The organism is Mycobacterium talmoniae, from assembly GCF_001854525.1.
Classification (GTDB): Bacteria; Actinomycetota; Actinomycetes; order Mycobacteriales; family Mycobacteriaceae; genus Mycobacterium; species Mycobacterium talmoniae.
In genome coordinates, this window is record NZ_MLQM01000003.1 from 1 (window position 1) to 56,589 (window position 56,589).

A 56,589-nucleotide genomic window follows, 5' to 3' on the forward strand; every position below is an offset into this window, starting at 1 on the left:
CCACCCGGGCGTGCTCGGCGGTAAGGCCGCCGGCGCGAACCTCGACCGTGCCGGCGGGGGTGGCACACACCAGCAGCACCCCCTCGGCGGCCAGGGCGTCGCCAAACGCACCGGGGAGCACCGAAACCACGGTGGTGGTGCGGATCGCGCCACCACGTTCGTCCAGCACCGCGACGCCATCGAAGTCGGCGAGAATCGGCAACCGGTCGCGCAACTCGGAGGCGCCGATACGCCGGGCGGGGATACCGCCGACGGATTGCAGCACCCCAAGGCGTTGCTCGGCGGTCGGCCCGAGCGCCACCACACCGTCATCGGAGACCAATTCCACCGCGAACCGCTCGGACCACTCATCCCAGATCGACCGGCTGCGCGTGGCGACGGCGACCAAGCGGGGATCGTCGTGGGCATGCCGAAAGATGCGTGACTCGCCACCGGACTGACCCTGCCCGGGCACGCCGCGCTCGTAGATGGTCACCGAGACCCCACGCTCGACCAGGGCATAGGCGGTGGCCAAACCGACAATCCCGGCGCCGATAACGCCAACGTCAGTGGACCGCATACTGCGACTCAACCATCACCGCAGGTGTTTGTCTGTGGAGTGGGCGATCCCGATGCGGAGTTCCCGCGAAGTGGGGGAGTGATGCGGATATTTATTGCCTCACTTTCAACTTATAGCGGAGAGGGGGGCTTGCGGCAAGGCCCCGGTGACCCCGCAAAATGGCTGGCCGAAACCAAAACTCGGGGTAGTGGGGGCGCAAAGTGGGGAATGTCGAATCGATCGCCGACCATGCGGTGGTGGTGGTCGGTGCGGGCCCGACCGGGCTGATGTTGGCCGGTGAATTGGCATTGGCCGGAGTCGACGTTGCCCTCGTCGAGCGGCGCGTCAACCAGGATCTGCTTGGCGCGCGTGCGCTTGGTTTGCACGCCGGCACCATCGAGGTTCTGGATCAGCGAGGTATCGCCGGGCGGTTCCTCGCGCAGGGGTATACGGCGCAGGTCGCGGGATTCGCCGGGGTTCGCTTTGATATCAGTGATTTCCCCACCCGGCACCCCTACGGTCTGGCGTTGGTGCAGCAACACATTGAGCGCATTCTGGCCGATTGGGTCGCCGAGTTGGCGGTGACGATCTATCGCCGGCGTGCGGCCACCGGTATCGCTCAAGACGACACCGGTGTCGACGTCGCGCTGTCCGACGGCGAATCGCTGCGAGCGGAGTATCTCGTGGGATGCGACGGAGGACGCAGTGTGGTCCGCAAAGCGGCCGGCATCGAGTTCCCCGGCTGGGACCCGACAACCAGCAGCTTGATCGCCGAGGTCGAGACCACCGAGGAACCGGAATGGGGCATCCGCCGCGACTCGCTCGGCGTCCATTCCTTCGGCAGGCTGGAGAACGGCGGGCCGGTTCGGGTCATGGTGACCGAGCAACACCTCGGCGCCACCGGCGAACCCACGCTGTGCGACCTCCGCGAGGCGGTCATCGCCGTGTATGGGACCGACTATGGGATCCACAGTCCCACATCGATTTCCAGGTTCACCGATATGACTCGCCAAGTCGCGGCCTACCGCGACGGGCGCGTCCTGCTGGCTGGCGATGCCGCCCACGTCCATTACCCGGTGGGCGGGCAGGGACTCAACACCGGTGTACAGGACGCGGTCAACCTGGGATGGAAGCTGGCCCAAGTGGTCAAGGCGACCTCGCCCGCAAGTCTCCTCGACACCTACCATGCCGAGCGACACCCGGTCGCTGCGCGGGTGCTGCGCAATACGATGGCCCAAGTCGCGCTTCGCCGATCAGACGATCGCATCCAGGCCTTGAGGGAGACGGTTGCTGAGCTCGTCAGCATGGCGGAGCCCCGAAACCGGTTCGCCGCCATGATGTCCGGTCTGGACATTCGTTACGACCTCGGCGAGGGCCACCCGTTACTGGGACGCCGGATGCCCGATCTGGACTTGGTCACCGCGCACGGCCCGACGCGGGTCTACGACCTGTTGCACAAGGCGCGGCCGGTGCTGCTCAACCTCGGTGAGCCCGGCGCCTTGGATATCACGCCCTGGCTCGATCGCGTTCGGCTGGTCGAGGCGAAATATGGTGGCGACTGGGAACTTCCGGTCCTCGGTGTCGTCACCGCGCCCCGCGCCGTGCTGATCCGGCCCGACGGGCACGTTGCCTGGGTGGGGGACCGAGCACAGCATGGCCTCGCTGACGCGTTGACCAGCTGGTTCGGTCCCCCCACCGAAGTGGCTACGTCCCAGTGAACACCAGCGGATCGTGCAGCACCCGGGTGCCGTCGTGCAGCGCATCGATGGCCTGCATGTGTTCGGGCTCCAGGGTGAAGTCGAACACGTCGAGGTTCTCGGCGACACGCTCGGGCTTCGAGGACCGCGAGACAACGACGTTGTCCAACTGCAGGTTCCAGCGGACCAACACCTGCGCAGGCGTGCGGCCGTACTCGGCGGCGATCGACGTGACGGTCGGTTCGTCGATCAATCGACCCACCCCCAGCGGGCTGTAGGCCTGGGTAACCACATCGTGCTCGGCGTGCGCCTGACGCAGCTCGGCCTGGTTGAGCCGCGGGTGCAGCTCAATCTGGTTCACCGCCGGCACCTCCGACGTTTCCTCGATCACCGTCGCCAAGTGGTCTTCGGTGAAGTTCGAGACGCCAATCGAGCGGACGTGGCCCTCCTCCCGTGCCTTGATCATGCCCTCGAAGCTTTCCACGTACTTGCCCAGCGTCGGAGCCGGCCAGTGGATCAAGTACAGGTCGAGGTAGTCCAGTCCGAGCCGGTCCAGGCTCGCCTTGCACGACTCCTGGGCGCTGTCAAAGCCCTGCTTGGAGGTACCGAGCTTGGTGGTGACGAAGAGCTCCTCACGGGGAATCCCCGACGCAGCGATGGCGCGGCCGACGGCCTCTTCATTTCCGTAGGCGGCGGCGGTATCGATCAGCCGGCAGCCGAGTTCGAGCGCGGTGATCACCGAGCTTTCCGTTTCAGCGTCGGACAGTTTGGCAACACCCAAGCCGAGGACCGGCATCTGTGCTGAGTCATTGAGCGCGACCGTCGGGATCACGCCAGGGGTAGTAGTTCGCTCATCAATCACAGTCATTTCCGCTATCACCTGCCTGCAAAGTTGCTTGCTGGATTGTTGGATTCAGATCGAGCGGCGGCAATAGAGGAGGGCACCACTGCCCATAACCACGCGAACGCCAAACTCGAAACACGTCGAACCTTGAGCATCGCGTGCGGTCCACCGACGTCGATCGACGCAACTGTAGCCCACACGGCAACCGGCGGTCAGGGAAACGGGGCTTCAACGTCGCGTAGCAAAACTGTTGGATTAGTGAGACTTACGCGCTTCCAGCACAGACGCCGGCCAGGCAGTGTGTGGGCAATTGTGTGACGTGCGCTACACCGCGTGTCGCAACGAGCGTCGGTGGTGCGAGTTAAGGCCGGCCTAAGTGAGATACATCACCGCCGAATTACGCTGTAGAGCAAAGGAACCACCCGCGCGTTCACCGGGGGTAGCGGTGGCGTTGAATCTGTAACCCCCTATGCTCGAGGGGCAGGAATGCACACCCGAACCGCTCTTGCGCGTTTGCCCAACGTGTTGGGGTGCTACTGGAAGTGAGGCCAGCCTGTCCCATGAAAGCGAATCAAGGACACCTCGAAATAGCCTGGCAAGCAACGCAAATAGGGGCAGAAACCCTTGCGACGTCGCAGCCCGGTACGGTGCGCCACAAGGGTGACCGAGACACCGTTACCGACATCGACCTTGCGATTCAGCGCGATATCGCCGAGCACCTCGCACGGGCCACACCCGATATTCCATTGCTGGCCGAGGAATCCGAACACCAGCCCGACATCGCGACGACAGAATGGCTTTGGGTTCTCGACCCTATCGACGGAACATCGAACTTCGTCCACGGATTGCCGTTGTGCGCGGTGTCCCTGGCGCTGCTGCACCGCGGCCGCACCGTGGTCGCGGTGACCAATGCGCCGTTGCTCGGTCGCACCTACCACGCCGTCGAAGGCGGCGGCGCGTTCCTCAACGGCCAACCGATCACCACCAGCGGTACCGCCAACCTCAGTGAGGCCATCGTGTCGTTGGGCGATTACGCCGTCGGTGCTGACGCGGCCGCGCTGAACGTGCAGCGGCTCGCGATCACCACCGAGCTGGTGCCCCGCGTCGAACGGATCCGCATGGTCGGGGCGGCAACGCTTGACCTCGCGTTCGTCGCCGAAGGAGCGCTGGACGCGTGCGTGATGATGTCCAACAAGCCCTGGGACACCGCGGCGGGAACGCTGATCGCCCGTGAAGCCGGCGCACACGTCACCGACGCCTGCGGCGACGCCCATACTCACCAATCGGCGTCGACCGTGGCGGCCGCACCGGCCATCGTCGACCAGTTGGGCGCGGTGCTCCACACCGCCGGCGCTCTGGCCACCGAGCCGGTCTGAAGTTCGCTTGCACGGCAAGCGGTTACCGGCGGCCTACAGATCGGAGCTGGAGCGCCAGAGGTCGTCGACGCCGGATTCGGTTGCGTACTGATCGATCTCGGCTAGTTCCTCCGAGGTGAACTCGAGGTTGTCGAGCGCGCCGAGGTTCTCTTCCAGTTGCGCCACGCTCGATGCGCCGACCAGGGTCGACGCCACGGTCGGGTCGCGCAAGACCCAGGCCAGCGCAAGCTGCGCCAGGGTCTGGCCCCGCTTCTTGGCGATTCGCTGCAAGCCCTGCAAGCGTTCCCGCACCGTGTCGGTCACCAGGTTGTGATCGAAGGTGGGTCGGTCGGTGGCCCGGACGATCTCGTCGGTCGGCGTGTCGACATAGCGGTCGGTGAGCAGGCCCTGGGCCAGCGCCACGAACGTGATCGCGCCCATCCCGGCGGTGGTCAACGCATCGGTCAAGCCGCCCTCGACCCAGCGGTTCAACATCGAATAGGACGGCTGGTGGATCACCAGCGGTGTGCCGAGCTGTTTGGCGATCGCGGCGGCTTCCGCGGTGTTGGCTGCCGAGTACGACGAGATACCGACGTAGCGCGCCTTGCCGGCCCGCACCGCGGTATCGAGGGCTCCGATCGTTTCCGCGAGCGGCGTGCGCGGGTCGACCCGGTGCGAGTAGAAGATGTCGAGATAGTCGAGCCCCAGCCGGCTGAGTGACTCATCGAGGCTGGACAGCAGGTAGGTGCGGCCGCCGAGCTGACCGTAGGGGCCAGGCCACATGTCCCAGCCGGCCTTGCTCGAGATCAGCAGCTCGTGGCGATACGGCTTGAAATCATGCCGCAGCATCCGGCCGAAGTTCTCCTCGGCGGCGCCGTACGGCGGGCCGTAGTTGTTGGCGAGATCGAAATGCGTGATGCCGCGGTCGAACGCGTAGCGCAGCACTTCACGCTGGGTGTCGAACGGGCGGTTGTCACCGAAGTTGTACCAGAGGCCGAGGGACAGCGCAGGCAGCAGCAGGCCGGACTCACCGACACGGCGGTAAGGCATGTGGTCGTAGCGAGTCGACGCCGCGACCCACGGGTCGTGGGTGAAGGGAACGCTTTTAATCAATGGCTTTTCAGTCATGCCTTTTCATCGTAGGGGGTCGGTGGTCGGTTCCGCTGCTATCCGCGGATGTCGCCGGCGGGGGCGAAATGTGCGGCCAGCACTAGTCGTTGACCGCCGCGGCCGGATTCCGGCGAGCTGCGGCATGCGGTGCTGACCGAGTAGGTGGCGCCGGGAACCGCCTCGAGGCCGACGACGGTAGCGGGCGAGTTCCCGTCGGACCGAGGGCGCCAGCAGCGGCCCGAGCACTACGCCCGCGCCGAGCGCCAGCGCCGTCCCGGCAGCCAGCATGAGCCAGTTGCCCTCGGCAGCAGCCTGCCCGTTGACCAGGTGGACGAACCCGCGGTACAGGGTCATCCCCGGGACCAGCGGCACGATGCCGGCCATCGCGATCACCAGCAGTGGAACCCGCACCCGATGCGCACCGATCGCCCCGCCCAGACCGATCGCGGCGGCGGCCACGAATGAGCTGGTGATTTGGTCGGTCCCGGCGATCCGCAGCCCGAAGAACAGCAGCGCGCCGGTTGCTCCCGCGGCACCGGCCGCCACTGCCGCGCGCACCGGTGCGTAGCTGGAGACCGCCGAGGCGGCGGCACCGACCGCGCCCGCCAGCACCCGCACCGGGACGCCCAGCGGTCCGACCGGCACGTCGGGGCTCACACTGACATCGACACCGGCGGCCACCCCGATGCGGACCGCGATGGTGACACCGACCAGGATGCCCACCGACGAAAGCAAGATGTCCATCATCCGCGACACGGCGGTCAGCTGAAAGCCGGTGATGGCGTCCTGTACGGAGCCGACCGTGGCCAGCCCCGACAGCAGCGCCACGATGTTGGCCGCCACCACCACCGACGGGGCGGTGCCTGCCGGCAGTCGACCGGCGGCGTCGAGCCCCACGGTCACACCGGTAGCGATGGTGGCGCCGACCACCTGCAGGAACAGCATCGGCAAATGCCAACCGTTGAGGATGCGACCGACGCGATCGATCAGCGCGGTCGTCACCGCCGCGATCGCGGCCACCAGTAGCCCGGCACCCAGCAGCATGGAGAAGCTGCCGGCCATCACCCCCAGCGCAACGGTGGAGACCCATCGCGGGTAGGGATGCTTGGCCCGTTCCAACGCGGTCAACTCGCGCTGCACCCACTCGGGCTCCGGTGTGGTGTCGACGACGTGCTGGGCCAGGTCGGTGGTCAACTGCAGCCGCGTGTAGTCCAGCGACCGCGACTGCGCCAGATACATCGCGGTCACCGGCGCGCCGGCTACCCCGCGTGGCACCGACACCGTGATCGAGTTCGCGGTGACGTCGACGTGGGTGGCGGGAAACCCATAGGCGGTGGCCACCGCAGCGACCGTCGCGGCCACGTCCGCGGTGCCCGCCTGGCAGGCCAGCAGCAGCTGCCCGAAACGCAGCGTGACATCGAGAACCCGCCGCACACCGGCCTCGTCCATCTCGGCTGGCCGGTGCCGTCGCCGCTTGGGCGCCTCGGCGTCGTCGCGGACCGCTGCCGCGAGTCCTGACCCGCTCATCGCCCTCCCTTCTGCCTCGGCCAACCAAGCTCGGCCTATCAGCGGGCGTTACCTGGCCCAGGGCTCGCTAAACCCGAATGCGTGGTCCGCCTTCTGGCGGCCCCCACCCGGGTGTACCGTGATGCCCGCGCGTCGGTTACTGTGACCCACATCAACGTGGCGGTAGAATGTGAACCACATCACACCCGGAGGTGTCTGTGAGAAGCGTGAATGGTAAGCCCGTAGTGGTCACACCGCGCACGACCGGAACGATCAGCCCGAGGCGAGTTGTCCTGGCTACCCTGCTGGTCGCGATCTTTGTCAGCGCGATCGTCGGCATCGTCGTGACGACGGCGATGGGACAGACCACCGCTGCGCTCGCCATTGCGCTCGTGACGGCCGCCTTCTTCTGCTCCTTCGCGTTCTGCTGACGCCGGAGGCCCAGCGCTGAACTCGCACTGACCGCTGCCCGCCGCATCAGTGGTCGCACACCGCGGTGAAACGGTTGCACCATAGAACCCATGGACGCCCAGCACCGCAAGGACAATGACACCTGGGACCTGGCCACCAGCGTGGGCGCGACGGCGACCATGGTGGCCGCGGCCCGCGCGGCCGCCTGCAACACGGCAGATCCACTTATCGACGACGCGTTCGCCGAACCACTGGTCCGCGCCGTGGGAATCGACTTCCTCACCCGATGGGCCAGCGGGGGTCTTGGTGTCGTTGACGACGGCGTCCGCAGGGTTTTGGACTGGTTTGTTGACCTCATGGCGGTTCGGACCCGGTACTTCGATGCGTTCTTTATGGACGCGACCACGGCGGGAATCCGTCAGGCGGTGAATCTGGCCTCCGGTCTCGACACCCGCAGCTATCGGCTGGCCTGGCCGCCGGGGTGCACGGTGTTCGAGATCGACCAGCCCCAAGTCATCGAGTTCAAGGTTGCGACGCTGGCCCGGCTCCACGCCGAACCGACCGCGGATCTGCGGATGGTGCCGATTGACCTGCGCCACGACTGGCCCACCGCCCTGCGTCGAGCCGGCTTCGATCCCAGTCTGCCCACCGCGTGGATCGCCGAAGGCCTGCTGCCGTTCTTGCCGCCGGAGGCTCAGGATCGGTTGCTGGACACCGTCACCGCGCACAGTGCCGTCGGCAGTCGGCTGGCCACCGAGATCTTTGTTCCGCCGACGCACGAGATGATGCAACCCATCACGTACCAGTGGCGAGAGCACGGGTTCGGCATCCAGCCGTCCGACCTCGTCTATGACGGCGTCCGCAACGATGTCGCGGCGTATCTGGATCACCGCGGCTGGCAGTCGGTTACGACACCGATGAGCCAGTTGCTCGCGGAGAACCAGCTGCCGCCCCGCGACCACCCATCGCCGTTCGTGGACAACGCCTACTACACCGCGATCCGGCTCGGCGAGAGCAAATGAGGGCGCGATGAATCCCGTCATTCACCGAATGACGGTGGCGCGGCGGAGTCGGCGGTGCCCCAAACCGTGTTGGGGACGGGGGAGAGCCAGAAGGTGAGGTCGCCGCCGGTGCGGATGATCGGCTCCGGAAGGAACGTTTGGTCGGTGGCCTGGCCGTCGATGGCCAGCCCGTTGAGGTACTTCAGGCCGTTCGGTCCCGACGCGCCCGGCGCCCGGATTTGAATGGCTTGCCCTGCGGGAAGCCGGATTTCGGCGCGCTCGAAAACCGGCGTGTTCACGGTGAGGATCGGGGTGCCCGGGGTGCTCGGGTACAGGCCGAGCGCGGCCCAGACATACCAGCTGGACATCGCGCCGAGGTCATCGTTGCCCGGCTCGCCGTTGGGTGTGGGACCGAACAGCTCGCTGCGTACCCGGTCCACCGTCTGCTGGGTCTTCCACGGTTGGCCGACGTAGTTGTACAGCCACGGCACCCCGAAGTTTGGCTCGTTGCCGATCCACAGATAGGGCTGGTTGGGGCCGGCGTTGAGCTGTGCGGTGAAGCGGTCGAGCCGGTCGGTCACGGCCTGGCGGCCGCCGAGCGCGGCGGTCAGGCCGGCGATGTTGTGCGGCACCCACCAGAGGTATTGCTCGGCGTTGCCCTCGTCGAATCCGTCCTGACCGAAGTCCTCCGAACCGGGCTCCACGAACCCGGGGCCGTCGAGGAAGGCGCCCGCCACGGTGCGGGGCGAAAGGTAGCCGGTGGCCGGGTTGAACAGGTTCCGCCAGTACTGGGCCCGGTCCTGGAATTCCGCGGCGGTTGCGGTGTCACCGAGCGCGTCGGCGAACCGGGCGATCGTGAAGTCGTCGACCGCCCACTCCAGCGTGAGGGAGGCTCCCACGATCTTGTGATCGGTGCTGAATTCGGGGGACTGCGGTGCGTAGCCATGCGCCAGATAGGTGGCGATCCCCGGCCGCTCCACGTAGCTGCCCCGCCCGATACCGCCCTGGGTTGCCGCGTTCACCATGTACCGCAAGGCCGTGCGGGAGTCGAAGTCCGTGCCGCCGAAGGTGTACAGGTTCACGATCAGCGGCACCACGTTGTCCCCGGTCATCTCGCCGGTCGCCGAATTCGCGAGCGCCCAGCGCGGAAACGACCCGCTCTGCTCGGCGTCGTTGACCAGCGATTGCGCCATGTCGCTGGCGTGCTCCGGGAACAGCAGCGCCTGCAGGGCGGCCAGGCACCGGTAGGTGTCCCAGTCGGAGAAGTTGGCGTACTGGGTGCGCCCGGCGGCCACGGTGTGGATGTTGCCGTCGAACCCGATGTAGCGCCCGTCCACGTCGTTGAAGGTGTTGGGGTGCAGCAGCGCTCGATACAGCGCGGTGTAGAAGGTCGTCACGTCGTTGGTGTCGGTGCCGGCCACCGCGATGCGCGACAGCGCGGCGTCCCAGTCCGTCGCGGCCGCGGCGCGCACCTCGTCGAAACTCTCTTCGCCCTCGGCGACCAGGTTCGCTCGCGCGCCGTCGACGCTGACGTAGGAGAGCGCGGTGCGCACGTCGAGCACCGAGCCGGCCGGGAACTCGACGTAGCCGCCGCCACGGCTGGACTCCGCGCTGCGTGCGCCGGGGAATACCGTGTCGCCGTCCCAGGTGCCATATGCGCCGAACGGCTGGCTGAACTTCATGGCGAAGTACACCGTGTAGACGTTGTTCTTGCCGCAGAATTCGCCGGTGGTCGCCGAGCCGGTGATCGTGGTGTTGTCCTGGCCGATCTGGATAGTCGCCGCGGAGTTGCCGGCCAGCGACCCGCCGGGACGCACGTGGAACAGCGCGGGCCGACCATTGTCGGGGTAGCGAAACCGGCCGGCGCCGGTGCGGGTGGTGGCGGTCAGTTCCGCGGTCACCCCGGTGTCGGGGAACCGCACCGTGTAGTAGCCGGGCCGGCCGACCTCGGTGTCGTCGTGGGCGATCCGCTCCCACGCATCCCAGGGCTGCGAGCCGATCGGGGTGGTGGTGGGCAGCATCGGGATGTCGCCGAACGCGGCGCAGCCCACCGAGGCGTGGGTCATGCTGAATCCGGTGGAGCGCTCGTTGTCGTGGTCGTAGCCGGCGTAGGTGTCGGTGGTGTCCGGCGAGTACTGCACCATGCCGAACGGCACCGAGGCGCCGGGGAAGTTGTTGATCTCGCCCACCGTCTCGCCGCCGGTTCCGGTGCCGATCAGCGTGTCGACGTGGTCCACCGGGTTCGGGACGAAGGCGGCCTCTTCGGCGCGCACCGTGGGCATCGCCCCCATCGTCATGCCGACGACCGCCGCCGCGATGAACGCGGCGAGGAGACGTCGGGGCTGCATAGCTGTCTTTTACTCCACCGCCCCGCGTTGGCGGGGGGTTTCGACGTGGCCGCCATCCGCGGACACCGGCTCATGTCGGGTGCCGGCCCGAGAGCCTGAAAACCCGTTCGACGCCGAGGGCGAAAAGTAGCCTGTGGTGCTATGCCGGTGGCGGTTCGGGTGGTTTCTGCGGTGTACGCCTTGCTGCTGTCGGGCATTGCCGGTGTTGCGGGCGCGGGCAGTGCGGGCGCCGAGCCCGTCATCGCCGGCCCCGACGCCAGGTTGGTGGGCTGGGACACCTACCGCCGATTGGATCGGTTGCCGTATCTGAGCGCCGGCACCCAGGCCCTGCAGGTGTCGAGCTTCGATCGAAGCGGCGGCGATTTCGACGTCGCGACCGGTAACCGGAACGGCACCGGCGGATGTTTGGCGCTCGGCGGTGCCGGCTGTGTCATCGCGGAGGATCACGGCGCCGGCGAGGTCGATTCGATCTGGCTCACCCGCGACGGCGGCAAGGTGGGTGCCATCGGAACGGTCCGCATTGAACTGGATGGCCAGACGGTGCTCGACGCGCCGCTGCAATCGGTGGTCGACGGTGGGCTGGGTGCGCCGTTCGTGTGGCCGCTGGTGGCCAACGGTACTCAGTCGCCGGGCGGGGTCTACATCAAGGTGCCGATGCCGTACCGGCAATCGATGCGGATCAGCGTCGCAGCCAATTTGGAGTACTACCACGTCGACTATCGCCAGTTTTCGACGGCCGACGGCGTACGCACGTTCTCGCCCGCCGACCCCGCGCTCGACGTGCTCGCGATGTTCCGCGCCGCGGGCGCCGGCGACCCCAAACCGAGCGCGGCCGGCGCAGCGCACCACCCCCGGGTTGTCGACCTCCCTGCCGGCGCCGGGCTGACAATCGCGGAATCGACCGGGTCGGGCACGATCTCGGCGCTGCACCTGCGGCTACCGCAGCCGGCCGATCACCTGCTGGCCGGGCTGCGGCTGCAGATCGAGTTCGACGGCCAAACCCTGGTCGACTCGCCCCTGGGGGAGTTCTTCGGCGCCGGGCTGGGCGCCACCGGCGTGCGATCGCTGATGTTCGCCACAATGCCGCAACCCGACGGCGCGGTGGCGTTGTCGGAATGGTGGCCCATGCCTTTCGTCGAAAGCGCGCACGTCACCCTGGTCAACACCACCGACAATCCGGTACCCGGGATCGACTGCGATGTGGTGACGGCACCCGACCCCCAGTGGGCACCGGCGCTGGCCAGCGGCCGGGCCGGCTACTTCACCGCACGGTCCCACGCCGGGCCAACGGTCCTCGGTCAGGACTGGCTGTTCGCCGACGAAGCGGGGCACGGCAAATTCGTGGGTGTCAGCCACACCATCCGCGGTGCTCGGATCAAAACGGCGTTTAGTGACGGCGCCCCGTACTTTCTCGAGGGCGCCGAACGGGTGTACACCGACGGTTCCGCGTCGCCGCAATGGTATGGAACGGGCACCGAGGACTTCTACGAGGGCGGCTGGTATTTCAAGGGCGGCACGCACTTTAGCGCGCCGCTCACCGGCCAGCCCGACCAACGCACGGCGGCCGCCGGATGCGCCGACTACTGTGTCGGCGCCTACCGGCTCATGCTCGCCGACGCCATCGGCTATCACTCCGCCATCCGGTTTGGCATCGAGCACGGCAAACGCAATATGGTTCAACCCGACTACAGCTCAACCGCGTTCCTCTACACCCAACCCAACGACACCGCCGCCCCCAGCGACGACGTCAACCCCGGCGACCCGGGCAGTCGATTCCTGCACGGCTACACCGATGCCGATGCCACCGATCAACTGCTGAACAGCGAGTACGAGGGGAGCGAGGACACCCGGCCCGTCATCGGGGTGGTGCGCGCCACCACCGCGGCGATCACGTTCGAGGTTGCGGTGGACCCGGACAACCAGGGCATCCTGCTGCGCCGCACGTCGGACCAGGCCGTTGGCTACCAGTCGGCCGACATTGCCATTGACGGCGTACCGGCCGGGAATTGGCTAGAGCCACGCAGCAACACCGCACACCGGTGGCTGGACGACACCTATCTGGTACCCGGCACTCTTTCCGCGGGTAAAACACGCGTCGCGGTCACGCTCACACCGACGCCCGGTTCACCGCCCTGGACGGCCAGCCGCTACCACGTCGACACACTGACGGCTGAGGAGTAAACGCGGAGCGGCTCACCTCGAGGCGCTGAGGATCTTGATCGCGAAGACCAGCGAGTCACCCTTTTCGATCCCGGCGGCGGGCTGACCGTCGGGGTATCCGTCGGCGGAGGTCATGGCGACCGCGACCGTGGACCCCACCTTTTGGCCGGCGATGGCCTTTTGGAAGCCGGGCACGACGCGGTTGAGCGGGAAGTCGGCCGGGACACCGCGTTGGTAGCTGCTGTCGAACACGGCCCCGTCGCGTCCGTCGACGCCCATGTAGCAGACGGAAACCGTCGCATCGGCCGCCACGATCGGCCCGTCACCGGCCCGCAGCGTGTGCACCTGGGTCTCCGCCACGCTAAACGGTGCATCCACCGTGACCTGCGGCGCCGCCGTATCGGTGGATCCGGTGACCGCGACGCTGCCGGTGTCGCCGGACAGCGTCCATTCGGCTGCGCCCCCGTCCGACGGGGCCGCCATTGGGCAGGTGCTGGCCGCCGCCGTCGGCGTGGTGACGGCGGGGGAGGGCGTGCGCGCCGCCGAACTAGCCGACGTATGTGCATCGGAGCCGCATGCGGCCAGGGTCATGACGAACGACGCGGCGCCGGCAGCAAGCGCGACGGACAGGGTCACACGAGAGGAGTTCACGCTCGTCACGCTACAGCCGACTCGTGGCCATCCTCGGGCGGCCGGTCGACGCCGTGTCACCCCGCAGCGCCGACCCCATGCGTAATCCTGTCGTACAATGACGACATGATTACGACGGCGTTGGGGCTCGGTGACCTGCTCGGCGAGGTCAACGACGCGACGAAGCTGCTCCAGCGCTCGGCGACGGTTCCCGATCGGGTCGTCGAGCTGATCGACAGCTTCGAAACCACGCTGGGCGCCGCCACGCCATTACGTCTGGACGCCGACCCGTATCTCACCGCCGCGTTGTGGGCCGCCGCGTTTCGTGCCGAGAAGGCGCTGCGCCACGACGATGCCGAGCGGCGGCGTCGCGACGTTCGGATCGCGCTCGAGCAGTTCCGCCACGCGCTGCGCGACATCGTCGACAACCAGCCCTACAGCGACGGCGCCCCGGTGCGTGACGTGCTCACCCGGACCGCCGATACCCTGGCGTGCCCGCAGAAGACCCTCGCCGAACTGCTCGGCGTATCCGTGCGACAACTGCAGCGCTGGCTCGCCCCCGACGGACCCGAACCCGCCGCGGAAGACGCCGCCCGGATCCGCATGATCGGCCAAGTCGTCAACCAGTTGCGCCATTCCTTCACCGGCCCGGGAACCGTCGCCTGGTTCTTCCGGTCCCATCCCATGCTTGCTCACCGCCCCATCGACCTGCTCGATGACCCGCTGCGCTATCCGCAGATCCTCAACGCTGCGACCGCAGCCCGCGCCATGACGGCATGAAATTCACGGCATTCCGCCACGCCGCCTACGACTCGCCCTGGTGGGCCTTCCCGAGTTCGGTCGACGGACGCTTTCACCGCGCCGGGCAGCAGACCGTGCAATACCTGAGCCTGCACCCCTTGGGGCCGGCGGCCGAAATGCTGCGCCACAACGTGGGGCCCGACGGCGATCCCGACGACGTCATCTTGAACCTGTGGACAGCCGCCCTCGAGGTTAATGACGTGCAGCGCATCGACTTTGACAACTGCCACACCTGGGGGATAGCGGTCGACGAGCTCGTCGGCGAGGACTACGCGGTCACCCAATCCTTAGCCGACGCCGTGCGCGGCAGCGGCGCGACGGCCATGACCGCGCCATCGGCGGCCCTGCCGGGCACCCACAACCTGATCCTGTTCGGCGTTCGGCTGCTGCAGCCGTACCTGTGGCAACCGCTGTCCGACGAAGAGATCCCGACCGGACATCTCTCCGATCGAGCGTGCGCGCCGGCCGAGGTTGCCGCCCATGTCCGGTGGCGCGGAAGCCCCCATGCAGCCGCCGAACAGTGGAAAAGTACCGGCCACTATGACCCGTTCGATGACCCGATGGCCACGCGATGGTGACGGTCGCGGAGCGGCAGCCGGGGCAACGGCAAGCATCTCCTGAGATTGCTAGCATTGCTAGCAATGGTGACATTGGAGGGAAAATGGCGACCTTAACGATTCGTGACTTCGATGACGACCTCAAGGCCGCACTGCGGGTGCGCGCGGCCGAGCAGGGCCGGTCAATGGAAGCCGAAGTGCGCGAGATCCTGCGCGCGGCGCTGACACGTCCGTCGTCGCGGGGCCCCGGGATGGGAACGCGGATTCGGCAGCGTTTCGCCGGCGGCGCAGATGCGCAGATTGAACCGCCGGCCCGGACCGAGCGTCCGCGGGCCGCGGAGTTCCGCGGGTGATTGTCCTTGACACCAATGTCGTATCCGAGTTGATGCGCAACGCGGCGGAGCCCGCGGTCGTTCGGTGGGTCGACGCATTTGACCCAGAGGATGTGTTCCTGACGGCGGTGACCGCGGCTGAATTGGTGTACGGCGTGGCACGACTGCCCATGGGGCGCCGCCAGGAACGGTTGTCCGGCCAAGTCAACGCGCTGCTCGCGGAGGATTTTGCAGACCAGGTTTTGCCCTTCGATGAGCTGGCGGCCGCGCACTACGCGGACATCGTCGTCTCCCGGGAGCGTTCCGGACGGCCGATCAGCATGGGGGATGCGCAGACGGCTGCAATCTGCCGCCAGTGGAGCGCTGGCGTGGCCACGCGCAACGTCGCTGACTTCACCGATACCGGCATCGACGTGATCAACCCATGGGAGTAGGGCGCCAAGAGGTGCCGGCGGAGCGGTGCGCATGGCCGGTCTGGGCCGTGGTTAGGTGTGGGTCAAATGCGCGCTGCTGTCGTGCAATTCGTCACGGCGCAGGCCCATCGGGGTAGTGAGGGGCACGTCGCCGCCGGCGCAAAGTAGGTCACCGCATGCACCGGTTCGAATCTGTCGAAGAAGCGTCTCGCCAGGCCTGGTTCTCTGCGCATGGCCCCAGTTAATCACCGGACCACTACGCTGCATGTTATGCATCGCGTGGACTACGTGATCCACTATGTCGCGTCGCTCAGCCGGTCGGTGGCGTTCTACCGCGACGTCATCGGGCTCCAGGTGCGGATCGAGGGCGACGGCTACGTCGAGTTCCAGATGGCTAACACCAAGTTTGCACTTTTCGAACGGTCCAAGCTTCCAGAGCTCATCGGCCGGGGCGGCGGCGATCCGCCATGCGGTGAGATCGGCTTCTTAACCGAGGACGTCGACGGGGAAGCGGAACGGCTGGCAGCGCTCGGCGTGGAGATCCTCCGCGGACCGGTGGATCGGCCGTGGCATGAGCGGACACTCCACATCGCCGATCCGGACGGCAACATCATCGAATTCGCGCAGAAGCTGCGCTAAAAACTCAAATCCACACAGAGATGCGCGGATTCGCAGAGCCTTGGCCCGATACCTCCCTTGCGAAGGAGACAGGCGTCTGGCATCCGGCGAGTAGCACGTTGACCGCCGCTGAATCAGCGGTGATGGCCACTATCGTCCCGATGTTGTAGTGGTCCTCGTCGTCCCACCTGATGATGGCGCTACGCCCAAGGTGATGCGCAGACAGGTTCTTGGGCTCGACTTCGGCGGGTTGCGGCGACAATGGCGCCGGCTCGGGGCTCGGTTGAACCTGAGGCGGCGCTTGTTCCGAAGCCTCAGACCATGCCCGGTCGTCGCCGAAGTACTCCACGTCGTCGCTGCCGTGTCGCAGTCGGCTTAGATCCGATTTCTTTTCCGGCGCGGCGGACCGATCGTCAACCCAGAATTCCCAGCCTGGCGGAGATGGTGGCCAGGACGGGTCCGGGGTCCACCCGGGCGGTGGCGACCAGCCCTCGGGGGGCTTCGGCCAGTTCGGAGGAGGGTTGTACCGCATCACCAATCACCACCCCAAACAACGAAATGTCATCTGATCAACCATAGCTGAGTCAGGACGCGGTGCAGGTGCGTATCGTGTCGACCGGCCAAGATCTTTCCGATACCGGCAGTCGGTTAGTCCGTCAGAGTGTCAACCGCGTCCAGCAACTCTGCCACGGCGGTAGCCGCCCGCCACAGGTGCTCCTGCGGCGATTCGTCATACCCCTTATGGCGTCGGCGCCAGTCACGGTCCCAGTAGCCCTCGAGCACCGATCCGAGGTGCGCACGCGACGCGGCGAGCTCGGTGCGCAGCTGTGTGGCCAGTTCGTCGTCGGACGGTTCGACGACCGCGAGGTGCTCGAGGCGCCGTGACCGCAGGGCCTCAATGGCAGCCGAATCGAGGCCGTTCTCAGCGGACCAGAACCGCAACACCCGCCGATTCTGATAGGTCCACACCGGCCAGGCACGCGGTCGATAGCACCAGTGCAACGGACGCTTACCCAGTCGCAGCTGGTGGCCGATCGCTTCGGCGGTGGTGTGCAGAGCCAGCCAGGGGAGCTCCTCGGCGGGAAGATCCATGACGAGCACGACGGCCCCGCGCTCCAGGGTCTCCGCGAAGGTCAGTAGCTCCCCGGTCACCCACATTTCGGTGAGCGGCCACCGAAGTTGGTCGCCGAGTTCCTGCCAGTGCGAGGCGACCTCCGCCATCTCGACGAGGTGCCCAATAGCCGTCGAACGCCGCATGACAAGAGCTTAGGCACGTTGGGTGAGCGCCACGACACCTCGCCGTGACCGCTGTGTCTCCGAGTCGGCAGGTAAGCGGCCGCTTGCATAGTACGTTCCACTACATAAACACCATGCCGCTCGAACCGATCGTTCAGCGGTGGCTCAACGAGGCATCCCGGTGGCCGCCGTGACCGGGAACCAGGGAGGGCTCAGCATGAGAATCAATCTGACCAGTGTGCTCGTCGACGATCAGGACAAGGCCCTCCGGTTCTATACCGAGGTCCTCGGGTTCAAACCCAAGACCAATGTCCCGCTGGGTGCGCATCGGTGGATCACCGTGGTATCCCCGGAGGACCCGGACGGTGTCGAACTCGTCCTCGAGCCCGACGAACATCCGGCGGTCAAGCCGTTCAAGAAGGCGCTGGTCGCGGACGGAATCCCGTTCACGTCCTTCGCGGTTGACGACGTCCGGGCGGAATACGAGCGGTTGCGCGGGCTTGGGGTGCGCTTCACCCAGGAGCCCACGAACATGGGGCCGGTGACCACAGCCGTCCTCAACGACACCTGCGGCAACCTAATCCAGATCACCCACGACGGCGACTAGGACGCTGCTGCGAGCCGAGCGAACACCTCAGAGCTTGCCTGCGGCGAAGTCGGCGGCCTGGTCGGCCATGCCGGCCTGGATGTACGCACTCGCCATATGCTGCGGCCAGTTGTTCTCCCAGGTGTTGGGATCGGCCGGGTTGCAGACGGGATCCGCCCCGTGGCACAACTCGATGGTCCTGTCGTTGTAGATCGGGTTGAAGTTCGTGATCGGCCCCGCCCATTGGCTTCCATTGCCAAACAGGGCGACGGCGGCGACGTGCTGATCGGCGCCGTCCGGGAGAGGGCTGTCGAACCCAAACGCGGACATGGGTACCGCAAGTACCACGTCGGTGACCGCCGCGCCCAGCGAGTAGCCGCCGAGCACCAACCGGGTGTCCGGGCAGTTGTTGACCATGTACTGGATGTGGCGGCTCATGTCGTTGGCGCCGACGTCGACCTCATTGTCGGCGGGGTACTTCACGGCGTACACGCCGATGTTCTTACCGCCGGCTTTGGAGCGGAGCGCGTTGATGAACGCATTGCCGAGCGTGCCAACCCCGGGGGACTCGAGTCGACCTCGGGCGAAGACAACCTCCGCCTGAGGGCAACTCGCCGCGGCCGCCGGCCGTGCGGCCCCGGGCGTCGCTGCCGGTAGGGCAGCAGCAGCGAACATCAGCGCCGCCGCGATCGTCACCGCCGCAAGGCCAACACCAACCGATTTACCGACACCCAACACGTGCACAGCTCGATGTTAGCGAGTCGACCAGCGGGCGTTGGCTGTTAGCAGCGTTCAGCGCCGGGACGCATCAAGCGGGGCTGCTCGGTTGCACGTTTTGGGCGGCGCCCCAGCACGGCATTGAACGTCTGGCACACCCGTGCCTTCGCCGGGGTGATAACTGTGAAGGGGATCGGGGTTGGGTTGATCCAGTCTTGGAGTACTGACATATTGGTCCTTCGTCCATAGTCGGCTCACCGGAGTCGATCGAGCCGAGGAACCACCGACGGCGTCGTCATGGTGGCGAAGAGCTGGATAGACAGGCAGGTCAGGCCCCGCCGGTCCGGTCTCACAGCGCTGTGAACTTCAAGGCTAGGGGTTGCGGCCGAGATCGGCGAGTTCGCCACGCCTGATCGTTACCGGAAATTCACCACCAACCCGCAAAATTCATCATCAGCGGCAGGGCCTGCGCGCGGTTAGCGCAGGTGCAGCGTGACCCCGGCCTCGTCGAAGACGTCTTGTACCGCATCGACGAACGGGTGCGACCCGCGCCGCGCGTTCTTCAGGTAATGGCGCGAGATCGCACTGTACTGCCATTCGAACTCGTAGCGGCGATCCTCCGGGGTGCCGAATCCACCTCGCAGGCAATCGGCCAGCGCATCGAGGTTCCGTCCAAAGTATCCGCCGGGGCCATTGACCACGCAACCGATCTCCCGGTAGAAGTCGTTGACCGACTTGATCTTCCGGCCGTCGAGCCGGTAGACCACAGGGGCATCTGAGTCGTTTGGCGTCATGGTCGCCTTCCAGCGTCTGTGATCAGACAGAACGAGTCGTAGTGGTCATCGGTGTAGAAGTACTGGGGCGGGTCGGTCAACGGAGATCCGCCGGTCACGATGCGCCTGGTCGACCGGTTTGGTGCACCCGGGGTCGTCACCGTGTACTCGTGGTAATAGCCTTTGATTTGGTTGGGTAGGTGCCCCTCGCGGTTGCCGAAGACCACACCATCGTGGCGGGGAAATGGGAACGGGCCGTTGGCCTGGATCGCTCGCACCGTGTCGCGGGCCTGAGGCGGCAGGCTGCCCAGTGCGCAGATCGGCACGCTTCCGGGCGAGGTGGCCGGGCCCGATGAATTCGTCCGTACCAATGCCCATCCGATGACCGTGGCGGCGATCAGTGCGCACAGCGCCGCAATCGCCATCCTGCCTCGACCCACCTGTGCTCCTCGCTGTCGGATTACTTGCCCACTACATCTTCACCCTTTGGACGCCCTGCTGGTGACGCCTTGTTTACCGTTGATGCCGGGGGCTGCTGACAGTAGGTGCGACCGGCGCGGTGGCGGTCGTGAAGTCACACATGCCCCTCGAACGCCCGTAACGCCTGCACCTCGGCGTCCGGACCTGCCATGGCGAGTTCGGCAACCGTCCGACGAGCTTCTTGAGCTGGTAGCGCAGCAGCGGGGGAATGACCTCTGCCAGTGTCGCCAGGGCGGCATGGACAACATCGGTGGAGCCAATCAGATCGTGTGAACTGTGTGGTCGATAACGGGCCGTCTTCGGTTCGAGGAATCGACGAACCCAAGATCTTTGCGCATTGCGACGCCAAATGTGCTACGCCCTTGACCGGTCACCCGGAATCCCTTGCGCGAGTAGAGCTTCTGCGCCCCAGAATTTCGTTGATGGACGTCGTCAGCGGTTGCAGAACGTAATCTCCAGGTCCGGGACATTAGCCCATGATCGCAGCCCGGATCGATCGGAACCAAGGCAATTACGGCTCGCGGCGACCGCCCGCTGCGGTCAGGTTCCGGGCGGGGCAGCCGGTGCCGGCGGAATCGCTCCGTCGCAGCCTCCGGGCGGTGGCGCCGCCGGGAAAGCATTGTTGCCGCTGTCGCCGACGCAGTCGTAGTGCCAGTCCGGTGTGGCCCAAGTCCTTATGTAGCCATTCGAGCTGGGGTCGTGCTTCCACTGATGCCAGTACGACCCGTCGGGGTACTTCTCCCCGTCGCACACTTCGACGTAGTATCCGGTGCCGAAACCGGTATTCCACTGTCCACCTGGGCAGTAGTTCTGCGTGAGGTCCGGTCGGTGTGGGTCTGGCTGCGGGTCGGGCGGATCAGCGCTGGCCACCGCAGCACACGACACCATCACCGCAGCACACCCCAACACGGCAGCGCCAAGGCGGGCAACCCTCACCTTCATTTCGACCCCTTCACGGTATTGCAGCCATTCGGTTGCTTTATCCCCGCCGCGATCGGCGGCGTTACGCTCGAATCCCGCCACCGGTATGGCGACAACGAGGCGACGAACCGACCCGCCGTGTGGGTAGCCTGGGTCGGTGTCAGTTGGCCGCCGCTCACCACGCATGCGTTCTGCTCAGATCGTCTGCGGTGTCCTTGCCGGGCCGCTGTTCGTCTCGGCTTTCACCGTGATCGGAGCCGCACGTCGCGGCTACGACTGGCGGCGCTACCCGGTGAGTTCGCTTGCCGTCGGTCGCCACGGCTGGCAGCAGCGCACCAACTTCATCGTTGCTGGAGTTCTCTATTTGTGCGCGGCCGCGGGTCTCGGGCGCTGCGATCGGCGGCGCATCGGCCCGCGCGCGATCCCAGCGCTCATCGCAGGAGCGGGCATCGGGTTGATCGGTTCGGGTCTATTCGTCACCGATTATGTTGGGGGCCTTCCGAACGAGAGTCCTGACGAGAAGAAGCGGGGTCCGGCGGACGTCGCTCCGACCCGGTCAACTCGTGCGGGGCAGTTGCACAACCTCTGCGGGATCCCGGTCTTTGCGGGCATACCCATCGCTGGCCTAGCCAGCGCGGCCACCGCCGTGCAGGGCAGGGACTACCGCTGGGCCTGCTACTCGGCAGGATCGAGCACGGTGATGGCGGGCAGTTTGCTTCTCCTCGGCGCCGCGATCAGAGGTCAGTCCCGGCTACGCGGCAAAAGCGGGGTCTTCCAACGTTTCTCGCTCGTAACAGGGCTCGGATGGCTGAGCGCTTTGTCGCTTCGCGGCCTCTCGCAATAACGAAGCCTCACCGGGCCTCCGGCCGCACCGCCACCGATGCGGGTGCGTCGACGAACTCAGACATGCAGGGTGGGCCGGTAGATGAGCTCTTGGATGTTGCCATCGAGCGTCCGGCTCTCGAGCAGCTCGAGGTCGAAGTCGGCCGCACCCCGGAAGATCGGATCGTCCCCGGTCTGGCCGGTGATCACTGGAAAGACCGTTACCTGGACGTGGTCGACCAGGCCGGCGGCCATCAGCGCCCGGTTCATCGACAGGCTGCCATGCGAGCGCAACGGCACCTCGGACTCCGCTTTGAGCCGAGTGACGGCGTCGACGGCGTCACCGCGCACGACGGTCGCGTCCGGCCAGTCGAGAGGCGCCTCAAGGGTGGTCGACACCACCGTCGCCGGCAGGCTCCTCATCCGGGTGACCCAGGGGTCTCCCACCGACTCCTCGGCGCCCGCGGCCAGCATCTGCGCGAACACCCGGTAGGTGTTGGCCCCGAAGACCATCCGCTGTTCCGGCTCGTAGAGGGCGAGCCGGCGGTCGAGCAGTTCGGGGCCTTGCTTGCCCCAGTAGCCACCCCAGTCGCCGCCGCTGACACCGCCGTAGCCGTCGAGGCTGGAAAAGACATCGAAGGTGTAGGTGGCGGTCATGAAGCTCTCCTCGCGTGCGGTTGATCGGGTTGTAGATACAGACGGGAATCCGCCACGAAACTCATCGCGGGCAGCGCCATTCGCTTCCGGTATATCGGTGGACGGACCGGCTTGGTAACGCCGCCGGGCGCGGCGGGGATAAAGCAACCGGATGGCTGCACCACCGTTAAGGGGCCGAAATGAAGGTGAGGGTTGCCCGCCTTGGGCCTGCGGTGTTGGGGTGCGCTGCGGTGATGGTGTCGTGTGCTGCGGTTGGCAGCGCTGACCCGCCCGACCCACACCAGCCGGACCTGGCCACCAACTACTGCCCAGGCGGGCAGTGGACGTGGGGCCAACTGGTGAGCGTCGACGGGGGGAGTGGCCAGCGACGAATGTGTGACGGCGAGAAGTACCCCGACGGGTCGTACTGGCACGAGTGGACGTGGGAGCACGGCGTGTTCGGGCAGGAATATCACCACGACTGTGTCAGCGGCAGCAGTGCCTTCCCGGCGCCGCCACCACCCGGTGGCTGCGACGGAGCGATTCCGCCCGCACCGCCCGCCCCGTCGGCAACCTGACCGCACCGGGCGGCTCGGTAGCGAAAGAGGACGGGGCTACGATGGCGGACAATAGGCTAGGCCGACGCGGCGTCACCGTGTCACACCATGCAGATTCTTGGCCGTTCGAGACGTCGGTACCGTCGACTGATCCGGATATGTGCTAAGCAGTCGGTCGGCAGTTCCGGTCGTGGTGATGGTGAACCAGTAGTGTTCATTTTTGAAGTGGTGTCGTCGGTGATTTCGCCAAATCGCCCGATAAGCACTGGTTTTCGGCTTGTAGTCGGTGTGGATGAGGTAGTGCGTCCACTCGTAGACCAGCCCGATCCCGGTCAAGGTCACCACGGTCGTCAACCCGAGACCAAGTCGACTGGAGACCAGCAACGGCACAACGACGGCAGCCGGGATCAACCAGCGCAACGTCTGCCGCGGTATGAAGATGAGCTCGATCTTCCGCGGGTCACGGTGATGCTCGCGATGTTTGCGTGCCAGCAAGGGATCCAAGGTGAATCGGCCGGCAGAGCGCGGTCGCCAATGCAGGATGCCGACATGGATACCCCATTCGGTGAGCGGAAAAGTGAGGATCAAGAACGCTGGCACCATGACGTCGGTGACCTGCCAGTCGCCGACGATGATCCGGGCCGTCAGCGCCCCGCTGAACGACAGCGCGAGCGCCCACGGGGATGGGTGGCGCCAAAACTCCCGGCCCGCATCCGACAAGGTGAAACTGCTGCGTGTCCGGGCTGTCATCACGGTTCGTCCAAACCAGACAAGGCGGCGAGCAGGTCGCGTGTGGCCGGCTCAAGCAGCTTGACCGCGGCGCGTCTGGCGGCCGCCGGATCGCCGGCGGCGATCGCCTGCGCCACCCGCCGGTACTGCTCTGGGCGACCGACTTCGGCGGACATCACCGTGGCAAGAGCTGCGAGTGCAGGTTCGTAGGTGGCACGCAGCGTGTTGAACATCAGCCGGAAGACGATGGAGTCGGCGGCGTCGACGACGTGGTCCCAGAACGTCAGCGCGGCAAGCTGACGCTCCACCGGATCCTCTTCCGCTGCCAGTGCGTCCACGGCGCCGGTGAGTACCGCGGCTGCCTGCGGGCCGCTGCGCTCTGCGGCCAGTTCGGCAACCTTGGGACCGTTGTGCAGCCGGGCCTCCAAAATGCTGCGCACAACCGTCAGGTCCGGCTGATCACCGCGCAGCAACAAGCGGGGCAGCAGGTCCAAGCCGGCATGACGGCGATAGTCCCGCACGGTGGTGGCGTCCCCATGACGAACTTCGACGAGGCCAGCCGCGTTGAGCCGGGTCAGCGCCTCACGAACCGCAGGCCGGGACACGCCCAGTACCTCCGCGAGTCGGCGCTCATTGGGCAGCGTCTCGCCGGGCGCCATTTCACCGCTGAGCACATCGGACATGATCTGCTCGAACACATGTTCCGGTACCGACCGTCGCGTCACCTGCTGCAGGGCCATACGGTCAACTTGCCGGATAGTTGGCCAGAGGTCAAGTGGTCATACCACTCCGGCCTTGGAGGCCAGCGAGATGGCGTCCGGGATAGTTCGCTGACGAATCTCCCTCGGGGGAGCGGCCCTCTCATCGATCGGGGCCGAGATCTCCTGACGGTGTCAGTTCAGCAACGGTACTGCAGCTTACCCGCGTTGCGAGGGCCGATATCGGCTGTTTGGCTTTAGCGTTGGCAGTCATGCCCGGACTGGACAATTACGTGAAGCGCTGGCGCACAGCGCTTCACGTAGCCCTGTCGGCATTGATGGTTGCCATCCTCGGGCTCACCGTCAGCCCCGTAGCTCATGCGGCTGCCGTCGCGGCGACGTTGTCGGTGACCTCGACGTGGCAGACCGGATTCATCGCCCGCTTCGCCATCACCAACTCCAGCACGGTGCCGCTAACCGATTGGAAGCTTGAATTCGACTTGCCGGTGGGGGAATCCATCTCGCACACGTGGAATAGCACCCTCACCCAGTCGGGCACGCACTATGTCCTGAGCCCCGCGAATTGGAATCGCATCATTGCACCCGGCGGTTCAGCCACGGGTGGCTTCAGAGGCGTGCTGAGCGGTTCCTACACACCGCCGTCGAATTGTGTGCTCAACAGGCAATATTTTTGCACCTAGCGGGGAGCGGGCTTGCACTCCAGCGACGGGGCTTAGGTCATACGACCTGCTCGGTGGGTCGGAGCAAGATCTCGTTCACCGCGGCATGCGGCGGCTGAGTGACCATGTAGATAACGGCGGCCGCGATGTCCGTGGGCGACAGGGGATTGCCGGTAGTCGCGTCGGGTGCACCCTTGCTTCCGCCCGTCGTCATCTCCGTGCGCACGACCCCGGGCTCGATTACCCCCACGCGGACACGCTTACTCGTCAACTCCTGGCGCAGCGCCTCCGCGAATGCGCCGACGGCATGCTTGCTTGCCGCGTACACGTTGCTCGACGGTGACGGCACGCGCCGGCCGGCGACGGAACTGATCGTGACGATGTCGGCCACACCGCGCCGTCCGCTGGCGGCATCCACCAGGTAGGGGAGTGCCGAGTGGGTCGCGTTGAGGACTCCGCCGACATTCACGTCGATCGTGCGGCGCCAGTCGGCAAGTTCGGCCTGCAAGGCCGGACCATTGGCGAGGAAGCCAGCATTGTTGACCAACACGTCGATTCGGCCGTGTTGCGTTCCGACGGAACGCACGGCCGCGGCCACTGCTGTGTCATCGGTGACGTCCACCTGATGGGCTTGCGCCTGACCGCCATCGGCTCGGATGGCGCTCACCAGCTCTTCCAGCCGGTCGACCCGTCGTGCTAGCGCCGCCACCGTCGCGCCCTCTGCGGCGAGCGCAACTGCGGTCGCCCAGCCAATACCGCTGGAAGCGCCGGTCACCAGCGCGATCGTGCCGTTCAGTCTTCCCACGGCCATTGACGCCCCTCTCATTGCTCGACGGGCCTAACAACCGTCGGCGGCCGCGAAGACATTCCCGCTTCCGGCGATGCACCACGGCGGGCCTGTCGGCAAACGGAGAGCCCGACATCAATGGTCCGTCCGCCAGCCGCCCTTCGTCGGCCCTGTACTGCGGTTTTGTCTGATCGCGGATGTTCCAATACAGTGCTCGGCTAACTACTACAACGCAGTAGTACCAGGTTGGGTGAGCCGGATCACATCGTGGCAAATAGATGGGCAGTGCCACATGTGTGATGTGCCGGCGGTGGGCGAACTCTTGCGTCGCCGCAGCTGAAACGCGTGCCAGCAAATTTCTGCTGGCGTGCATCTGGTCGGGTCGGTGCGTGGTCGCCGCTTAGAGACCCGTGCGCATTCCAGCCCTGTTGGTTCAGCGCCGACAGGCGGGGTTGGAGGTGCCCATGTCCGACACACGGACCCACAAGTTCAAACCCTCACAGAAGAGAGCAAGACCATGCCGAAAGGCTTCCGGCTGATCGCGACGCTCGGAGAACAGAAAAAAGTAAAGAAGGTCATCACCAGCTGTCTCGTTCTTGCGGGCGTCGGCGGTGCCACGCTGCCTTCTCCGCCGCCGATGCACCGGCATGTACCGGTCGCAGTTGGGCACCGGTCGGCGGCCGCCCCGATACACCACACGGCCGCAGTCACCACCCACACACCGGTGGTTGTGACCAAGGACTCCAGCGCGCAGGACATCGTCAAAGCCATCGTGAGCCAGGGCCGGGCCGCCAGGCTCAGCGAAGACCAGATCACGACCGTCATCGCCACCGCGAAAATCGAGTCCAGTTTCCGCCCGACCGTGTCCGGCGGTGTGCAGGCCTACGGCGGCCCCGGGGGCGCGGCCGATGAGGTCATCGGCCTGTTCCAGGAGAAGGCCAGTTTCGGCACCGTCGCCGAACGCCAAGACCCCAACAAGGCGATCGCCCGGTTCATCGCCCGGTTCACCGAGGCGTTCAGGAAATATCGCATCACCGGCGACTCTGTGCTGGCGGCCACACTCGCGCAGAATCCGCAGCTGCTCAGGTACCACGGCGGCGTCGGGACTCGCTACTACAACACCATCAAGGCCGCGATGGCCGCGGCCGCGGACCTGTACGGCCAGGCCACCGGCAGCACGCTGCGGGTGGCCACCTAACCGCTGGATGTTCTTGCCGCGCCGCTAATCGGGTTGAGTCGTCCAGTCGGCTCGGTGGGGTGCCGCAAGGCCGCTCATGAAGATGTCAAGCAGCCGCGCGGCTTGTTCGCTGTTGCTTGTGGTCGAGGCCACCGAGAAGATCCCGACAAGACCGGCGGCAACATCCTCGGAGGTCGCGTGCGCACCGATGTCACCTGCGGCACGGCCGGCGGCGAGGATCTTGTCGATGGCCGCCAGCAGTTCGGCGCGGGTGTGACCAGAGCCCAGTCGATTGTCCTTGATCATCGCGCGCAGGGTGTCGAGCATGCCGGTCTTGGTGGCCATCCACTCGGTGAACAGGTCCATCCAGCGACGCATTGCCTGCGCGGGCGGGTAAGTCGCTAGTAGCCGATCCGCGCCGTCGGTGAGCCGGCGGACTTGGTCCTGATAGACGGCCTCGACCAATGCCTCGCGGCTGGGGAAGTGCCGGAACAGCGTCCCGACGCCGACACCGGCCTCGCGGGCAACCAACCGCAGCGACGGCTCCTCGCCGGCACCGGCCGAGGCGAACAGCCTGCTCGCGACGTCGATGAGCGCCTGACGGTTGCGCGCCGCGTCGCTGCGAACGGGTTGGGGCACGAGTCCACCCTAGCGGAACGCGTTCCGGTTGTGTAAGGTCACCAACTAACCGGAGCGTGTTCCACTTAGTTCGAGGAGGACTCTCGTGCATGTGTTCATCACCGGCGGTTCCGGCCTGACCGGCCCCGCCGTCGTGTCGGAGCTGCTGTCCGCCGGTCACCGGGTTACCGGGCTGGCCCGCTCGGCCGCCTCGGCGGAGCGCTTGGCTCGCCTGGGCGCGGAGCCGTTCGCCGGTTCGCTCGACGATCTCGACCGGCTGCGCGTCGGCGCGGCAGCCGCGGACGGGGTGGTGCATATGGCCGCCGGTGGCGACCCGGGCGATTTGGCCGGAATCACCAAACGTGACGTCAACGCGATCGAGGCGCTGGGAACCGCCTTGGCTGGCACCGGGAAACCGTTCGTATCAACGTCCGGGACGATGGTGATGACCCCGGGACGGGTGAGCGAGGAGACCGACGCGCCCGCCGATGACGCCTTCGCCGCCTACCGAATCCCGGGCGAGCAGAGTTGCCTGGGTTTCGCCGATCGGGGAGTGCGCTCCAGTGTGATCCGGCTCGCTCCGACGGTGCACGGTCCAGGTGATTACGGGTTCGTTGCGATGTTAGTGGCGACCGCCCGCAGAACGGGTGTGTCGGCCTATATCGGGGACGGCGCCAACCGGTGGCCCGCGGTCCACCGTCTCGACGCGGCCACCCTGTTTCGCCTTGCGCTGGAGGAGGCACCCGCCGGTACCGCGCTGCACGGAGCGGCGGAAAGCGGCGTGCCGCTCCGCAATATCGCCGAGAAGATCGGTCAAGCGCTCGATCTGCCCGTCGTGTCGGTCGGGTTGGACGAAGCCCCGGCCCATTTTGGCAGCCCGGCGCTGAGTTCGGTGTTCGCCGCAGACGTCCCGGTCTCCAGTGCACGCACCCGCGAGCTGCTCGGCTGGAACCCGAGCCACTACACGCTGCTCGAGGACCTTGAACACGGCGATTACTGCACCGTCGCGGAAGGTGGGGGAACGCTATGAACCACGCCTTGTCCGACGTCGTTCTGGACCCGTACGACTACGACTTCCACGACGATCCGTATCCGTATTACAAGCGGTTGCGCGACGAGGCTCCGCTGTACCGCAACGCCGCGCTCGGCTTCTGGGCCCTCTCGCGGCATGAGGATGTGCTGATGGGGTTCCGCAACAGCGTGGCGCTATCGAACAAGTTCGGCGTCTCACCCGATCCGGCATTGCGCGGCCCGCACGCCGCGAAAACCATGAGCTTCATGGCGATGGACGATCCTGACCACCGGCGATTACGGGCCCTGGTAGTGAAGGGCTTCACGCCCAGGCGCGGCCGCGACCTCGAACCGAGGATCACCAAGATCGCAATCAAGCATCTCGACGCCATGGTGGAGAAGGCGGCCTCGGGTGAAACCGTCGACTACGTCGATGACTTCGCGGGCAAGCTGCCGATGGACGTGATCTCCGAGCTGATGGGCATCCCGGAGGCCGACCGTGTCCAGCTGCGCGCCTGGACCGATGCCGCGATGCACCGCGACGCCGGCGTGACCGATGTGCCGAAGGGGGCCGTCGACGCTTCCATCAATTTGATCGCTTATTTCCAGGCGCTGGTGGCCGAGCGGCGCAGACGGCCTACCGGTGATCTGACATCGATGCTGTTGGAGGCCGATGCCGACGGTGACCGCATGACCGACGACGAGGTGCGTGGGTTCCTGTTCCTGATGATGATCGCGGGTAACGAGACGACCACGAAACTGCTTGCAAACGCGGTTTTCTGGGGACATCGGAACCCCGACCAGATCTCGCCGCTCTATGCCGACGCCAGCGGGATACCGCTGTGGATTGAGGAGACGCTGCGCTACGACACATCGACTCAAATCCTGGCTCGCACCGTACAGGGCGAACTAGCGTTGTACGACACCGTGATCCCGGACGGGGAGGTCCTGCTGCTCCTGCCGGGCTCGGCCCATCGTGACGAGCGGGCTTTCGACAGGCCCGACGACTTCATCATCGGCCGAGACATCGGCGGAAAGCTGCTGAGCTTCGGCAGCGGCGTGCACTTCTGCTTCGGCGCCAACTTGGCCCGCATGGAGGCCAGGATCGCACTCGACGCGATGTTCAAACGCATCTGCGGCTATGAAGTAGACGAAGCTAACTCGGTCCGCGCCCATTCGAGCAACGTCCGCGGGTTCGCCCACCTGCCGATCGCGGTGCAGATCCGATAGCGACCCCGAGTTCAGTGACTGTCGCTGGGATGACTAGCACGCTGTTGGATGCGCCGCTGATGCGCATTCGGATAGCCGGCTCGGGCGGCAGTGCAATACGTAGTACCGCTGCGGTAACAAAAACCCTTGACGGCAGCCCAAAGCGGCGAGCTTGACTTGGCACAAAACAAGAAAGCCTATCAGCTAAAAGCCAGGCTAGTTATGGGCTAGGAGTTCGGCTAGTATCGAATCATGAAGACGGTACCGCTCAGTGAAGCCAAGGACAAGCTTTCGGCACTGGTCGACGAGGCCGACAGCACGCACGAGATCATCCGCATTACCCGCCACGGCCGTGCCGCCGCGGTCTTGATGTCCGCCGACGACCTCGACTCGCTCAACGAAACCCTGCATGCACTGCGTACCCCGGGTCTCATCGAGGAGCTCAACCAGGCGGACGCCGACTACGCCGCCGGCAACAGCATCACCGGTGAGGATCTGCGCAAACGCTACGGCCTATCGTGAGCGACGACCGGCCATGGGCGGTCCGACTGGCGCCCAGTGCGGTCCGGGCGCTCGATCGGCTTCCGCATAAAGTGGCTGCCGCGATCGCCGAGTTCATCACCGCAACGCTGCCCACGGACCCGTCCCGGCTGTCGAAGCCGCTGCGTCACGAGCTGGCCGGCTGGCGGGTGGCGCGCCGAGGCGACTATCGCGTCACGTTCCGCATCCTCGACGACGACCACACCCTCCTCATCGGCCGTGTCGAACACCGAGCGCACATCTACCGTCCGGCCTGAGTCATCCGGGAGCGCACCGGGGCAAATCGTCGCGGTGACGAATGCCCGTGACCGGGCGCCTGGCCCGACATCCCGCAACAGAAGTGTCAGTTCAGTGCCTTGATGGCGGCGCCCGCCTGGGACAACGCTTCTTCGGCAAGCGTGGCCATGGATTTGCGATTTCCAGATTCCAGCCAGTGTTGCAGAGCATTGCTGAATGCGAGAGCGCCGACGTGGGCGGCAAGACTCGCGATCGACGGGTCCACTCCACGTTTGACCAAGGCCTCCGTCATCGCCGCGATGAGGGCGGCATTCTTGAGAAGGTCGCGCTCTTTGAGTTCTGGGGTACTGGCGATGACCTTCTGGCGTTTGGCGAGAAGGTCGCGACGGTCGTCGGTGAAACCGGCGGCGAGCGCGGCGAGCACTGCGCCGATCGTTTCCATCGGAGTGGCAGCGGCAGGTGCGTTGGCGACCACCGTGTCGAGCCCGTCACGGTAAGAGTCCTGGCCGTGAAACAGAATCTCGCGTTTGTCGGCGAAGTGACGAAAGAAGGTTCGCTTCGTCAAACCTGCACGCTCAGCGATCTCTATGACCGTGACGTTGTCGTATCCTCTCTCGGCGAACAATTCCACGGCGGCAACCGCCAAACGCGATGCCGCATTGGGCTCCCACCGACTCATCGCCACATTTTAGACGTCCAGACGATGATGACACCACGTGCCATCGCGTGGTAGAGTGATGTCACTTGGTGTCATAGACCGGATATCTCAAGTGCAAAGGGGAGTGTGTGAGGTGACGAATCTTGCCGCGACGTATGGCGAGTACGCGATCGCTACGGGGGCGTCTTCGGGCATTGGAGAGGAATTCGCGCGTCACCTCAGTAGTGTTGGCCTGAACGTCGTACTGGTGGCACGCCGGATAGACAGACTTCAGCGCCTGGCCGGGGAGCTGTCCGACGCATACGACACCCACACCATCGTGCTCGCGCTGGACTTGCTCGCCGATGGAGCCGTTGCAGAACTGCACCGTCGGGTAGCTCATCTCGACATCGGCATCGTCGTGGTGAATGCCGCGATGTCGACAACCGGGCCGTTGGTGAACAATTCGCTGTCCGAGGAGCTCGCGGTCCTTCGGCTTGATGGCGCGGTGCCGCTGGAGACGGCACATCGATTCGGACGTGACTTCGCACGCCGACGCCGTGGAGCCATCATCTTGGTGGCATCGAGCCTCGAAGCTGGCCAGATATTGTGCAACGGGCAAACCTGTGCCACCTCGCAAATCACGACGCCCCGCCCTTCTTGATTGTTCACGGCGACCACGACCGCCGTGTCGGCATCGAGCAAAGTCGGCGGCTTCATCGTGCACTCACCGCGGCAGGTGCCTCGGCCGAGCTGGTCCAGATCGCCGGCGGCGACCACGGCTCACCGCACTTCAACGCAGCACCATTGCACCAGAAGACCCTGGCATTCCTCGAATCCGTTCTTTCACTACCCCTGAACCGTTGACACTCAACACCTTTGATCGGAGCCTCTCGTGTCCACAACGAAGCGAATCCAATACCACCAATACGGCGGACCCGAAGTCATGCGGCTCGCAGAATTTCAGCCTAAAGAAATCGGACCGCAGGATGTCCGCGTTCGGATGCGGGCGGCGTCCGCCAACCCGATGGACTTCGGCATCCGCAATGGTCGGATGAAAGCACTGACCGGACAGAACTTTCCGCGAGGAATGGGCTACGACTTCGCCGGCACCGTCGAGGCTGTCGGTAACAAGGTCACACGAGTGCGAATCGGCGACGACGTTCTCGGCGGGGTGTCGATCAAGGAATCGGGCGCCTTCGCCGACGTGGTTGTGGCCCGCGAGGATGACGTCGTCAAGAAGCCCGCGGGGTTGTCATTCGAAGCAGCAGCTGCGATCCCCATCGTCGGCATAACCGCCTATCAAGCCCTGTTCAACAAGGGCAATCTCCGCCGAGGAGCCTCAGTGTTCGTGCACGCCAGCCTCGGGGGAGTCGGACGGTCCGCGGTTCAACTGGCCTCTGCCCACGGCGCAACTGTGGCCGGCAGTTGCCGTCCCGGTTCAGCCAGTGAGGCTCGCGCACTCGGAATCGATCCCATCGTTGATTTCGACTTCGACCCCGCCACCCTTCAGCAGAAATTCGACATCGTCCTAGATGCCTCCGGCACGCTACCGGTCAAAACCGCCCGAAAAATACTGGCTCGGAAAGGCCGCATCATCACTGTGAAACCCAGTCCGGCCAACATGGCCAGAAGCGCCTTGCCCGGTCCGTTCCGCGTCGTCATAGGCCAACCGTCGACGGCCGACCTCGAAGCGATCGCGCAAGCTGCTGGCGACGGTCATCTCAGACCGCCCATCGCACAAGTGGTGCCCCTGTCGGAAGCAATCCCAGCACTGACGAGCCTAGAACAACACGGAACAGCCAAGCGAGGCAAGCTCATCATCGTGCCCGGATAGCATGGCGCTCCGGATGCCGGTCGCGGGTCACCGGCCGCGCCTCGACGACGTACAGCGTGGCGCGGCGCCCGGAGTCATCCAAAACCAGATGCACCCGCTTTGGCCATATCGATCCGATGTGGCAGGCGAGGGTGCTTCGGGTGCCACATGATTCATCAGATGAAAACGACGTATTTTACTTGACATAGTGTGGCTTATCGGTAATCAGCCTAGGCGGTGGACGCCGTTGCCACGTGCGCGTACAGTCACTCTCTTCGTGATATGTACGGAGTCAGGGAGCAATCCGATGCCCAACCATCACCCGTCACGCTCCTGGCGCGGCTGCGCAATGTGCAAGCCCAACAAGCGCCGCGGCCGCCGACCGCGGGACGAAGGATCCCGTCTCGGTGCGTCGTCGACTCGGATACATCCGCAGGTACACACGCCGCACCATCGAACGCTTCTGACCCCACCCTTCCCCCCTGCCGGCATCGGTCAATACGTCACAGTGACGATTTGTGGTGTATAGGCGGTGTCGCGTGGAAACGTTGCGCGACACCGCCATTGACGTTTTTGCCGTCGCTACTGTGGCGGCGGCACTACTGGCTGGCATGCATTGACAGCCGGATTCCACCAGTTGCCCGGACCGCAATCAGGAGGTGCTGTGGGCTGGCACGTGTTGCCTGCCGGATTCCACCAGCTGCCCGGACCACAATCAGGTGGTTGAGCCGAACTCAGGCCAGGTGACACCGCTGTCACGTACGCCATGGGCGCTAATGCCATCGCCATGGCGCACGTTATGCGGAAAACGAACATCCTCATCGTGTCCTCCCGTCACTAGTGTCCAGACCCCAATCTGGACGCCAATGTACGACGACTACCCCGTCGGGCGGCCTCACAATCACCAATTCGAGCAATCATCTGCCCCAGCACCGGCCCAGTGCGATGCCCGATACGTCACAGTGACGATTCGCTCGGCTGGCGCACCACACGTTGGATGAAAATCCTTGGGTCCTACCCACACAGCCCATCCGTCATAATCAGTCCGTGATAACGCCCGCGGCGGCCGCGATAGACACGTGAACACGTACATCTTGATTGCAGTCGCGATCGCCGAACTCGCCGGCATCATCGCACTCGGAGTGCTCCTCATCGTGTCGCGGCGGCAGTTGAAGGGAACACGGCGCGAACTTCAACGTCTACGACAAGACAGTCCCCGTCGTCGACGGCGTCCCGGCGTCGCGCCTTTCGCGATTAGGACGGTTTGGCACACCGCTGATTCGCTGATGAAAAAGGGCATCGGCGCCACCTGTCCGTTGACATCCGACGTTGGGTATTGCCGCCGCATCTGGGGTATCGGCGTGTCTTTGTCAATCTATTTGAGGCACGGCCGGTACCGTTGTTTGGTGCGCACGTCGCCGGCAGCGCTGTGGCCCCGGGTCAACGGTGGTGTTGAGCTTGAACTCAACTCCACCGGAGGTTACTCGCGCTTGCCGCTAGCCGAGTGCGCCGCGGTGGCCTTTGATTTGGACTGCTCACCTATCCGCGGATTCCCGTCGTTTCGTGGACAGAGCAATTATCCAGGGCTGTGGTGGTTTTCGAAGACTCGTGAGCACATCGGCTATGAGTCATGGGTGGAGCGCGACCATTTGATGGCGCTGGATGCCGATCCCGCGGTCATTGGCGTTGCTTCGCAGCCGTTCCGACTGCATTGGGGTGATGGCAGGCACCACGTGCCAGACTACTTCGTACGTTTGTCCGACGGATCCGCGAGGGTTCTCGACGTGCGCAGCGATAACCGAATATCGGAAGCTGATGCTGAGTTATTCGATCGATCGGATCAGGCGTGCCGTTCGCTCGGATGGACCTATCGGCGTGTCGGCGAGGCAGATCCGGTGGTGACGGCGAACCTGAGGTGGCTGTCCGGGTATCGACATCCACGGGTTTACCGCCCGGCGGTCGCCGCGGCGTTGCAAGCGGCCTTCGACTCGGCGCGGCCACTGATGGCCGGTGTGAGATCGGTCGGCGAAGCGATCATGGTGCTGCCGGTGCTGTTCCACCTGTTGTGGCATGGACAGCTGGGCGTGGACCTTTGCGGGGCCGTCTTGGCCGAGGATTCGATCGTCGGCCCCGCTTTGTCGCGATGACGGGTATGCGTTCAGGCGTCATCCGTGAAGGCGATGAAATCCGTTTATCCGATGGAGTGTTCACGATTGCCACACTTTCCGGTGGCGCGGCCAGGCTGACTGATGCGGTCGGCGGGCAGTCGGTGGTACCCCTGTCTCGGCTGCTGGGTGACCCGACGTTGGAGTTGGTGTCGGGGTCGCGGCCCGCGCTGTGCTCTGAGGAAGCCTTGGCCGGTGTGCCGGAGGCTGCAGCTGAGCGTGCCCGCTGGTGGGAGCGGCACTTGATCGAGGTGTTGACGGGTCGACGGGTTGACGCCGAGGCAGGGAGGCGGCCGCGACCCGAGTTCGATCCGACGTCGTGTTCGCTGCGGCAGCGCGAGCTGGCGAAGCTCGCCGAGCTGCAGTCGGCCGGCCACGAGATCAGCTTGAACACGTTGCAGCGGCAACGCTATGCCTACGAACGAGACGGCCTGTTGGGCGTTGTCGATCGTCGTCACATTCCCCGCCGGCCGGTGTTTGGCCGGGTTGACGAGCGGCTGGTGGCCGCGCTGCGGCAAGCCATCGATGAGGAGACCGACCTGTCGACCGGGACGGTGAGTCGCTTGCAGCGGCGAGTGACAAAATCGTTGGTGGCTCAATACGGCGCGCAGGACGCTCCGGCGCTGCCCTCGCAGCGCACTTTCTATCGCCTGGTGAAGAGGTTGTCGGCGGGCCGGCACACGTTCGGCTCGGCACGCACCCGCCGTTCGCTGGCCAAACAGCCAGATGGCCCGTTCGGTGTGCTGACGGTGGCACGGCCCGGTGAGATGGTCGAGATTGATTCGACTCCACTGGATGTGCGGGTGGTCCTCGATGACGGCACGGTGGACCGGGTCGAGCTGACCGGCATGGTTGACGACGCGACCCGCTCGATTCCGGCCGCGGTGTTGCGGCCCACGACCAAAGGGGTCGACGCGGCGCTGCTGCTGGCCCGGGCGTTGACGCCGGAGTCGATGCGGCCGGGGTGGTCGGATGCGCTGCGAATGTCGCGATCGGTGCTGCCGCATCGCTGTTTGACCGGCGTGGATCAGCGGTTGGCTGATGCGGCCGCCCGGCCGGTGATCGCCCCGGAGACCGTCGTGTGCGACCACGGGAAGGCATATCTGTCGCAAACGTTTCGGCAAGCGTGTTGCACGCTGGGGATCAACCTGCAGCCCGCCCATCCGGATACGCCGACCGACAAACCCAAGATCGAGCGGACGCTGCAGTCGGTGGCCACCTTGTTCGCCCAGCATGTCGCCGGATATGTCGGCTCCAGCGTCGAGCGGCGCGGCAAGAACGCCGAACAGGATGCGGTGTGGTCGATCGTGGAGCTGCAGGCACTGCTGGACGAGTGGATCGTCGCGGTGTGGCAGAACCGGCCCCACGACGGGCTGCGTGACCCCGTCACGCCGGGCAAGGCGCTGACGCCGAACGAGAAGTACGCCGCATTGGTTGAAGTCACCGGCTATGTTCCGGTCCCGCTGTCGGCCGACGATTACATCGAGTTGCTGCCGTCGTGCTGGCGGCGCATCAATTCCTACGGGATTCGGGTCAACAACCGCACCTACGACGCCAAGGCACTCAACCCCTACCGCCGCCAGCACTCGGGGGTGGAATCCAAGAAGGGCCGGTGGGAAGTGCGCTACGACCCCTACGACGTGTCGCGGATCTGGGTGCGCAACCATCACGACGAGGGCTGGCTGGCCGTGACCTGGACGCATTTGCGCACCCGCCCGGCGCCGTTCGGCGAATCGGTATGGCAGCACGCGCGCACCGTGCTGGCCCAACGCGGGCAGGATCAGGCGACCGAATCCGAGATCGCCCGCGCGGCCGATGAACTGCTTGACCGGGCCGCGCAAGGCCCCGCATCCTCCGCACAGGAATCGAAGGATCGCCGGGTGGCGGGTCGAACGCGAGCGACCGCGGCGCCGGCGTGGCCCCGCCCGGACGCCGCCGAACCCTTCGCCGAGGCGGACCCGCCGCCAGGCGGTGATGAGGACGCCGAGGACACCGAGATCGCGCAGGTCATTCCACTTCCGGTGTTCGATGCACGCAAGGAGGCTGAGTCGTGGCGGTTGTGAACACGTTTGCCCCGGTGAGTCAACTCGAGGACCGGCGCCAACCCACTACCACGCTGGAGGGTTGGCGCCGTTTCGTTGATGCGGATCCGCCCGAGTTCACTCTGTTGCCCGATGCGCAGTGGAGCGCCCTGTCGGAGATCGAGCGGACCAATTACAACGAAGCCCGGGTAGCGCATCACAGTGAGCTGGTCGTGGTCACCACATCGGCGATCCAGCGCATCACCAACGAGGGTCGGCTGCTGACCCTGCTCAACCAACGCGAGATCGGCGCCCGGCGCGGGCTGATCATTTCCGGGGCAGCCGCAACCGGGAAGACTACCGCGGTCAAACAACTCGGCCGGTTTCACGAACTGCGTATCCGGACACGATTCGCCGACAAGTCCCGGATCCCGGTGGTGTATGTGACCGCACCGCCGAAAGGCTCGCCACGCAAACTCGCGATGGAGTTCGCACGATTTCTGGGCCTTCCGCCGATGCAACCGCGGGTGAATGTCACTGACATCGCCGACGCCGTCTGTCAGGTCCTCATCGACACCCGCACCGACATCGTGATCGTCGACGAGATCCACAACCTCAACCTCGATACCCGCGCCGGCGAGGAACTTTCCGATCACCTGAAGTACTTCACCGAACACCTGCCAGCCACCTTCATCTACGCCGGCATCGACGTCGAACGCTCCGGTGTCTTCACCGGCACCCGCGGACGACAGCTCGCCGGCCGATGCGGTGTGATCAACACCAGCCCGTTTCCTTTCGCCGGTGAATGGAAGTCGCTGGTGGCCGCGATGGAAGGCACCCTACGCCTGCACGGTCACACCGCGGGAACGCTTGTCGCCGAGGCCAAGTACCTGCACCAACGCACCGGCGGCATGATCGGAAGCCTGGCGCACCTGATCCGTTCGGCGGCTATCCGTAGCATGCTCGATGAAACCGAGAGTGTTACCAAAGATCTGATGGACACGGTGCTAATCGACTACGCGGCCCAAACATCGGCACAGCGTCATGCCAGCTGAGATAGCTACCCGACCGACATGGCCTCGGGGCCCTGCCATGCGATTGCCCCGAACTGTCACACCGTTTCACGCCGAGACGGTCCAGTCCTACCTTGATCGCCTCGCGCACGCCAACCACCTAGACCCCAGACAGCTGCGCCGCTACCTGGCCGACGGTCCAGCGATTTGTTGTCCCCGGCCGGACTGGCTGGCAAACGCCAGCAGCCACCCATTGGTCACTCTGCAGACCCGGCTAATAGGGTTGGTCGGCCGCGACCGCGACACCACCCGACAACGCCGCCACGCCCGACCCGCGTGCCGGCTGTGCATGGCACGCCGCGGTGTCTACGAGCCCGTCTACTGCTGGTTCCCCGACCACGCCACCGTCTGCCACCGGCACCGTCGCTGGATCGGTCCGGGCACCCACACCCTCGACGATCAACGCGATCTGCGCTGCGCGCCTGCCGTGATCGCCGCCGCTCAGCGCCATGCGCGACTGCATCACCGTCACAACGACATGCTGGACTTCGCGGTTAGGGACGCCACTCGGATCCACCGCCGGTGGTCGGGCTGGACAAGCCGGTTCACACTGTCGTCCGCGAACGCCGACATCGACGCCTACATCGCTACGTACCCCGATTTGATCGCGTTGGCCGGAATCTTGGCGGATGCTCGTCGCCAGATTTGGAACACCGCGGTAGCAACACCGGCCCGAGCCCACGCCGTCGATGCGGTCTACGCCAGCGTTGGCCGCCAATTTCCCCAACACCGTGACCAGAACCAGCCCATCGAACACTGGATCGACGATCAGCAACTCAGTGCCACACGCATTAGCAGGCCCGGTTCCCAAGGCAGGGAACGAGCCCGCAGCGTTGAGTAACCCGTCCGGGCCGGTGAGTGCCACCCCGGCATCTCGGGCCTGGCGCACCAGTTCGCGGGCGACTTCCAGCTCGTCGACCTCACGATTTTGGGGGGCTTCGATCGCCGCGGTAGCGGCCTGTTCTTCACTGTTCTGCGATGGCTCCACAGCCACGACAGTCTCGGTCATTCTAGCGACCTTTCCGCCCCCGACACACCGGGGGCCGTCAGGCCCACTTACACCGTTACCGCGACAGTCCCCGCGCGTCAGCCACGGCCAGCGCGGGTGTCCGTTCTCGTTTGACCTGAGGCACTATTTGCTGCCTGACCTGCGGTGAAAATATCGCCGGCCTGTGTGGTTGCGGGTTCGCTGTCGTTGTGACGGTGGGCGGCGAGGAAGTCGTCGACGATGCGTGTGCAGTCGTGGGCAGCCATGGTGCGCAGGCCGGTCATTCGCGCGAAGGCGAATGGCCCGATGAGTTGGCACAGTACGAGTTCGACGTCGAAGTCGCCGAGTTCGGCGCGGGCTTCGGTGCTTTGCAGGATGGCGTCGAAGGGTTGTCGGTATTGGTCAATGACTCGTGCGCGTAGCGCCCTGGGGGCGTGCTCACCGCTGGTGTGATCGGTGGTTGCGGTGGGGCCCAGGGCGAGCCAGGCCAGCGCGGTGACGTGCAGCGGAGCGTCGGCGAATAAGGCGGCCTGGCGGGTGAGCAGTTCGATGAGCCGTTCGCGCAGCGTTCCACTGGCCGGTGCGGGCGGGGTGACTTGAGGTAGCAGCCGCTCGAAGGTCGCTGCGAGCAACTGCGACGAGTTGTTGAAATGGCGGTAGAGGGTGGTGCGAGCCACCTTGGAGGCTTTGGTGACCGCATCGATGGTGACGGCCTCAATGCCGCCGCTGGTGAGCAGTGCGGCCGCTGCGTCCAGTAGGCGATTGCGGGATCGGATCCGGCGGGGGTCGATGTTGTCATCGTCGTTGCCGTCGTCGTGGCCGAACTCCAGCCGGCTGCTCACCCTGGCTCACCTCGCTGCTTCTGCGTTTTTGGCCGGCGTTGCGCGCTTAGGCCGACGGTTATGGCACTAACGGTAGCGCAGCGAAACGGTTCGTAGTGGGAGCGCCGTAGTGTCCGTTCGGCCTCCGTGGCTCGCAGTTACCGCTACTACTAGTAGCGGAGCGCTACTAGTAGTACTATTTGTGCATCACCCGAGGATGTGCCGACGGAGGCGCCATGTACCCCCAATGGATTCAAGCGTGCGTTGTGCAACGCGTGTCGCTGCGTGATGGGCTGGTGTTGGACTTCGATGACTGCAATGAGGTGGTCATTTACCGCCCGCTGCGGCTTACGCTGCCCGCCGTCGGTGACTTTCCGGTCGAGGCAGTGTTCATCGATCCCGGCCGGGTCGCGACTCATGAGCGCCCACTGCTGGATCTCGCCGGCGCGGTGTGTACGCAGGCATGGTGCGGCGATGGTGGTGGGCTGCACCTTGGATTTTCCAGCGGACACCGCATCGATGTTGACGCCCACCCGCAGGTCACCGCCTGGGAGTTGTACGGCAGGCACCACGGCTACATGGCGTGCCTGCCGCATGGGCGGGTCCGGGTGGTCCGCTATGACATCCCCGAGGCCGACGACGCCGAGGTAGATCTCGCCGCACGTCGTTAATGGTCTATTCCGCGCTGCGTCGCGCGTGCGCCGCTGAATAGCGCATGTATCGACCGATGTGGTACTGCGAGTAGCGTAGCGATATCGATAGTTTCGTTTGATGGAGGTGTGGTGGCCGACGGCGATCGGGACTTCTCGGGTACCACGGCGACACTGCTGAAGCGCAATGGTCGTTCGACCCCTACGGCCGATTCCAGCGAGTACAGCGCGCGGTTGGCGGCGCTGGCTGGGTTCACGGTGCGGCACAAGGCGCTGGTGATGGGGGCATGGGTCGGCGTTGCGGTGGTGCTGGCGCTGTTGTTTCCCCAGTTGGAGACGGTGGTGCGGCAGCAGTCGGTGAACCTGCTCCCGCGCGATGTGCCGTCGTTTCAAACGGTGGACCGCATGAGCGCGGCGTTCGGCGAACAGGGTTCCAAAACGATGGTGTTCGTCGCGATGGAAGACCCCGCCGGGTTGACCCCCGCGGCGCGGCAGCACTACGACCAGCTGGTGGCGCGGCTGCGCGCCGACACCGATCACGTCTTGCTGGTTGAAGACCTGCTGGCCGACCCGGTCACCGCGGCCCACGCGGTCAGCCACGACCACCAGGCTTGGTATCTGCCGGTGGGCGTGGCCGGCACGCTGGGTGATCCCACCGCGGCCGCCTCCGTGCAGGCGGTGCGCGACATCGCCGCTGGGGTGTTCGCCGGCACGTCGACCACGGCGTATGTGACGGGGCCGCCGGCGACGTTCAGTGACATGATCGCTTCTGCCGAGCACGACCTGCTGCTGATTTCGATCGCGACTGCAGGTCTGATCGCGCTGATCCTGCTGATCGTGTACCGGTCGGTGTTCACCGCGCTGCTGCCGCTGCTGGTGATCGGGGTGAGCCTGGCCGTCGGGCGCGGTGCGCTGTCCGCACTGGGCGAGATGGGTATGCCTGTGTCGCAGTTCACCGTGGCGTTTATGACCGCGATCCTGCTGGGCGCGGGCACCGATTACACGGTGTTTTTGATCAGCCGCTATCACGAGCAGCGCCGCGCGCAGGTGCCCGCCGATCAGGCCGTTATCCACGCTACAGCCAGCATCGGCCGGGTGATCCTGGCCTCGGCGGCCACCGTCGCGTTCGCGTTTTTGGCGATGGTCTTCGCCCGCCTGAGTGTGTTCGCCGCGCTCGGCCCGGCGTGCGCGGTCGCGGTGCTCGTCGGATTCGCAGCCACGGTCACGCTGCTGCCGCCGGTGCTGGCGCTGGCCGCCAAACGCGGTATCGGCGAACCAAAATCCGATCGCACCCGCCGGTACTGGAACAGCGTCGCCGTCGCGGTGGTCCGGCGCCCCGGCCGGTTGCTGATCACCAGCCTGGTCATCCTGCTGGCTCTGGCAGGAGTCGCGGCGACGATGAAAATCAGCTACGACGACCGCAAAGGCCAGCCCACCAGCACCGCCAGCAACCAGGGCTACCAGCTGCTGGACCGCCACTTCGGCAAAGATATCGTCATCCCCGAATTCCTGGTCGTGGAAAGCCCCACCGACATGCGCACCGGTAAGGGGCTGGCCGACCTCGACGAAATGGCCTCCCGCATCTCCCAGATTCCCGGCGTCAAAAAAGTTTCCGGGGTCACCCGGCCCACCGGAGAGCGCCTCGAGCAGGCCCAACTCTCGTGGCAGAACGGCCAGATCGGCGACAAGTTGGCTGGCGCCGTCGCCGACGGCAACGAACGCAAGGACGATCTCGCCAGGCTCACCGACGGCGCCGACCAACTCGCCGGCGGGCTCGCTCAGCTTGACACCACCCTGCGCAGCGCTTTGACACCACTGACCGGGATACTGGCTCAAGCTCAGTCCGCCGGCACTCAGGTTCAGCGGTTCCAGCCTTTGCTGCAACAGCTTTCAGCCACCGCCCCGGCCGTCGACCAAGCCATCCAATCCGGCCCCGGGCTGCGGCCCCTGGCCGAACAAGCCCAAAACGCCATCGCCATCCTCGACCCCCTCGTCGGCGCCCTCAACACCTCCCCGTGGTGCGCCACCACACCGCAGTGCGCCCAAATCCGCGATCAAGTTCAGATTCTGGTGAGCTTGCGCGACAGCGGATTCTTCACCGAGGTCGCCGACCTCGGCGACCACTACAACCCCGACACTAATGCCACCGTGGCCGGCACCCTCGCCAATGTCCAAACCGCGGTCACCGCCTTGGACAAGGCCTTCGGAGCCCTCGGTGATCCCGCCGACCTGGCCGGCAACATCAGTCGACTCCAAGACGGCATCAGCCAACTCGCCGCGGGCGCCCAAGCACTGGCGACCGGCGTGCACACGCTGGTCGACAGCAACATCGAACTGCTGTCCGGGATGAACCAGATCGCCACCCAACTGCAGAACTCCGCTCGCGCCAGCGCCTCCTCGGACTCCGCCAGCGGCTTCTACCTGCCCGCCAATGTCTTTGAGAACCGCCGATTCGCCGATGTAGCGAAACAATTCCTGTCAGCCGACGGCAAAACCGCACGCTTTGCCATCGAATCGACCCCCGACCCCTACAGTGGCGCAGCAATCCGCCTGGCACACGAGATCGTCGACGTTGCCAACGCGGCGCGCCCCAACACCTCACTGGCCGACGCCACCGTCTCGGTTGCCGGGTTCCCCGCCGTCAACTCCGACATCCAGCGATTGCTGCGGGCGGACTTCGCCCAACTGGCCATCGCCACCCTGCTCATTGTCGGGCTCATCCTGGTGATGTTGCTGCGCGCCATAGTGGCCCCGTTGTACCTGCTGGGCACCGTCGTGTTGAACTACTTGGCCTCACTAGGCATCGGCGTTCTGATATTCCAATGGGGCCTCGGATACGAAATCGCCTGGCCGGTACCGCTGTTGGCGTTCATCATCCTGGTAGCAGTCGGCGCCGACTACAACATGCTGCTCGTCTCACGGCTGCGCGAAGAATCCGGACGCAATATCCGCGTCGGCGTACTACGCACCGTCGCCAACACCGGCTCCGTCATCACCTCAGCCGGCCTGATCTTCGCCGCCAGCATGTTCGGCCTCACCACCGGCTCGATAGCCATCATGATCCAGGCCGGGCTCATCATCGGCTGCGGACTACTCCTCGACACCTTCCTGGTGCGCACCCTTACCGTCCCCGCCATCGCCACACTGCTGCGCGAAGCCAGCTGGTGGCCCAACGTGCGGCACCGCCATCGCGGCCGGCGGGCCGCACTGAGTTGCTGATCGTAGATCCACTGGTGGATTGACCATGCATGGTCAGGGCGTTTCGGGAACCGGTGAGCGAGGCTGACGTGGACTGTGTCGACGGCGCGAGCGCGGGCCGGGGTTTCTGGCGGCCGCTTCAGGCCCCAGCCGGAACCAAGCAGTGTCCGCTGATGGCTGACAAACCCCGGCCGCGCGCTGGACAGGCGCGTCCGAATCCTCCCGCACCTGCCCCACAGGCGACCCCTCTCCAGAGACAACTGATACCCCACCAAGCTCCCTTGCTGCCACGAAAGTCGACTTACCCCAGATTAAATGGCAAACCATCCGTTGCCGGTTGTCACTTGATCTGAGGCACCGCAGGTCAAGCGGCCATGGGTGCCTCAGATCAAATGACAACGGACACCACCGTTCGCAACTCGATCGAGGACCTCGCCGGCTGGGCCCAGGTCGAACGCCCCGACCTGGCCCGGCTGACAGCCGACGGACAGGTCGTGATCGCCTTCTCCGACATCGAGGGCTCCACCGAACTCAACGAAGCGCTAGGCGACAAGGGATGGGTCAAGGTGCTCGAGCGCCACAACAAGCTCGTCTGCAACCTCGTCGACGACCACGGTGGTCATGTGGTGAAGAGCCAGGGCGACGGATTCATGATCGCCTTCGGCGATCCTGGACAAGCCGTGCGCTGCGGGATCGCGGTGCAACGGGCCCTGCGCGAGAACCCTGAGCGCTTCGAAGCCATCCGGGTGCGCATCGGCATCCACATGGGCACGTCCCTTAGGCGCGGAGACGACCTGTTCGGGCGCAATGTTGCGATGGCCGCGCGGGTCGCGGGCCAGGCCGGCGGCGGCGAGATCCTCGTCAGCGATCCGGTCCGCGACGCGCTGCACGGACGCTCGGATATTCAGCTCGGACCGGCGCGCGAGGTCGAACTCAAAGGCCTGCGCGACAGCCATCGTCTATACCCGGTCGAACTCCCCCACCACCCGACAATTGCGGACGCGGAGCTACCGGAAGGCGGGGCCACCTAACCCGCCCGGGCGGAACCGCCCCCATAGTTAGAATCCGCTCATGAACGACGCAGCCTCGGCGAGGGTCGGCACGATCGCCACGCAAGCGATGGGCCTAATCATCGAGGCAGTGGAGCAGATCCCACCGGCGGAGTGGGATCAACCATCCAACCTAGAGGGCTGGAGCATCCGGGACCTGGTGGCCCATGTCAGCGGGAGCGCAACGAAGGTCGTGTTGTTGGTCGAGGGTGGGGAGGTTCCGACGGTGCCCTCCCAGCCCGCCGACTGGATGTGCGAGGATCCGGCCGCGCGACTTCGCGAGCTGGCCGCCCGGTTACGAGACACCTTGCCCGCTGCGGACATGGAGGCGATGCGGGTTTCGCCTCAGGGTGAGGTTCCGCTGCGCCGAGCGTTAACCTTCCCCGTTGCCGACTTGGCCCTGCACAGCTGGGACGTGTACCGCTCACAGAACCGGTTCATCGAGCTGCCCGCGGAACTGCTGGCGTTCTGCCTGGAATTGGTGCAGTCGGTGCCAGAAGACATGCTGCGGCGGCCGGGCGGATTCGGCCCAGCCCAACCTGTTTCCGAGGACGCGCCCCCAACGACACGGCTCATGGCCTATCTCGGCCGCTCGGTTGACGACCACAGCTAAGGCAATCCCGGGCGTGTGGCGGACGTCCGCCGGAACTTCATCGACCTGCTCACCCCGGCTGAGCTCGACATGCTGGCCGCCCTCAACGAACGGGTCCTGCGCCACCTGGCCCAAGGCGACGGCTCCCCCGCCGAAGACCAGCCGTCCTAGCCTTCATGGGTGTAGCCAGCAACGGCGGCTCAGCCAAGCGCACCAACGATGACGCTGGAGACCGCGCTGCTGACTCGCCCGCGCGGTGCCGCCCCGCCGGGGCCGGAGTCATGGGGACGGGGTGGCGGGTGCCCCGAAAATGGCGCGCACGGCGGCTTCATCGCCTTGGATGTCAACGAGCCCGAGGACGTCGGCGAGTGCGAGCACACCTGCCGCCAGCCCGAGAATTATTGGGGCGTCGGCGCTTAGAACGGCGTCGAGCTCTCGATCGTCGTGCGGGTTCACCTCGATGCCTGAGTGGGTGGCCCGCACCTGGACAACCCGACGGTCGGTGTCGTCGTGCACGGTGATACCGACCGTCGTTGGCCGATCTGCGGGCGCTCTGCCGTGGAACAGGGCGGGCAGGGCGACCAGGAGCCCGTCGGCGCGGAAGGTGTCGCCTTGGGGTCCTCGGATCATCAGCGGCGTGGACCAGCGGATGAGGCCCTCGATCGGTTCGCGGAGTTGGGCACCCCAGGTGGTGAGGGCGTAGGTGATGGCGTTGCCGTCGTTGGCAAGCCGCCGTTCGAGCACGCCGGCCGCTTCCAAATCGCGGAGCCGGTCGGCGAGCAGATTGGTGGCCATGCCGGGCAACCCCTCACGGAGCTCCTGGTAGCGGGCCGGGGCAATGAGGAGCTGCCGGACGATGAGCAAATTCCACCGATCGCCCACGACCTCGAGCGCGCGGGCCAGTCCGCAGTACTGGCCGTAGCTTCGACCCACCCTGACTCCTTGACAATCTAAAGCTAACTTGAGTATACCAAGTACAGCACGGCGAAGGGGTAGTTATGACTGTCGGTGAGCGACCCGCCAGGGTTGACGACTGGCACCCCCACCACGGAGAACCCTCATGAGTCGTCGGGCGGGAATCCTGGTTGCGGTCTACGTCGCGGTGCTCGCGATCAACCTCGACATCACGATCGTCAACGTTGCGCTGCCCAGCATCGCGACCGAACTCGGCGCCGACACCCGCGGACTGCAGTGGGTCGTCGACGGCTACAACCTCACGTTCGCCGCCCTGGTGCTGGCCGCGGGAAGTCTCTCGGACCGCTACGGGCGACGCCCGGCCCTGCTGGTCGGACTGCTCGGATTCGCCGTCACCAGCGCGACCGGGGCGCTCGTCGACAGCACCGGCGCACTGATCGCGGCACGCTTCGGCATGGGGGCGTTCGCCGCGTTGATTTTCCCCACGACGCTGTCGATCATCACCAACGCCTTCCCCGACCGCCGCCAGCGCGCGGCCGCGCTCGGCGGCTGGGGTGCGGTGGTCGGGGTCGGCGTCGCATCTGGACCGGTCAGCGGCGGCCTACTCCTCGAACACTTTTACTGGGGCAGCGTGTTCTGGGCACTGGTGCCGGTCGCGCTGGTGGCGGCGGTCCTCGGGTTTCTTCTAGTCCCCGAGTCGCGCGATCCCTCGGTACCGGCGCTGGACATCCGCGGCTTGACCACCTCGGTAGCCCTCCTCGGAGTGCTCGTCTACACGATTATCGAGGCCCCCGAACGCGGCTGGCGCAGCACCGCGACCCTGCTCGGGTTCGCGATCGCTGTCGGTCTGGCAGTGGTCTTCGTGGCGCTGGAGCGCGCAGCCGAACACCCCATGCTCGATGTGCGACTGTTCACCGATCGCCGGTTCAGCGCCGCCAGCGCATCGGTGACGGTGACCTTCTTCGCGCTATCCGGGTTCATCTTCCTCATCACCCAGTACTTCCAGGTCATCCGCGAGTACAGCCCGCTCTCCACCGGCGCCCGCATCCTGCCGGTCGCATTGTCGATCGCGGTCGGCTCGCTAGTCGGCGGGCTGCTCGCCACTCGGGTGGGCACCCGCGCCGTGGTGGTCACCGGCCTCGTCTCGTTCGGCACCGCGATGGCGTGGATCGCCGGCAGCGCCGAGGCCGACACGCCGTATTGGACAACGATCGTCGCGCAGATGCTGTTGATGGGCCTGGGCATGGGGCTGATCGCCACTCCGGCAACCGAATCCATCATGCGCGTACTTCCGCCCGCTCGAGCGGGAGTCGGTTCGGCGGTCAACGATGCCACCCGCGAGTTGGGTTCAACGCTGGGTGTCGCGGTCGTCGGCTCGGTGTTCTCGTCGATTTTTGGCGCTCGCCTCGTCGACACCGCATTCGCGGCAACCGGGAAGGCCGCCGAGGCCGCTGATTCGGTGCCGGTCGCGTTCCGTATCGCGGCCGGCAATCCGGACCTGCTCGCCGCCGCGCAGCATGCGTTCCTGTCTGGGCTCGCCGCGGCCTGCACGGTGGTCGCGGGTCTGTGCTACGCGGCGGCGGTCGCCGGCCTGGTGGCGCTGCCGGGCCGACGGTTCCAGCCCCCGTTCGCGACCGCGCCGGAACAACTGGAATCGGTGGGCATGGCCTAAACACGCGAGCACGCAGAGATTTTCATCCAGTCTGGGGCAGATGCTGGTCGGCATTATCCGCCGATCGTGGCGGCGGCCGGGGCGTCGCGTCCGATGACGACCGGTAGCGATCGGTGTCCGCGGAGCACCGGGCTGGCGATCCGGACGGGCGTCCCCGCGCGGGTGAGGGTCGGTAGCCGACGCGCGAGTGCCTCGATAGCGGCGCGGCTTTCGATACGAGCCAAGGCGTTACCGAGGCAGAAGTGGATCCCGGAGCCGAACGCGAGGTGGTCGCCGGTTTTTCGGTCCAGGCGGAATTCATCGGGGTCGTCCCAGTGGCGGGGGTCGCGATTCGCTGAGGCGATCAGCGGCAGCACTCGGGCACCGGCGGGAATGGTGGTGTCGGCGATCGTGATGTCGGTGGTGGTGATTCGGAGCAGACCTTGCCCGGGGCCGTCAAAGCGCAGGGTCTCTTCGACCGCGGCCGCGGCCAAGGCTGGCTCGGTCACGATCTGCTGCCACACCTCGGGGCGGTCCAACATCGCCAGCATCGCGTTGGAGATCAGGTTGGTGGTGGTCTCGTTGCCGGCGACCAGCAGCAAGATGCAGAAGTTGACGAGCTCGGGCAGGCTCAGCGCCTCGGTGTCGCGGTCACCGGCCACCAGCAGGCTGACCAGGTCGTCCCCCGGGTTGCGCCGCCGCGTCCGTACGGCGCGGGCGAAAAACCACGAGATTTCGACTGCGCTGGAAAGCAGTTTGGCCTTGCTGCCGTCGGTGAGCAGCCCGTTGACCAGGTTGTCCGACCAGCGTTTGAAGTCGTTGTGACGCTCGGCGGGGATGCCCATCATCTCGGCGATGACAATCGTGGGCAGCGGGGAGGCCAGGTCGGTGACGAGATCGATCGGCGAGCCATCGGATTTGGCGGCCATCTCGTCGACGAGGCTGTCCGCGATTTCCCAGATTCGCGGTTCCCAGGCGGTGATTCGGCGAGGGGTGAACGCGCGGCCGACTTTGCGGCGCAACTCGGTATGCAGCGGCGCATCACTGGTCAGCAAGGTGCGGACCGGCGCAACGCTGCCCAAGAGCCGGGCGAGCAGGCTAGGTATCTTCATCGTGGGGTTGAACGGGTTATCCGCGAAGCGCGACGCGTTGCCCAGGTCGGAGGAGAACCGGCTCGCGTCGCGGATCGCGACGGCGACGTCATCGTGGCGACTGAGGACCCACAGATCCGGATCCGTGCAGTGATACACCGGGGCTTCGTCGCGCAACCGGGCATAGTGCGGGTAGGGGTCCGCGATGAGTGCCGGGTCGTTCAAATCGAAGGTGGTTGGCATCATCTCGGTGCTCCTATCGCGGTCATCAGGGTGTGGACCCATTGCCGAACAAAGCGGTCCTCGTCGATTCCGAACGGGCGGTCATCGTGGAGATAGGCGGCGATCCAGTAGTTTTCGATGGCACCAAGCCAGATCGTGGTGATCGCCTCGAAGTCACGGTCTGCTGAACTCGCGTCTGGGGACTTATCTTCGAGCCACTTGGCAAGGAACTGATGAGACCTGGCGAATAGTCGATCCCGTGCCGTGGCCATCACCTCTGGGAACCGGTCGCCTTCTTTGGCCATCACCCGGATTAGGTCGCGCCAGTTGGTCATCAGCACGAGCGAGCCCCGTGCCACCAAGGTCAGCTCGGCCTCCAGATTGCCCAGCGACAGCATCGGCGCGAGCGTGAAACTGATGTCGGCAGTCTGAATGGCACGCTCAACGGCGGCGGCCATGACCTGTTCCTTCGACCCGAAATGCGTGTACAGGGCGCCCGAACGCGGGGACAGGCCGGCGGCGTCTTCGATCGACCCGACCGACGTGCCGGCATAACCGTGCTCGGCAAACAAGCGCAGCGCTTCATCAAGGATGCGGTCCCGCGTACTATCGACCACTGAGGTTTTCCAATCAGGTGATTACTAGAACCAACCATACGATTGCCACGTCGCGGTGGCAAGAGCTAACCGCGTGTTCGTCCTGGACGACGCCGCGTGGGCCGACCTTCAGGCGCTGCTCGACCGCCCGCCCAGCCCCAAGCCTGAGCTGGCACGCTTGCTGGCGAATCCGTCGACTCTAGAACGGTGAACTGCGAGAGGCCCGTTCTCCTCATTGCCGATCACGTCGTTGAAGACTTCGATTGCGGCAACGACGTCCTCAACGAGTGGCTGGAGACAAAAGCTCTTCACAACCAGCGCGAAGGGGGCAGCCGTACCTGGGTCGTACTTGACCGCCGACGCGTCGTGGCCTTCTATGCCTCCAGCACTGCGGTGGTCATGCGCAGCGATGCGACGGAACGAGCGGCTCGCAATCGGCCGGATCCGTTGCCAAAGGATGTTCGCTCTTCGTCCGGGTGAATCGGGCCGGCCGCGTCAGCATTCGCTGAGTCCTAGCTGGTGGTCGACTGAGTGCTTTCTGGCGGTTGGGCATTGCCTGTGTGACGGCCCGCTCATGGCCGATAACGTCGATCCTGAAACCACGACCGTGGTTGGGCGACAAGGTTTCATGCTCAGATCGCAAGGGGATGGAAGCATGCGTGTCAATCGTCGGTGGCTGGCTGTCGGCTGCGCTCCGCTAGTGCTGGCGGGCCTGTGGTTGGCACCGGCCGCCGGCGCGGACCCGCCCGGCTCGCCGGACCCGCATCAGCCGGATCTGACGAAGAACTTCTGCCCCGGCGGACAGTGGGGTGTCGGCCGGCTCCGGGTATGCGACGGCGAGAAGTACCCCGACGGGTCGTACTGGCACCAGTGGATGGGCGGCAACCGCTGGGTCGGACCGACGTGGAACTACGACTGCGTCGGCGACAGCGGCAACAACGTCTTCCCCGACCCGCCGCCACCCGGCGGTTGCGACGGGGCGATCCCGCCCGACCAGCCCGCGCCACCTGCAGACCCGGCGCCGCCACCGCCCGACCAACCGGCTGGATGACTCGTCGACGACCACGTCGTTAAGGCGCCCTGTCCCCCGCGGTAAGCGAATTGCGTTGCCGCGTCCATACACACGTCACCGGAAACCTCACAACGGGATCGACCCGCGGTGTGCGATCTGGCGCTCGCTACCATCGAGGCGCCGCTCACTGTGAGCTGGCCAGGTGACCCGTAGGACGTATGGATTTGAACACGCCAGAACTCGCCCATTGGAACGCTCAGGAAGCCCTTGCCGAGGCGATGATTCCGATCATCGGCGCCCTGCACCGGACCAAGGGCGTCACCGTGTTGCTGCACAGCCGGTCCCTGGTGAATAAGTCGGTCATCAGCATCCTGAAGACCCACCGTTTTGCGCGGCAGCTCAGCGGCGACGAACTGACCGTCGACGAGACATTCCCGTTCCTGCAGGCGCTGGCCGACCTCGACCTGGGGCCATCCAAGATCGACCTCGGCCTGCTGGTGATGGCCTACCGCGCCGACGACCGCGATCTGCCCATTCCCGTGTTCACCGCTGAGCAGCTTGACGAGGTGACCGGTAAAAACAAGATCGAGCCGCAAGGCCCGCGGGACGTGGTGCTCTACGGCTTCGGTCGCATCGGCCGGCTGGTGGCGCGGCTGCTCATCGAAAAGGCCGGCTCCGGTAATGGCCTGAACTTGCGCGCGGTCGTCGTGCGCAGCAACGGGGGCTGCGACCTGGCCAAGCGGGCATCGCTGCTGCGCCGCGACTCGATTCACGGCCAGTTCAACGGCACCATCAAGGTCGACCAGGACAACAACTGTCTCATCGCAAACGGCAACGTCATCAAGTTCATCTACAGTGACGACCCGGCCAGCGTCGACTACACCCAATACGGCATCGACAACGCGATCCTGATCGACAACACCGGTAAATGGCGCGACCGCGAAGGCTTGTCCCGGCACCTGCGTCCCGGTATCGGAAAGGTGCTGCTGACCGCACCGGGCAAAGGGGACGTGCCGAACATCGTGCACGGAGTCAACCACCGCACACTGGATCTCGAGCAGCAGATCTTCTCGTGCGCGTCATGCACGACTAACGCGATCGTTCCCCCGCTGAAGGCGCTGGACGACGAGTACGGCATCGTTCGGGCGCATGTGGAGACCGTGCACTCGTTCACCAACGACCAGAATCTGCTGGACAACTACCACAAGGCCGACCGTCGCGGCCGATCCGCACCGTTCAACCTGGTCCTCACCGAGACCGGTGCTGCATCCGCGGTGGCCAAGGCGCTGCCGGATCTGAAAGCCAAGATCACCGGTAACTCGATTCGTGTTCCTACGCCCGATGTTTCGGTCGCCATCCTCAACCTGCAACTGAAACGCGCGACCACCAAAGAGGAGGCGTTGGAGTACCTGCGTCAGGCATCGCTGTCGGGACCGCTGAGCCGCAGCCTGGACTACACCGCCGCAACCGACGTGGTATCAAGCGATTTCATCGGTTCGCGTGCGGCGTGCGTCATCGACGAGAACGCGGCGATCGTCGACGGTGACAGCGCGATCCTCTATGTCTGGTACGACAACGAATTCGGCTACTCGTGTCAGGTCGTGCGCACCGTTCAGTATTTGTCGGGAATCGAATATCCGACGTACCCGCGGATGTCATGACGTGGTGTCAGCTGCCACGCTCCGTCGAGGGATACCTCTACCTCACCAGGCACTAACCCCAGGCGTCCCAGAAGCCTCGGCAGTCCCTGTCTGAAGGATGGGGACCTCCGCTAAACGGATAGCGCATCCGATACCACGTCGGGTCGGGCGGCCTAGCTTGAGCAAGTGGTACCGGATATGCCATCACAATTCAGCAGCACCACCTGGTCGAGAGCCGGTACAAAAGTGCTGTGCCGCGTTTAGCGCCGGCGCCACCAATGCACGGTGACCGCGATCACCACGAGTGCGCACAGGCCAAGCAAGATGGCCGTGCCAGTGACGGCCTGCAACTCGCTGTAGTTGGGCAGTGACGATGCCGCAGTGGCCATGAGTCTCCTCGGCTCGGCGAGCGAACGCGCCCGGCCACGCTATTCCACACACGGCACGCTTAGCAACGTAACAACAACGGAAACAATCACCACCGAGCTAGCGAAACGACCAGGCAACAGCACCGAACGTAGAATTTCGACGCGCCGATATCCCGATTGCGGCAAACCACGCCGGGCTGACCCAGTGATCAGTCATTCGCAGTGTTGCGCCCAGTGTTGTTGCAGGAGCGGCAGGAATTCGTCGAACCGCTCGTCCGGGAAGTGCATCCGCGCGCCATCAAGGATGGCGACTCGGGTAGTGCCGGGGATCAGGTCGGCAAGGCGACGCCAGCGTGACGGCGGGGATCATCAGCCCTTCGGCTTAAACGCGATGATCGGCATCTCGGCCAGGAGCTTGCGCCGGGCCTCCAGGCTCCCGTCGTAGCGCCACCCGAGCACGCGGCTGAGGATCCGTCGAATGAGCGGCACCAGCAGTCGGTTGCGGCGCTCGTAGGCTGCCATCACCGGCTCGGCCTCGTCGACGTCGAGCTCACGCCAGCCGGCCGCAAACCGACGGAACCCGACCTCGATCGCAGCGGCGTCGTTCGCCCGCAGGTTCCGGTACCAGTCGGCCCGACGCCCGAAACCGCACACCACCATCAGCTCGCCGGACACGGCGTCGCGGCCGACGACCTCGACCACCGTCCGGTACCGCCGGCCGGATTTGCGTCCGACGTGGGTGATCCGGCACAGCCGGCGGCCAAGCAGCCAGCCCAGCCGCCAGTCATACAGCCGAGACGGTGCCCGGAACAACCACGTGACGAGCCGGCCCGGACGGTAGCTGATGGCCATCGCGATCGACCTCCTGATCGACCCTCATCGTCCTCGCCGCCGCCGGCGATCGCTGGATAACCCCACATCGACGACCAGCATGCCCGGCACGGCCCTCGTCCACGTGATATCGGATGCGATATCCGTTTGGAGAACGTGGTCATCCTCCAGACAGGGACAGAAGTTGCTACTGAGGCGCCTGGGGCGGCAGAGCCGTAAAGCGGCGGGGGCCGGCAGGCGACCCGACGGTCAGGCGGCGGGACCGATCTGGACCCAGCCGTCCGAGGTGAGCCGGGTCGGGTGAACCGGCACCGTCACCTCAGGGTGGTCCAGGCAGGTCCCGTCGTCGAACGCGAAGGCCTGCTTTTTGATCGGCGACTGCACGGCGGCCCGACCGGCGCGGTCGCCGACGATGCCGCGCGACAGCACCGCCGCGCCGGAGAACGGATCGATATTGCCGAGGGCGTGCAGCGAGCCGTCGTCGAGACGGAACAGCGCGGCCTGGGAGCCGTCGGCGAGCAGCACCGCGACACCGCGACCGGGGATCAGATAGTCGTAGGCGCAGGCCACCGTCCACGCCTGATCGGCGGAAACCTGCAACTCGGTGCGGTCGTCCAGCAGCGTCATGGCATCTCCTCGGTGCGCGTGTCACGGGGCTGCCACGCTCAGACGGCGTCGCAGCAATCGTTGAAAGCTATGCAACGAGGCTAGAAATTCAAAGTTGCCGCCATGTAACACGAGCTTGGTGATCACCTGTGAGGCGGTTCCAAATACGTTGTGAGAGCTGAACTATCGCCTGACCACTATTGTGATCTTGATCTCACTTTGGGGCCCGACAGGGCCAAGCGAGACTGGAACCAAGACTTAGCCCAGCGGGTCGCCATAGGTTTGCCGACCCATCAGGAAGGTCGCTTCGACGGTCAACTCCCGCAGCTGGTCGGGCGGGGTGCTGCGCGGGTTGGCCGAGAGCACGACCAGGTCGGCGTACTTGCCGGGTTCGAGGCTGCCGATCTCGGCGTCGAGGTGCAGTTGCCAGGCGGCGTCCAGGGTCTGCGCCCGGATCGCCATGTCGACGTCGAGGCGTTCCTCGGGGGCCAGCACCCGGCCGCTGCCTTTGGCGGTGCGGGTGACCGCGGTGGCGATGTTGCCGATCGGGTCGGGCGGGGTCACGGTGCCGTCGTTGTGGAACGAGATGCGCAGGCCCGCATCCAGGGCCGACCTCGCCGACATCCAGTGCGCCCCATGGTCGGGTCCGAACAGCTCGTCGATGAGCACGTCGCCCCAGTAGTAGACGTGCGCGATGAACAGGCTGGGTGTGACGCCGAGTTTGGCCGCCCGCGCGAACTGGTCGGGCCGCATCGCCCCGACGTGTTCGAGCCGCAGCCGCAGATCGGGGGGCGCCCCGGTGCGTTCGAAGGCGTCCAGCACGACGTCGATGGCGGCGTCGCCGTGCACGTGGCAGGCCAGCTGCCAGCCCTGGCGGACGAACGCGGCCGCCAACTCGCTGACCTGCTCGGGGGTGTAGTTCATTGCGCCGTGATGGTGCGGTCCCAAGCCCATCCGGGCCGTTGCCTCGGTGGTCAGGTACGGGAAGGTGGTGAAGATATTGCCTTGCCAGGGCGATCCGTCGGCCCACAGTTTCATCCCGATCTTGGCGAACAGCTCGTCGGCGCCCGGCCGGCTACCCGCGATGTTGGCGGGATCGTGCGCCAGCGCCGGGGTGCCCATCTCGTAGGCGCGAATCCGCAACGCGCACCCCGGTTCCCGCGCGAGCTGCGACATCAGCGCCGATTGGGCGGCCGCGTCGTAGGAATGGTCGCTGGAGGTGGCGATACCGGCGCGCGCCAGCTGGTCGTAGGCCCAGCGCACATTGGCAAGCAGGTCACCCCCGCCACGTTGGAAAACGGGTGCCGCCAACTGCAGCAGCGCGGCGGTCTCCCGGACCTCCCCGGTCAGTTCCCCGTCGGATCCGTGCACAAACTCCGCACCGGTCGGATTGGGCGTGTCTGTGGTGATGCCGGCCAACTCCAACGCCGCGGTGTTGGCGTAGGCGGCATGGCCACTGTTCGCCACCATGATGACCGGGTTGTTCGGGGCCAGCGTGTCCAGCTGCGTTCGCGTCGGCAACTGCAGATCGGGTTGCAGCAGGACATCCACGCCGTTCATCAGGATCGGACTGCCGTTCGGCGCCGCCTTGGTGGCGTCGGTGAGTTTCTGCAACACCTGGGCGCCGGTCGCGACGGTGAACGGCCGCACGTCGATGGCCGGCGGGGCGAGCGCCACCCCCATCGCGAACGGGTGACCGTGTGCCTCCACAAACGCCGGCAACACCGCTCGTCCCCGCAGGTCGACCACCGTCGTCCCGGATCTCCGCAGCCCCAACACCTCCGAGTTCGATCCGACCGCGCTGATCCGCCCGCCGGTCACGGCCAGCGCCTCGGCCTCGGGCGCACCCGGGGCCACCGTCACCACTGCCCCGCCGATGAAGATGACATCGGCGCCGTCGACGGTGGGCGCC

At 65.7% G+C, this 56,589-nt stretch carries 58 protein-coding genes and 3 pseudogenes (1 of these 61 only partly in view); 35 read left to right on the forward strand and 26 right to left on the reverse strand.

Features of this window, described 5'->3' with window-relative positions:
• On the reverse strand, positions 1 to 559 hold a 559-nt coding region (locus BKN37_RS01075), incomplete at its 3' end, for an NAD(P)/FAD-dependent oxidoreductase (protein ID WP_131823502.1).
• Between the two features lie 218 nt (positions 560 to 777).
• On the opposite strand from BKN37_RS01075, the gene BKN37_RS01080 reads away from it, so the two are divergent.
• Positions 778 to 2,256 (forward strand): FAD-dependent monooxygenase, encoded by a 1,479-nt coding sequence (locus tag BKN37_RS01080; protein WP_095406964.1) that lies wholly within the window; start codon positions 778 to 780, stop codon positions 2,254 to 2,256.
• On the opposite strand, the gene BKN37_RS01085 is transcribed toward BKN37_RS01080, so the two are convergent.
• Positions 2,243 to 3,103: an aldo/keto reductase gene (locus BKN37_RS01085; protein WP_071019945.1), complete on the reverse strand. Its 861-nt coding sequence runs from the start codon at positions 3,101 to 3,103 to the stop codon at positions 2,243 to 2,245. The genes BKN37_RS01080 and BKN37_RS01085 overlap by 14 nt on opposite strands.
• A gap of 536 nt (positions 3,104 to 3,639) precedes the next feature.
• Here BKN37_RS01085 and BKN37_RS01090 point away from each other — a divergent pair.
• Complete coding sequence (locus BKN37_RS01090; protein WP_071019948.1) at positions 3,640 to 4,455, forward strand: inositol monophosphatase family protein; 816 nt, start codon at positions 3,640 to 3,642, stop codon at positions 4,453 to 4,455.
• 33 nt (positions 4,456 to 4,488) lie between these two features.
• On the opposite strand, the gene BKN37_RS01095 is transcribed toward BKN37_RS01090, so the two are convergent.
• Together BKN37_RS01095 and BKN37_RS01100 are read right to left on the reverse strand one after the other, a co-directional pair.
• Complete coding sequence (locus BKN37_RS01095) at positions 4,489 to 5,562, reverse strand: aldo/keto reductase (RefSeq protein WP_071019952.1); 1,074 nt, start codon at positions 5,560 to 5,562, stop codon at positions 4,489 to 4,491.
• A gap of 6 nt (positions 5,563 to 5,568) precedes the next feature.
• Positions 5,569 to 7,071: a threonine/serine exporter family protein gene (locus tag BKN37_RS01100; protein WP_242657035.1), complete on the reverse strand. Its 1,503-nt coding sequence runs from the start codon at positions 7,069 to 7,071 to the stop codon at positions 5,569 to 5,571.
• 224 nt (positions 7,072 to 7,295) lie between these two features.
• Between BKN37_RS01100 and BKN37_RS01105 the strand changes: the two genes are divergently transcribed.
• Together BKN37_RS01105 and BKN37_RS01110 are read left to right on the forward strand one after the other, a co-directional pair.
• A complete protein-coding gene (locus BKN37_RS01105; protein ID WP_071019960.1) occupies positions 7,296 to 7,481 on the forward strand; it encodes a hypothetical protein in 186 nt (61 codons plus the stop codon).
• Positions 7,482 to 7,571: 90 nt separating this feature from the next.
• Positions 7,572 to 8,483 carry an SAM-dependent methyltransferase gene (locus BKN37_RS01110; RefSeq protein WP_071019963.1) on the forward strand — a complete coding sequence of 304 codons (912 nt, stop codon included), beginning with the start codon at positions 7,572 to 7,574 and terminating at the stop codon, positions 8,481 to 8,483.
• Between the two features lie 23 nt (positions 8,484 to 8,506).
• On the opposite strand, the pseudogene BKN37_RS01115 reads toward BKN37_RS01110, so the two are convergent.
• Positions 8,507 to 10,810 (reverse strand): annotated as a pseudogene (locus BKN37_RS01115) (GH92 family glycosyl hydrolase); the annotation flags it as partial.
• 171 nt (positions 10,811 to 10,981) lie between these two features.
• Here BKN37_RS01115 and BKN37_RS01120 point away from each other — a divergent pair.
• On the forward strand, positions 10,982 to 12,991 hold the full coding sequence (locus BKN37_RS01120; protein ID WP_071020223.1) for a glycoside hydrolase family 172 protein: 2,010 nt from the start codon (positions 10,982 to 10,984) through the stop codon (positions 12,989 to 12,991).
• 12 nt (positions 12,992 to 13,003) lie between these two features.
• On the opposite strand, the gene BKN37_RS01125 is transcribed toward BKN37_RS01120, so the two are convergent.
• A complete protein-coding gene (locus tag BKN37_RS01125) occupies positions 13,004 to 13,621 on the reverse strand; it encodes an FKBP-type peptidyl-prolyl cis-trans isomerase (protein ID WP_194074068.1) in 618 nt (205 codons plus the stop codon).
• A gap of 105 nt (positions 13,622 to 13,726) precedes the next feature.
• Between BKN37_RS01125 and BKN37_RS01130 the strand changes: the two genes are divergently transcribed.
• From BKN37_RS01130 to BKN37_RS01150, 5 genes are all read left to right on the forward strand, one after another.
• Positions 13,727 to 14,380, forward strand: a complete 654-nt coding sequence (locus BKN37_RS01130) for an antitoxin Xre-like helix-turn-helix domain-containing protein (protein WP_071019969.1) — start codon at positions 13,727 to 13,729, stop codon at positions 14,378 to 14,380.
• A complete protein-coding gene (locus BKN37_RS01135; RefSeq protein ID WP_071019972.1) occupies positions 14,377 to 14,979 on the forward strand; it encodes an RES family NAD+ phosphorylase in 603 nt (200 codons plus the stop codon). Before BKN37_RS01130 ends, BKN37_RS01135 begins: the two co-directional genes overlap by 4 nt.
• Before the next feature lie 83 nt (positions 14,980 to 15,062).
• Positions 15,063 to 15,311 (forward strand): FitA-like ribbon-helix-helix domain-containing protein, encoded by a 249-nt coding sequence (locus BKN37_RS01140; RefSeq protein WP_071019975.1) that lies wholly within the window; start codon positions 15,063 to 15,065, stop codon positions 15,309 to 15,311.
• Positions 15,308 to 15,724, forward strand: a complete 417-nt coding sequence (locus BKN37_RS01145) for a type II toxin-antitoxin system VapC family toxin (RefSeq protein WP_071019979.1) — start codon at positions 15,308 to 15,310, stop codon at positions 15,722 to 15,724. Before BKN37_RS01140 ends, BKN37_RS01145 begins: the two co-directional genes overlap by 4 nt.
• A 249-nt stretch (positions 15,725 to 15,973) precedes the next feature.
• A complete protein-coding gene (locus BKN37_RS01150; protein ID WP_071019982.1) occupies positions 15,974 to 16,342 on the forward strand; it encodes a VOC family protein in 369 nt (122 codons plus the stop codon).
• A 627-nt stretch (positions 16,343 to 16,969) separates the two neighbouring features.
• Here BKN37_RS01150 and BKN37_RS01155 read toward each other — a convergent pair.
• Complete coding sequence (locus BKN37_RS01155; RefSeq protein ID WP_131823503.1) at positions 16,970 to 17,578, reverse strand: DUF7711 family protein; 609 nt, start codon at positions 17,576 to 17,578, stop codon at positions 16,970 to 16,972.
• Between the two features lie 196 nt (positions 17,579 to 17,774).
• Between BKN37_RS01155 and BKN37_RS01160 the strand changes: the two genes are divergently transcribed.
• A complete protein-coding gene (locus BKN37_RS01160; RefSeq protein ID WP_071020227.1) occupies positions 17,775 to 18,164 on the forward strand; it encodes a VOC family protein in 390 nt (129 codons plus the stop codon).
• A gap of 27 nt (positions 18,165 to 18,191) precedes the next feature.
• On the opposite strand, the gene BKN37_RS01165 is transcribed toward BKN37_RS01160, so the two are convergent.
• From BKN37_RS01165 to BKN37_RS27500, 4 genes are all read right to left on the reverse strand, one after another.
• Positions 18,192 to 18,818 (reverse strand): cutinase family protein, encoded by a 627-nt coding sequence (locus tag BKN37_RS01165; protein WP_083341513.1) that lies wholly within the window; start codon positions 18,816 to 18,818, stop codon positions 18,192 to 18,194.
• Between the two features lie 518 nt (positions 18,819 to 19,336).
• Complete coding sequence (locus BKN37_RS01170) at positions 19,337 to 19,627, reverse strand: barstar family protein (protein WP_242657036.1); 291 nt, start codon at positions 19,625 to 19,627, stop codon at positions 19,337 to 19,339.
• Positions 19,628 to 19,650: 23 nt separating this feature from the next.
• The gene (locus BKN37_RS01175; RefSeq protein ID WP_242657037.1) at positions 19,651 to 20,073 is read right to left on the reverse strand and encodes a guanyl-specific ribonuclease; all 423 of its coding nucleotides are present in this window, start codon (positions 20,071 to 20,073) and stop codon (positions 19,651 to 19,653) included.
• A gap of 580 nt (positions 20,074 to 20,653) precedes the next feature.
• Positions 20,654 to 21,136 carry a hypothetical protein gene (locus BKN37_RS27500; RefSeq protein WP_242657038.1) on the reverse strand — a complete coding sequence of 161 codons (483 nt, stop codon included), beginning with the start codon at positions 21,134 to 21,136 and terminating at the stop codon, positions 20,654 to 20,656.
• Positions 21,137 to 21,191: 55 nt separating this feature from the next.
• On the opposite strand from BKN37_RS27500, the gene BKN37_RS01180 reads away from it, so the two are divergent.
• Positions 21,192 to 21,878 (forward strand): DUF998 domain-containing protein, encoded by a 687-nt coding sequence (locus BKN37_RS01180; protein ID WP_131823504.1) that lies wholly within the window; start codon positions 21,192 to 21,194, stop codon positions 21,876 to 21,878.
• Positions 21,879 to 21,934: 56 nt separating this feature from the next.
• On the opposite strand, the gene BKN37_RS01185 is transcribed toward BKN37_RS01180, so the two are convergent.
• From BKN37_RS01185 to BKN37_RS01195, 3 genes are all read right to left on the reverse strand, one after another.
• A complete protein-coding gene (locus BKN37_RS01185; RefSeq protein WP_071020003.1) occupies positions 21,935 to 22,513 on the reverse strand; it encodes a dihydrofolate reductase family protein in 579 nt (192 codons plus the stop codon).
• A 629-nt stretch (positions 22,514 to 23,142) separates the two neighbouring features.
• Positions 23,143 to 23,799 (reverse strand): sterol desaturase family protein, encoded by a 657-nt coding sequence (locus BKN37_RS01190; protein ID WP_071020007.1) that lies wholly within the window; start codon positions 23,797 to 23,799, stop codon positions 23,143 to 23,145.
• A complete protein-coding gene (locus BKN37_RS01195) occupies positions 23,799 to 24,518 on the reverse strand; it encodes a FadR/GntR family transcriptional regulator (protein ID WP_071020011.1) in 720 nt (239 codons plus the stop codon). The genes BKN37_RS01190 and BKN37_RS01195 overlap by 1 nt, the downstream gene beginning before the upstream one ends.
• A gap of 230 nt (positions 24,519 to 24,748) precedes the next feature.
• Here BKN37_RS01195 and BKN37_RS27510 point away from each other — a divergent pair, with 230 nt between their 5' ends.
• Positions 24,749 to 25,177 carry a cellulose-binding domain-containing protein gene (locus BKN37_RS27510; protein ID WP_083341505.1) on the forward strand — a complete coding sequence of 143 codons (429 nt, stop codon included), beginning with the start codon at positions 24,749 to 24,751 and terminating at the stop codon, positions 25,175 to 25,177.
• A gap of 37 nt (positions 25,178 to 25,214) precedes the next feature.
• Here BKN37_RS27510 and BKN37_RS01205 read toward each other — a convergent pair whose 3' ends face one another.
• Positions 25,215 to 25,967 carry an SDR family oxidoreductase gene (locus tag BKN37_RS01205; protein WP_071020014.1) on the reverse strand — a complete coding sequence of 251 codons (753 nt, stop codon included), beginning with the start codon at positions 25,965 to 25,967 and terminating at the stop codon, positions 25,215 to 25,217.
• Between the two features lie 700 nt (positions 25,968 to 26,667).
• Between BKN37_RS01205 and BKN37_RS01210 the strand changes: the two genes are divergently transcribed.
• Entirely contained in the window at positions 26,668 to 27,141 is a 474-nt protein-coding gene (locus BKN37_RS01210) for a hypothetical protein (protein ID WP_242657039.1), read from the forward strand.
• Positions 27,142 to 27,165: 24 nt separating this feature from the next.
• Here the strand turns inward: BKN37_RS01210 and BKN37_RS01215 are convergent, their stop codons facing one another.
• Positions 27,166 to 27,759: a TetR/AcrR family transcriptional regulator gene (locus tag BKN37_RS01215; protein WP_071020021.1), complete on the reverse strand. Its 594-nt coding sequence runs from the start codon at positions 27,757 to 27,759 to the stop codon at positions 27,166 to 27,168.
• 85 nt (positions 27,760 to 27,844) lie between these two features.
• Here BKN37_RS01215 and BKN37_RS01220 point away from each other — a divergent pair, with 85 nt between their 5' ends.
• From BKN37_RS01220 to BKN37_RS01235, 4 genes are all read left to right on the forward strand, one after another.
• Positions 27,845 to 28,768 carry an SDR family oxidoreductase gene (locus BKN37_RS01220; protein ID WP_071020025.1) on the forward strand — a complete coding sequence of 308 codons (924 nt, stop codon included), beginning with the start codon at positions 27,845 to 27,847 and terminating at the stop codon, positions 28,766 to 28,768.
• Positions 28,765 to 29,979, forward strand: a complete 1,215-nt coding sequence (locus BKN37_RS01225) for a cytochrome P450 (RefSeq protein ID WP_071020030.1) — start codon at positions 28,765 to 28,767, stop codon at positions 29,977 to 29,979. Before BKN37_RS01220 ends, BKN37_RS01225 begins: the two co-directional genes overlap by 4 nt.
• A 231-nt stretch (positions 29,980 to 30,210) precedes the next feature.
• Positions 30,211 to 30,480 (forward strand): type II toxin-antitoxin system Phd/YefM family antitoxin, encoded by a 270-nt coding sequence (locus BKN37_RS01230; protein WP_071020033.1) that lies wholly within the window; start codon positions 30,211 to 30,213, stop codon positions 30,478 to 30,480.
• Positions 30,477 to 30,755 carry a type II toxin-antitoxin system RelE family toxin gene (locus tag BKN37_RS01235; protein WP_071020037.1) on the forward strand — a complete coding sequence of 93 codons (279 nt, stop codon included), beginning with the start codon at positions 30,477 to 30,479 and terminating at the stop codon, positions 30,753 to 30,755. Before BKN37_RS01230 ends, BKN37_RS01235 begins: the two co-directional genes overlap by 4 nt.
• A gap of 86 nt (positions 30,756 to 30,841) precedes the next feature.
• Here the strand turns inward: BKN37_RS01235 and BKN37_RS01240 are convergent, their stop codons facing one another.
• The gene (locus tag BKN37_RS01240) at positions 30,842 to 31,414 is read right to left on the reverse strand and encodes a TetR/AcrR family transcriptional regulator (RefSeq protein WP_071020234.1); all 573 of its coding nucleotides are present in this window, start codon (positions 31,412 to 31,414) and stop codon (positions 30,842 to 30,844) included.
• A gap of 112 nt (positions 31,415 to 31,526) precedes the next feature.
• Here BKN37_RS01240 and BKN37_RS01245 point away from each other — a divergent pair, with 112 nt between their 5' ends.
• The 6 genes from BKN37_RS01245 to BKN37_RS01265 all read left to right on the forward strand — a co-directional run bounded on the left by BKN37_RS01245 (position 31,527) and on the right by BKN37_RS01265 (position 38,429).
• Positions 31,527 to 32,036: an SDR family NAD(P)-dependent oxidoreductase gene (locus BKN37_RS01245; RefSeq protein ID WP_083341514.1), complete on the forward strand. Its 510-nt coding sequence runs from the start codon at positions 31,527 to 31,529 to the stop codon at positions 32,034 to 32,036.
• Positions 31,982 to 32,239 carry an alpha/beta hydrolase family protein gene (locus BKN37_RS30325; protein ID WP_207547195.1) on the forward strand — a complete coding sequence of 86 codons (258 nt, stop codon included), beginning with the start codon at positions 31,982 to 31,984 and terminating at the stop codon, positions 32,237 to 32,239. Before BKN37_RS01245 ends, BKN37_RS30325 begins: the two co-directional genes overlap by 55 nt.
• Positions 32,240 to 32,267: 28 nt before the next feature.
• Positions 32,268 to 33,209, forward strand: coding sequence for an NADP-dependent oxidoreductase (locus BKN37_RS01250; protein WP_071020045.1), 942 nt, complete (start codon positions 32,268 to 32,270; stop codon positions 33,207 to 33,209).
• A gap of 1,385 nt (positions 33,210 to 34,594) precedes the next feature.
• Complete coding sequence (locus BKN37_RS29685) at positions 34,595 to 35,335, forward strand: TnsA-like heteromeric transposase endonuclease subunit (RefSeq protein WP_067255671.1); 741 nt, start codon at positions 34,595 to 34,597, stop codon at positions 35,333 to 35,335.
• Between the two features lie 122 nt (positions 35,336 to 35,457).
• Complete coding sequence (locus BKN37_RS01260) at positions 35,458 to 37,416, forward strand: Mu transposase C-terminal domain-containing protein (RefSeq protein WP_067255893.1); 1,959 nt, start codon at positions 35,458 to 35,460, stop codon at positions 37,414 to 37,416.
• Positions 37,404 to 38,429, forward strand: coding sequence for a TniB family NTP-binding protein (locus tag BKN37_RS01265; RefSeq protein ID WP_067255668.1), 1,026 nt, complete (start codon positions 37,404 to 37,406; stop codon positions 38,427 to 38,429). Before BKN37_RS01260 ends, BKN37_RS01265 begins: the two co-directional genes overlap by 13 nt.
• An 847-nt stretch (positions 38,430 to 39,276) precedes the next feature.
• Here BKN37_RS01265 and BKN37_RS27520 read toward each other — a convergent pair.
• Together BKN37_RS27520 and BKN37_RS01275 are read right to left on the reverse strand one after the other, a co-directional pair.
• Positions 39,277 to 39,456: pseudogene (locus BKN37_RS27520) on the reverse strand (IS256 family transposase); the annotation flags it as partial.
• 77 nt (positions 39,457 to 39,533) lie between these two features.
• Positions 39,534 to 40,277, reverse strand: a complete 744-nt coding sequence (locus tag BKN37_RS01275; RefSeq protein ID WP_067255664.1) for a TetR/AcrR family transcriptional regulator — start codon at positions 40,275 to 40,277, stop codon at positions 39,534 to 39,536.
• 215 nt (positions 40,278 to 40,492) lie between these two features.
• Between BKN37_RS01275 and BKN37_RS01280 the strand changes: the two genes are divergently transcribed.
• The 5 genes and pseudogenes from BKN37_RS01280 (at position 40,493) to BKN37_RS30130 (ending at position 45,916) form a co-directional block, all read left to right on the forward strand.
• Complete coding sequence (locus tag BKN37_RS01280) at positions 40,493 to 40,927, forward strand: DUF6188 family protein (RefSeq protein WP_041317922.1); 435 nt, start codon at positions 40,493 to 40,495, stop codon at positions 40,925 to 40,927.
• A 111-nt stretch (positions 40,928 to 41,038) separates the two neighbouring features.
• Positions 41,039 to 44,125, forward strand: a complete 3,087-nt coding sequence (locus BKN37_RS01285) for an MMPL/RND family transporter (RefSeq protein ID WP_194074202.1) — start codon at positions 41,039 to 41,041, stop codon at positions 44,123 to 44,125.
• 389 nt (positions 44,126 to 44,514) lie between these two features.
• A pseudogene (locus tag BKN37_RS01290) lies at positions 44,515 to 45,135 on the forward strand (adenylate/guanylate cyclase domain-containing protein); the annotation flags it as partial.
• A 40-nt stretch (positions 45,136 to 45,175) separates the two neighbouring features.
• Positions 45,176 to 45,766 carry a TIGR03086 family metal-binding protein gene (locus BKN37_RS01295; protein ID WP_071020048.1) on the forward strand — a complete coding sequence of 197 codons (591 nt, stop codon included), beginning with the start codon at positions 45,176 to 45,178 and terminating at the stop codon, positions 45,764 to 45,766.
• A 15-nt stretch (positions 45,767 to 45,781) separates the two neighbouring features.
• Complete coding sequence (locus BKN37_RS30130) at positions 45,782 to 45,916, forward strand: hypothetical protein (RefSeq protein WP_278184924.1); 135 nt, start codon at positions 45,782 to 45,784, stop codon at positions 45,914 to 45,916.
• Between the two features lie 108 nt (positions 45,917 to 46,024).
• Here BKN37_RS30130 and BKN37_RS01300 read toward each other — a convergent pair whose 3' ends face one another.
• Entirely contained in the window at positions 46,025 to 46,678 is a 654-nt protein-coding gene (locus tag BKN37_RS01300) for a winged helix-turn-helix transcriptional regulator (protein ID WP_071020052.1), read from the reverse strand.
• Positions 46,679 to 46,805: 127 nt separating this feature from the next.
• On the opposite strand from BKN37_RS01300, the gene BKN37_RS01305 reads away from it, so the two are divergent.
• The gene (locus BKN37_RS01305) at positions 46,806 to 48,332 is read left to right on the forward strand and encodes an MFS transporter (protein ID WP_071020056.1); all 1,527 of its coding nucleotides are present in this window, start codon (positions 46,806 to 46,808) and stop codon (positions 48,330 to 48,332) included.
• Positions 48,333 to 48,385: 53 nt separating this feature from the next.
• Here BKN37_RS01305 and BKN37_RS01310 read toward each other — a convergent pair whose 3' ends face one another.
• A complete protein-coding gene (locus BKN37_RS01310; RefSeq protein ID WP_158260375.1) occupies positions 48,386 to 49,648 on the reverse strand; it encodes a cytochrome P450 in 1,263 nt (420 codons plus the stop codon).
• Positions 49,645 to 50,241, reverse strand: coding sequence for a TetR/AcrR family transcriptional regulator (locus tag BKN37_RS01315; protein WP_071020059.1), 597 nt, complete (start codon positions 50,239 to 50,241; stop codon positions 49,645 to 49,647). The genes BKN37_RS01310 and BKN37_RS01315 overlap by 4 nt, the downstream gene beginning before the upstream one ends.
• Positions 50,242 to 50,314: 73 nt before the next feature.
• On the opposite strand from BKN37_RS01315, the gene BKN37_RS30335 reads away from it, so the two are divergent.
• From BKN37_RS30335 to BKN37_RS01325, 4 genes are all read left to right on the forward strand, one after another.
• Positions 50,315 to 50,431, forward strand: a complete 117-nt coding sequence (locus tag BKN37_RS30335; RefSeq protein WP_207547196.1) for a type II toxin -antitoxin system TacA 1-like antitoxin — start codon at positions 50,315 to 50,317, stop codon at positions 50,429 to 50,431.
• A complete protein-coding gene (locus BKN37_RS28765; RefSeq protein WP_105369354.1) occupies positions 50,428 to 50,700 on the forward strand; it encodes a hypothetical protein in 273 nt (90 codons plus the stop codon). Before BKN37_RS30335 ends, BKN37_RS28765 begins: the two co-directional genes overlap by 4 nt.
• Before the next feature lie 175 nt (positions 50,701 to 50,875).
• Positions 50,876 to 51,271: a hypothetical protein gene (locus tag BKN37_RS01320; protein WP_071020063.1), complete on the forward strand. Its 396-nt coding sequence runs from the start codon at positions 50,876 to 50,878 to the stop codon at positions 51,269 to 51,271.
• Between the two features lie 185 nt (positions 51,272 to 51,456).
• Positions 51,457 to 52,893, forward strand: a complete 1,437-nt coding sequence (locus BKN37_RS01325) for a glyceraldehyde-3-phosphate dehydrogenase (RefSeq protein WP_071020242.1) — start codon at positions 51,457 to 51,459, stop codon at positions 52,891 to 52,893.
• A gap of 239 nt (positions 52,894 to 53,132) precedes the next feature.
• Here BKN37_RS01325 and BKN37_RS30135 read toward each other — a convergent pair whose 3' ends face one another.
• Complete coding sequence (locus tag BKN37_RS30135; RefSeq protein WP_278184925.1) at positions 53,133 to 53,261, reverse strand: hypothetical protein; 129 nt, start codon at positions 53,259 to 53,261, stop codon at positions 53,133 to 53,135.
• Positions 53,262 to 53,474: 213 nt separating this feature from the next.
• Between BKN37_RS30135 and BKN37_RS30140 the strand changes: the two genes are divergently transcribed.
• Positions 53,475 to 53,597: a hypothetical protein gene (locus tag BKN37_RS30140; RefSeq protein ID WP_278184926.1), complete on the forward strand. Its 123-nt coding sequence runs from the start codon at positions 53,475 to 53,477 to the stop codon at positions 53,595 to 53,597.
• A 12-nt stretch (positions 53,598 to 53,609) separates the two neighbouring features.
• Here BKN37_RS30140 and BKN37_RS01330 read toward each other — a convergent pair whose 3' ends face one another.
• From BKN37_RS01330 to BKN37_RS01340, 3 genes are all read right to left on the reverse strand, one after another.
• Positions 53,610 to 54,092 (reverse strand): nitroreductase family deazaflavin-dependent oxidoreductase, encoded by a 483-nt coding sequence (locus tag BKN37_RS01330; protein WP_071020067.1) that lies wholly within the window; start codon positions 54,090 to 54,092, stop codon positions 53,610 to 53,612.
• A 228-nt stretch (positions 54,093 to 54,320) separates the two neighbouring features.
• Positions 54,321 to 54,698, reverse strand: a complete 378-nt coding sequence (gene nirD, locus BKN37_RS01335; protein ID WP_071020070.1) for a nitrite reductase small subunit NirD — start codon at positions 54,696 to 54,698, stop codon at positions 54,321 to 54,323.
• A gap of 237 nt (positions 54,699 to 54,935) precedes the next feature.
• Positions 54,936 to 56,589: the 3' portion of an amidohydrolase gene (locus BKN37_RS01340; protein ID WP_071020075.1), read on the reverse strand. Its footprint extends 29 nt past the window's final position; 1,654 of the gene's 1,683 nt are visible here — the last part of the coding sequence; its start codon lies off the right edge, out of view; the stop codon is at positions 54,936 to 54,938.

Coding starts and splice junctions, on each gene's coding strand:
- BKN37_RS01320 (WP_071020063.1), top strand. CDS start 50,876: ATGCGTGTCAATCGTCGGTGGCTGGCTGTCGGCTGCGCTCCGCTAGTG.
- BKN37_RS01330 (WP_071020067.1), bottom strand. CDS start 54,092: ATGGCCATCAGCTACCGTCCGGGCCGGCTCGTCACGTGGTTGTTCCGG.
- BKN37_RS01150 (WP_071019982.1), top strand. CDS start 15,974: ATGCATCGCGTGGACTACGTGATCCACTATGTCGCGTCGCTCAGCCGG.
- BKN37_RS01085 (WP_071019945.1), bottom strand. CDS start 3,103: ATGACTGTGATTGATGAGCGAACTACTACCCCTGGCGTGATCCCGACG.
- BKN37_RS01230 (WP_071020033.1), top strand. CDS start 30,211: ATGAAGACGGTACCGCTCAGTGAAGCCAAGGACAAGCTTTCGGCACTG.
- BKN37_RS01310 (WP_158260375.1), bottom strand. CDS start 49,648: ATGATGCCAACCACCTTCGATTTGAACGACCCGGCACTCATCGCGGAC.
- BKN37_RS01100 (WP_242657035.1), bottom strand. CDS start 7,071: ATGAGCGGGTCAGGACTCGCGGCAGCGGTCCGCGACGACGCCGAGGCG.
- BKN37_RS01225 (WP_071020030.1), top strand. CDS start 28,765: ATGAACCACGCCTTGTCCGACGTCGTTCTGGACCCGTACGACTACGAC.
- BKN37_RS01240 (WP_071020234.1), bottom strand. CDS start 31,414: ATGAGTCGGTGGGAGCCCAATGCGGCATCGCGTTTGGCGGTTGCCGCC.
- BKN37_RS01280 (WP_041317922.1), top strand. CDS start 40,493: ATGTACCCCCAATGGATTCAAGCGTGCGTTGTGCAACGCGTGTCGCTG.
- BKN37_RS01185 (WP_071020003.1), bottom strand. CDS start 22,513: ATGACCGCCACCTACACCTTCGATGTCTTTTCCAGCCTCGACGGCTAC.
- BKN37_RS01295 (WP_071020048.1), top strand. CDS start 45,176: ATGAACGACGCAGCCTCGGCGAGGGTCGGCACGATCGCCACGCAAGCG.
- BKN37_RS27510 (WP_083341505.1), top strand. CDS start 24,749: ATGCCCGGACTGGACAATTACGTGAAGCGCTGGCGCACAGCGCTTCAC.
- BKN37_RS01155 (WP_131823503.1), bottom strand. CDS start 17,578: ATGCGGCGTTCGACGGCTATTGGGCACCTCGTCGAGATGGCGGAGGTC.
- BKN37_RS01140 (WP_071019975.1), top strand. CDS start 15,063: ATGGCGACCTTAACGATTCGTGACTTCGATGACGACCTCAAGGCCGCA.
- BKN37_RS01205 (WP_071020014.1), bottom strand. CDS start 25,967: ATGGCCGTGGGAAGACTGAACGGCACGATCGCGCTGGTGACCGGCGCT.
- BKN37_RS30135 (WP_278184925.1), bottom strand. CDS start 53,261: ATGGCCACTGCGGCATCGTCACTGCCCAACTACAGCGAGTTGCAGGCC.
- BKN37_RS01165 (WP_083341513.1), bottom strand. CDS start 18,818: ATGTTCGCTGCTGCTGCCCTACCGGCAGCGACGCCCGGGGCCGCACGG.
- BKN37_RS01135 (WP_071019972.1), top strand. CDS start 14,377: ATGAAATTCACGGCATTCCGCCACGCCGCCTACGACTCGCCCTGGTGG.
- BKN37_RS01110 (WP_071019963.1), top strand. CDS start 7,572: ATGGACGCCCAGCACCGCAAGGACAATGACACCTGGGACCTGGCCACC.
- BKN37_RS01190 (WP_071020007.1), bottom strand. CDS start 23,799: ATGACAGCCCGGACACGCAGCAGTTTCACCTTGTCGGATGCGGGCCGG.
- BKN37_RS01160 (WP_071020227.1), top strand. CDS start 17,775: ATGAGAATCAATCTGACCAGTGTGCTCGTCGACGATCAGGACAAGGCC.
- nirD (WP_071020070.1), bottom strand. CDS start 54,698: ATGACGCTGCTGGACGACCGCACCGAGTTGCAGGTTTCCGCCGATCAG.
- BKN37_RS01195 (WP_071020011.1), bottom strand. CDS start 24,518: ATGGCCCTGCAGCAGGTGACGCGACGGTCGGTACCGGAACATGTGTTC.
- BKN37_RS01130 (WP_071019969.1), top strand. CDS start 13,727: ATGATTACGACGGCGTTGGGGCTCGGTGACCTGCTCGGCGAGGTCAAC.
- BKN37_RS01090 (WP_071019948.1), top strand. CDS start 3,640: ATGAAAGCGAATCAAGGACACCTCGAAATAGCCTGGCAAGCAACGCAA.
- BKN37_RS01095 (WP_071019952.1), bottom strand. CDS start 5,562: ATGACTGAAAAGCCATTGATTAAAAGCGTTCCCTTCACCCACGACCCG.
- BKN37_RS01305 (WP_071020056.1), top strand. CDS start 46,806: ATGAGTCGTCGGGCGGGAATCCTGGTTGCGGTCTACGTCGCGGTGCTC.